Origin of the sequence: Leptolyngbya sp. Cla-17 (genome assembly GCF_016807185.1) — a bacterium.
Taxonomy (GTDB): domain Bacteria; phylum Cyanobacteriota; class Cyanobacteriia; order Leptolyngbyales; family Leptolyngbyaceae; genus ULC077BIN1.
Genome location: NZ_JAEVYN010000003.1, coordinates 1 through 51,114, shown reverse-complemented (window position 1 = coordinate 51,114; position 51,114 = coordinate 1). Strand labels below are relative to the sequence as shown.

At 48.5% G+C, this 51,114-nt stretch carries 70 protein-coding genes, 33 tRNA genes and 3 pseudogenes; 40 read left to right on the top strand and 66 right to left on the bottom strand.

Annotated elements, in window-relative coordinates; translation table 11 throughout:
• The first annotated feature begins 131 nt into the window (after positions 1 to 131).
• From JOY44_RS32525 to JOY44_RS24980, 7 genes are all read left to right on the top strand, one after another.
• On the top strand, positions 132 to 260 hold the full coding sequence (locus JOY44_RS32525; protein WP_281063341.1) for a hypothetical protein: 129 nt from the start codon (positions 132 to 134) through the stop codon (positions 258 to 260).
• 166 nt (positions 261 to 426) lie between these two features.
• A complete protein-coding gene (locus JOY44_RS25005) occupies positions 427 to 4,080 on the top strand; it encodes a PAS domain S-box protein (RefSeq protein WP_171576286.1) in 3,654 nt (1,217 codons plus the stop codon).
• 83 nt (positions 4,081 to 4,163) lie between these two features.
• Positions 4,164 to 5,498 (top strand): sensor histidine kinase, encoded by a 1,335-nt coding sequence (locus JOY44_RS25000; protein ID WP_171576587.1) that lies wholly within the window; start codon positions 4,164 to 4,166, stop codon positions 5,496 to 5,498.
• A 512-nt stretch (positions 5,499 to 6,010) separates the two neighbouring features.
• Positions 6,011 to 6,496: a hypothetical protein gene (locus JOY44_RS24995; protein WP_171576285.1), complete on the top strand. Its 486-nt coding sequence runs from the start codon at positions 6,011 to 6,013 to the stop codon at positions 6,494 to 6,496.
• A gap of 76 nt (positions 6,497 to 6,572) precedes the next feature.
• A complete protein-coding gene (locus JOY44_RS24990) occupies positions 6,573 to 7,115 on the top strand; it encodes a GNAT family N-acetyltransferase (protein ID WP_242541864.1) in 543 nt (180 codons plus the stop codon).
• 29 nt (positions 7,116 to 7,144) lie between these two features.
• Positions 7,145 to 7,678: a hypothetical protein gene (locus JOY44_RS24985; RefSeq protein ID WP_171576284.1), complete on the top strand. Its 534-nt coding sequence runs from the start codon at positions 7,145 to 7,147 to the stop codon at positions 7,676 to 7,678.
• A gap of 48 nt (positions 7,679 to 7,726) precedes the next feature.
• Complete coding sequence (locus JOY44_RS24980) at positions 7,727 to 8,572, top strand: DUF3883 domain-containing protein (RefSeq protein ID WP_171576283.1); 846 nt, start codon at positions 7,727 to 7,729, stop codon at positions 8,570 to 8,572.
• A gap of 46 nt (positions 8,573 to 8,618) precedes the next feature.
• On the opposite strand, the gene JOY44_RS24975 is transcribed toward JOY44_RS24980, so the two are convergent.
• From JOY44_RS24975 to JOY44_RS24800, 36 genes are all read right to left on the bottom strand, one after another.
• Positions 8,619 to 8,695, bottom strand: a tRNA-His gene (locus JOY44_RS24975).
• Between the two features lie 2 nt (positions 8,696 to 8,697).
• Positions 8,698 to 8,774: transfer RNA gene (locus JOY44_RS24970), tRNA-Ala, on the bottom strand.
• A 5-nt stretch (positions 8,775 to 8,779) separates the two neighbouring features.
• A tRNA-Arg gene (locus JOY44_RS24965) sits at positions 8,780 to 8,856 on the bottom strand.
• A 5-nt stretch (positions 8,857 to 8,861) separates the two neighbouring features.
• Positions 8,862 to 8,936 (bottom strand) — tRNA-Val (locus JOY44_RS24960).
• Between the two features lie 5 nt (positions 8,937 to 8,941).
• Positions 8,942 to 9,013: transfer RNA gene (locus JOY44_RS24955), tRNA-Gly, on the bottom strand.
• A 23-nt stretch (positions 9,014 to 9,036) separates the two neighbouring features.
• Positions 9,037 to 9,108, bottom strand: a tRNA-Gly gene (locus tag JOY44_RS24950).
• A gap of 4 nt (positions 9,109 to 9,112) precedes the next feature.
• Positions 9,113 to 9,188, bottom strand: a tRNA-Thr gene (locus JOY44_RS24945).
• A gap of 5 nt (positions 9,189 to 9,193) precedes the next feature.
• Positions 9,194 to 9,268 (bottom strand) — tRNA-Thr (locus JOY44_RS24940).
• A gap of 3 nt (positions 9,269 to 9,271) precedes the next feature.
• Positions 9,272 to 9,346: transfer RNA gene (locus JOY44_RS24935), tRNA-Thr, on the bottom strand.
• Positions 9,347 to 9,356: 10 nt separating this feature from the next.
• Positions 9,357 to 9,427: transfer RNA gene (locus tag JOY44_RS24930), tRNA-Met, on the bottom strand.
• A gap of 2 nt (positions 9,428 to 9,429) precedes the next feature.
• Positions 9,430 to 9,503 (bottom strand) — tRNA-Leu (locus tag JOY44_RS24925).
• A 3-nt stretch (positions 9,504 to 9,506) separates the two neighbouring features.
• Positions 9,507 to 9,582, bottom strand: a tRNA-Lys gene (locus JOY44_RS24920).
• 7 nt (positions 9,583 to 9,589) lie between these two features.
• A tRNA-Lys gene (locus JOY44_RS24915) sits at positions 9,590 to 9,665 on the bottom strand.
• Positions 9,666 to 9,668: 3 nt separating this feature from the next.
• Positions 9,669 to 9,743 (bottom strand) — tRNA-Pro (locus JOY44_RS24910).
• Positions 9,744 to 9,748: 5 nt separating this feature from the next.
• Positions 9,749 to 9,826: transfer RNA gene (locus JOY44_RS24905), tRNA-Ile, on the bottom strand.
• 1 nt (position 9,827) lies between these two features.
• A tRNA-Leu gene (locus tag JOY44_RS24900) sits at positions 9,828 to 9,903 on the bottom strand.
• A gap of 5 nt (positions 9,904 to 9,908) precedes the next feature.
• A tRNA-Leu gene (locus tag JOY44_RS24895) sits at positions 9,909 to 9,982 on the bottom strand.
• Positions 9,983 to 9,985: 3 nt separating this feature from the next.
• Positions 9,986 to 10,061: transfer RNA gene (locus JOY44_RS24890), tRNA-Pro, on the bottom strand.
• Between the two features lie 5 nt (positions 10,062 to 10,066).
• Positions 10,067 to 10,143: transfer RNA gene (locus JOY44_RS24885), tRNA-Leu, on the bottom strand.
• A 52-nt stretch (positions 10,144 to 10,195) separates the two neighbouring features.
• Positions 10,196 to 10,268, bottom strand: a tRNA-Gln gene (locus tag JOY44_RS24880).
• 6 nt (positions 10,269 to 10,274) lie between these two features.
• Positions 10,275 to 10,350, bottom strand: a tRNA-Gln gene (locus JOY44_RS24875).
• 5 nt (positions 10,351 to 10,355) lie between these two features.
• Positions 10,356 to 10,430 (bottom strand) — tRNA-Asn (locus JOY44_RS24870).
• Positions 10,431 to 10,435: 5 nt separating this feature from the next.
• Positions 10,436 to 10,508: transfer RNA gene (locus JOY44_RS24865), tRNA-Phe, on the bottom strand.
• Between the two features lie 5 nt (positions 10,509 to 10,513).
• Positions 10,514 to 10,596, bottom strand: a tRNA-OTHER gene (locus JOY44_RS24860).
• Between the two features lie 5 nt (positions 10,597 to 10,601).
• Positions 10,602 to 10,679, bottom strand: a tRNA-Arg gene (locus tag JOY44_RS24855).
• Positions 10,680 to 10,772: 93 nt separating this feature from the next.
• A tRNA-Tyr gene (locus JOY44_RS24850) sits at positions 10,773 to 10,857 on the bottom strand.
• 10 nt (positions 10,858 to 10,867) lie between these two features.
• Positions 10,868 to 10,942 (bottom strand) — tRNA-Glu (locus JOY44_RS24845).
• Between the two features lie 164 nt (positions 10,943 to 11,106).
• Positions 11,107 to 11,177: transfer RNA gene (locus tag JOY44_RS24840), tRNA-Trp, on the bottom strand.
• A gap of 2 nt (positions 11,178 to 11,179) precedes the next feature.
• Positions 11,180 to 11,275, bottom strand: a tRNA-Ile gene (locus JOY44_RS24835).
• Positions 11,276 to 11,281: 6 nt separating this feature from the next.
• Positions 11,282 to 11,356, bottom strand: a tRNA-Cys gene (locus JOY44_RS24830).
• Positions 11,357 to 11,446: 90 nt separating this feature from the next.
• Positions 11,447 to 11,540, bottom strand: a tRNA-Arg gene (locus tag JOY44_RS24825).
• Between the two features lie 2 nt (positions 11,541 to 11,542).
• Positions 11,543 to 11,619: transfer RNA gene (locus tag JOY44_RS24820), tRNA-Glu, on the bottom strand.
• Between the two features lie 6 nt (positions 11,620 to 11,625).
• Positions 11,626 to 11,701 (bottom strand) — tRNA-Asp (locus JOY44_RS24815).
• Positions 11,702 to 11,893: 192 nt separating this feature from the next.
• The gene (locus JOY44_RS24810; protein WP_171576282.1) at positions 11,894 to 12,280 is read right to left on the bottom strand and encodes an alr0857 family protein; all 387 of its coding nucleotides are present in this window, start codon (positions 12,278 to 12,280) and stop codon (positions 11,894 to 11,896) included.
• 28 nt (positions 12,281 to 12,308) lie between these two features.
• Positions 12,309 to 12,839, bottom strand: coding sequence for an HNH endonuclease (locus JOY44_RS24805; RefSeq protein WP_171576281.1), 531 nt, complete (start codon positions 12,837 to 12,839; stop codon positions 12,309 to 12,311).
• Between the two features lie 75 nt (positions 12,840 to 12,914).
• Positions 12,915 to 13,133, bottom strand: coding sequence for a hypothetical protein (locus JOY44_RS24800; RefSeq protein WP_171576280.1), 219 nt, complete (start codon positions 13,131 to 13,133; stop codon positions 12,915 to 12,917).
• 98 nt (positions 13,134 to 13,231) lie between these two features.
• Between JOY44_RS24800 and JOY44_RS24795 the strand changes: the two genes are divergently transcribed.
• Both JOY44_RS24795 and JOY44_RS24790 read left to right on the top strand, forming a co-directional pair.
• On the top strand, positions 13,232 to 13,630 hold the full coding sequence (locus tag JOY44_RS24795) for a hypothetical protein (RefSeq protein ID WP_171576279.1): 399 nt from the start codon (positions 13,232 to 13,234) through the stop codon (positions 13,628 to 13,630).
• A gap of 324 nt (positions 13,631 to 13,954) precedes the next feature.
• The gene (locus JOY44_RS24790) at positions 13,955 to 15,658 is read left to right on the top strand and encodes a protein adenylyltransferase SelO (RefSeq protein ID WP_171576585.1); all 1,704 of its coding nucleotides are present in this window, start codon (positions 13,955 to 13,957) and stop codon (positions 15,656 to 15,658) included.
• A gap of 170 nt (positions 15,659 to 15,828) precedes the next feature.
• Here the strand turns inward: JOY44_RS24790 and JOY44_RS24785 are convergent, their stop codons facing one another.
• On the bottom strand, positions 15,829 to 16,062 hold the full coding sequence (locus tag JOY44_RS24785; RefSeq protein ID WP_171576278.1) for a tautomerase family protein: 234 nt from the start codon (positions 16,060 to 16,062) through the stop codon (positions 15,829 to 15,831).
• Positions 16,063 to 16,210: 148 nt separating this feature from the next.
• A complete protein-coding gene (locus JOY44_RS24780) occupies positions 16,211 to 17,134 on the bottom strand; it encodes an alpha/beta fold hydrolase (RefSeq protein ID WP_171576277.1) in 924 nt (307 codons plus the stop codon).
• Between the two features lie 130 nt (positions 17,135 to 17,264).
• Here JOY44_RS24780 and JOY44_RS24775 point away from each other — a divergent pair, with 130 nt between their 5' ends.
• On the top strand, positions 17,265 to 18,476 hold the full coding sequence (locus JOY44_RS24775; protein ID WP_415881137.1) for an IS256 family transposase: 1,212 nt from the start codon (positions 17,265 to 17,267) through the stop codon (positions 18,474 to 18,476).
• Positions 18,477 to 18,535: 59 nt separating this feature from the next.
• Here JOY44_RS24775 and JOY44_RS24770 read toward each other — a convergent pair whose 3' ends face one another.
• Positions 18,536 to 19,030, bottom strand: a complete 495-nt coding sequence (locus JOY44_RS24770) for a tyrosine-type recombinase/integrase (protein WP_242541857.1) — start codon at positions 19,028 to 19,030, stop codon at positions 18,536 to 18,538.
• On the opposite strand from JOY44_RS24770, the gene JOY44_RS24765 reads away from it, so the two are divergent.
• From JOY44_RS24765 to JOY44_RS32515, 6 genes are all read left to right on the top strand, one after another.
• A complete protein-coding gene (locus JOY44_RS24765) occupies positions 19,019 to 19,420 on the top strand; it encodes a CAP domain-containing protein (protein ID WP_171576275.1) in 402 nt (133 codons plus the stop codon). The two genes, JOY44_RS24770 and JOY44_RS24765, sit on opposite strands and share 12 nt — an antisense overlap.
• Before the next feature lie 9 nt (positions 19,421 to 19,429).
• Positions 19,430 to 19,756 carry a hypothetical protein gene (locus JOY44_RS24760; RefSeq protein ID WP_171576274.1) on the top strand — a complete coding sequence of 109 codons (327 nt, stop codon included), beginning with the start codon at positions 19,430 to 19,432 and terminating at the stop codon, positions 19,754 to 19,756.
• 31 nt (positions 19,757 to 19,787) lie between these two features.
• Positions 19,788 to 20,018, top strand: a complete 231-nt coding sequence (locus JOY44_RS24755) for a helix-turn-helix transcriptional regulator (protein ID WP_171576273.1) — start codon at positions 19,788 to 19,790, stop codon at positions 20,016 to 20,018.
• Positions 19,973 to 20,290, top strand: a complete 318-nt coding sequence (locus tag JOY44_RS24750; protein WP_203032172.1) for a hypothetical protein — start codon at positions 19,973 to 19,975, stop codon at positions 20,288 to 20,290. Before JOY44_RS24755 ends, JOY44_RS24750 begins: the two co-directional genes overlap by 46 nt.
• A 140-nt stretch (positions 20,291 to 20,430) precedes the next feature.
• A complete protein-coding gene (locus JOY44_RS32520) occupies positions 20,431 to 20,823 on the top strand; it encodes a CAP domain-containing protein (RefSeq protein WP_281063340.1) in 393 nt (130 codons plus the stop codon).
• A 35-nt stretch (positions 20,824 to 20,858) separates the two neighbouring features.
• The gene (locus JOY44_RS32515; RefSeq protein ID WP_281063339.1) at positions 20,859 to 20,987 is read left to right on the top strand and encodes a CAP domain-containing protein; all 129 of its coding nucleotides are present in this window, start codon (positions 20,859 to 20,861) and stop codon (positions 20,985 to 20,987) included.
• Between the two features lie 18 nt (positions 20,988 to 21,005).
• On the opposite strand, the gene JOY44_RS24740 is transcribed toward JOY44_RS32515, so the two are convergent.
• From JOY44_RS24740 to JOY44_RS24725, 4 genes are all read right to left on the bottom strand, one after another.
• Positions 21,006 to 21,236 (bottom strand): hypothetical protein, encoded by a 231-nt coding sequence (locus JOY44_RS24740; protein ID WP_171576271.1) that lies wholly within the window; start codon positions 21,234 to 21,236, stop codon positions 21,006 to 21,008.
• A complete protein-coding gene (locus tag JOY44_RS24735; RefSeq protein ID WP_171576270.1) occupies positions 21,224 to 21,379 on the bottom strand; it encodes a hypothetical protein in 156 nt (51 codons plus the stop codon). Before JOY44_RS24735 ends, JOY44_RS24740 begins: the two co-directional genes overlap by 13 nt.
• 290 nt (positions 21,380 to 21,669) lie before the next feature.
• Positions 21,670 to 22,203: a hypothetical protein gene (locus JOY44_RS24730; protein ID WP_171576269.1), complete on the bottom strand. Its 534-nt coding sequence runs from the start codon at positions 22,201 to 22,203 to the stop codon at positions 21,670 to 21,672.
• Complete coding sequence (locus tag JOY44_RS24725; RefSeq protein WP_171576268.1) at positions 22,166 to 22,372, bottom strand: hypothetical protein; 207 nt, start codon at positions 22,370 to 22,372, stop codon at positions 22,166 to 22,168. The genes JOY44_RS24730 and JOY44_RS24725 overlap by 38 nt, the downstream gene beginning before the upstream one ends.
• Positions 22,373 to 22,546: 174 nt before the next feature.
• Between JOY44_RS24725 and JOY44_RS24720 the strand changes: the two genes are divergently transcribed.
• The gene (locus JOY44_RS24720; RefSeq protein WP_171576267.1) at positions 22,547 to 22,939 is read left to right on the top strand and encodes an exonuclease domain-containing protein; all 393 of its coding nucleotides are present in this window, start codon (positions 22,547 to 22,549) and stop codon (positions 22,937 to 22,939) included.
• Between the two features lie 149 nt (positions 22,940 to 23,088).
• A complete protein-coding gene (locus JOY44_RS24715; protein WP_171576266.1) occupies positions 23,089 to 23,262 on the top strand; it encodes a hypothetical protein in 174 nt (57 codons plus the stop codon).
• Here the strand turns inward: JOY44_RS24715 and JOY44_RS24710 are convergent.
• Complete coding sequence (locus JOY44_RS24710; protein WP_171576265.1) at positions 23,254 to 25,224, bottom strand: protelomerase family protein; 1,971 nt, start codon at positions 25,222 to 25,224, stop codon at positions 23,254 to 23,256. The two genes, JOY44_RS24715 and JOY44_RS24710, sit on opposite strands and share 9 nt — an antisense overlap.
• 181 nt (positions 25,225 to 25,405) lie before the next feature.
• Here JOY44_RS24710 and JOY44_RS24705 point away from each other — a divergent pair, with 181 nt between their 5' ends.
• Positions 25,406 to 25,774 (top strand): hypothetical protein, encoded by a 369-nt coding sequence (locus JOY44_RS24705; protein ID WP_242541862.1) that lies wholly within the window; start codon positions 25,406 to 25,408, stop codon positions 25,772 to 25,774.
• Between the two features lie 168 nt (positions 25,775 to 25,942).
• Positions 25,943 to 26,314, top strand: coding sequence for a hypothetical protein (locus JOY44_RS24700; protein WP_171576253.1), 372 nt, complete (start codon positions 25,943 to 25,945; stop codon positions 26,312 to 26,314).
• Positions 26,315 to 26,448: 134 nt separating this feature from the next.
• Here the strand turns inward: JOY44_RS24700 and JOY44_RS24695 are convergent, their stop codons facing one another.
• Entirely contained in the window at positions 26,449 to 27,039 is a 591-nt protein-coding gene (locus JOY44_RS24695; RefSeq protein WP_171576583.1) for an alpha-ketoglutarate-dependent dioxygenase AlkB family protein, read from the bottom strand.
• Positions 27,040 to 27,308: 269 nt separating this feature from the next.
• Here JOY44_RS24695 and JOY44_RS24690 point away from each other — a divergent pair, with 269 nt between their 5' ends.
• Positions 27,309 to 28,097: an Rpn family recombination-promoting nuclease/putative transposase gene (locus JOY44_RS24690; RefSeq protein WP_171576254.1), complete on the top strand. Its 789-nt coding sequence runs from the start codon at positions 27,309 to 27,311 to the stop codon at positions 28,095 to 28,097.
• A gap of 102 nt (positions 28,098 to 28,199) precedes the next feature.
• Here JOY44_RS24690 and JOY44_RS24685 read toward each other — a convergent pair whose 3' ends face one another.
• The 4 genes from JOY44_RS24685 to JOY44_RS24670 form a co-directional block, all read right to left on the bottom strand.
• A complete protein-coding gene (locus JOY44_RS24685) occupies positions 28,200 to 29,114 on the bottom strand; it encodes a Fic family protein (RefSeq protein ID WP_242541863.1) in 915 nt (304 codons plus the stop codon).
• Between the two features lie 97 nt (positions 29,115 to 29,211).
• Positions 29,212 to 29,427 carry a hypothetical protein gene (locus JOY44_RS24680; protein WP_171576256.1) on the bottom strand — a complete coding sequence of 72 codons (216 nt, stop codon included), beginning with the start codon at positions 29,425 to 29,427 and terminating at the stop codon, positions 29,212 to 29,214.
• A gap of 11 nt (positions 29,428 to 29,438) precedes the next feature.
• A complete protein-coding gene (locus JOY44_RS24675; protein ID WP_171576264.1) occupies positions 29,439 to 29,792 on the bottom strand; it encodes a GIY-YIG nuclease family protein in 354 nt (117 codons plus the stop codon).
• Positions 29,793 to 29,967: 175 nt separating this feature from the next.
• Positions 29,968 to 30,807: a hypothetical protein gene (locus JOY44_RS24670; RefSeq protein ID WP_171576258.1), complete on the bottom strand. Its 840-nt coding sequence runs from the start codon at positions 30,805 to 30,807 to the stop codon at positions 29,968 to 29,970.
• Positions 30,808 to 30,861: 54 nt separating this feature from the next.
• Here JOY44_RS24670 and JOY44_RS24665 point away from each other — a divergent pair, with 54 nt between their 5' ends.
• Entirely contained in the window at positions 30,862 to 31,107 is a 246-nt protein-coding gene (locus JOY44_RS24665; protein WP_171576263.1) for a hypothetical protein, read from the top strand.
• Positions 31,108 to 31,189: 82 nt separating this feature from the next.
• Here JOY44_RS24665 and JOY44_RS24660 read toward each other — a convergent pair whose 3' ends face one another.
• From JOY44_RS24660 to JOY44_RS24650, 3 genes are all read right to left on the bottom strand, one after another.
• Positions 31,190 to 31,612: a hypothetical protein gene (locus JOY44_RS24660; protein WP_203032171.1), complete on the bottom strand. Its 423-nt coding sequence runs from the start codon at positions 31,610 to 31,612 to the stop codon at positions 31,190 to 31,192.
• A gap of 256 nt (positions 31,613 to 31,868) precedes the next feature.
• Positions 31,869 to 32,147: a hypothetical protein gene (locus tag JOY44_RS24655; RefSeq protein WP_171576261.1), complete on the bottom strand. Its 279-nt coding sequence runs from the start codon at positions 32,145 to 32,147 to the stop codon at positions 31,869 to 31,871.
• Between the two features lie 10 nt (positions 32,148 to 32,157).
• Positions 32,158 to 32,343: a hypothetical protein gene (locus JOY44_RS24650; RefSeq protein WP_171576262.1), complete on the bottom strand. Its 186-nt coding sequence runs from the start codon at positions 32,341 to 32,343 to the stop codon at positions 32,158 to 32,160.
• A 930-nt stretch (positions 32,344 to 33,273) separates the two neighbouring features.
• Here JOY44_RS24650 and JOY44_RS24645 point away from each other — a divergent pair.
• From JOY44_RS24645 to JOY44_RS24635, 3 genes are all read left to right on the top strand, one after another.
• Complete coding sequence (locus JOY44_RS24645) at positions 33,274 to 33,459, top strand: hypothetical protein (RefSeq protein ID WP_171576262.1); 186 nt, start codon at positions 33,274 to 33,276, stop codon at positions 33,457 to 33,459.
• Positions 33,460 to 33,469: 10 nt separating this feature from the next.
• On the top strand, positions 33,470 to 33,748 hold the full coding sequence (locus JOY44_RS24640; protein ID WP_171576261.1) for a hypothetical protein: 279 nt from the start codon (positions 33,470 to 33,472) through the stop codon (positions 33,746 to 33,748).
• A 256-nt stretch (positions 33,749 to 34,004) separates the two neighbouring features.
• On the top strand, positions 34,005 to 34,427 hold the full coding sequence (locus tag JOY44_RS24635; protein WP_203032171.1) for a hypothetical protein: 423 nt from the start codon (positions 34,005 to 34,007) through the stop codon (positions 34,425 to 34,427).
• 48 nt (positions 34,428 to 34,475) lie between these two features.
• Here JOY44_RS24635 and JOY44_RS24630 read toward each other — a convergent pair whose 3' ends face one another.
• The gene (locus tag JOY44_RS24630) at positions 34,476 to 34,622 is read right to left on the bottom strand and encodes a hypothetical protein (protein WP_171576259.1); all 147 of its coding nucleotides are present in this window, start codon (positions 34,620 to 34,622) and stop codon (positions 34,476 to 34,478) included.
• Between the two features lie 185 nt (positions 34,623 to 34,807).
• On the opposite strand from JOY44_RS24630, the gene JOY44_RS24625 reads away from it, so the two are divergent.
• The 4 genes and pseudogenes from JOY44_RS24625 (at position 34,808) to JOY44_RS24610 (ending at position 37,414) form a co-directional block, all read left to right on the top strand.
• Positions 34,808 to 35,647: a hypothetical protein gene (locus JOY44_RS24625; protein ID WP_171576258.1), complete on the top strand. Its 840-nt coding sequence runs from the start codon at positions 34,808 to 34,810 to the stop codon at positions 35,645 to 35,647.
• Positions 35,648 to 35,944: 297 nt separating this feature from the next.
• Positions 35,945 to 36,175, top strand: a pseudogene (locus JOY44_RS24620) (GIY-YIG nuclease family protein); the annotation flags it as partial.
• A gap of 11 nt (positions 36,176 to 36,186) precedes the next feature.
• Positions 36,187 to 36,402 carry a hypothetical protein gene (locus JOY44_RS24615; protein WP_171576256.1) on the top strand — a complete coding sequence of 72 codons (216 nt, stop codon included), beginning with the start codon at positions 36,187 to 36,189 and terminating at the stop codon, positions 36,400 to 36,402.
• Between the two features lie 97 nt (positions 36,403 to 36,499).
• Complete coding sequence (locus tag JOY44_RS24610; RefSeq protein ID WP_242541863.1) at positions 36,500 to 37,414, top strand: Fic family protein; 915 nt, start codon at positions 36,500 to 36,502, stop codon at positions 37,412 to 37,414.
• 102 nt (positions 37,415 to 37,516) lie between these two features.
• Here JOY44_RS24610 and JOY44_RS24605 read toward each other — a convergent pair whose 3' ends face one another.
• A complete protein-coding gene (locus JOY44_RS24605; RefSeq protein ID WP_171576254.1) occupies positions 37,517 to 38,305 on the bottom strand; it encodes an Rpn family recombination-promoting nuclease/putative transposase in 789 nt (262 codons plus the stop codon).
• Between the two features lie 269 nt (positions 38,306 to 38,574).
• Between JOY44_RS24605 and JOY44_RS24600 the strand changes: the two genes are divergently transcribed.
• Positions 38,575 to 39,165 (top strand): alpha-ketoglutarate-dependent dioxygenase AlkB family protein, encoded by a 591-nt coding sequence (locus tag JOY44_RS24600; protein ID WP_171576583.1) that lies wholly within the window; start codon positions 38,575 to 38,577, stop codon positions 39,163 to 39,165.
• Between the two features lie 135 nt (positions 39,166 to 39,300).
• Here the strand turns inward: JOY44_RS24600 and JOY44_RS24595 are convergent, their stop codons facing one another.
• Together JOY44_RS24595 and JOY44_RS24590 are read right to left on the bottom strand one after the other, a co-directional pair.
• Positions 39,301 to 39,672 (bottom strand): hypothetical protein, encoded by a 372-nt coding sequence (locus JOY44_RS24595; RefSeq protein WP_171576253.1) that lies wholly within the window; start codon positions 39,670 to 39,672, stop codon positions 39,301 to 39,303.
• Positions 39,673 to 39,840: 168 nt separating this feature from the next.
• Positions 39,841 to 40,209, bottom strand: a complete 369-nt coding sequence (locus JOY44_RS24590) for a hypothetical protein (RefSeq protein ID WP_242541862.1) — start codon at positions 40,207 to 40,209, stop codon at positions 39,841 to 39,843.
• Positions 40,210 to 40,391: 182 nt separating this feature from the next.
• On the opposite strand from JOY44_RS24590, the gene JOY44_RS24585 reads away from it, so the two are divergent.
• The 5 genes from JOY44_RS24585 to JOY44_RS24565 all read left to right on the top strand — a co-directional run bounded on the left by JOY44_RS24585 (position 40,392) and on the right by JOY44_RS24565 (position 42,646).
• The gene (locus JOY44_RS24585; protein ID WP_171576251.1) at positions 40,392 to 40,814 is read left to right on the top strand and encodes a hypothetical protein; all 423 of its coding nucleotides are present in this window, start codon (positions 40,392 to 40,394) and stop codon (positions 40,812 to 40,814) included.
• Entirely contained in the window at positions 40,781 to 41,419 is a 639-nt protein-coding gene (locus JOY44_RS24580; protein ID WP_171576581.1) for a protelomerase family protein, read from the top strand. The genes JOY44_RS24585 and JOY44_RS24580 overlap by 34 nt, the downstream gene beginning before the upstream one ends.
• Entirely contained in the window at positions 41,416 to 41,628 is a 213-nt protein-coding gene (locus JOY44_RS24575) for a hypothetical protein (protein WP_171576250.1), read from the top strand. The genes JOY44_RS24580 and JOY44_RS24575 overlap by 4 nt, the downstream gene beginning before the upstream one ends.
• 196 nt (positions 41,629 to 41,824) lie before the next feature.
• The gene (locus JOY44_RS24570; RefSeq protein WP_171576249.1) at positions 41,825 to 42,361 is read left to right on the top strand and encodes a hypothetical protein; all 537 of its coding nucleotides are present in this window, start codon (positions 41,825 to 41,827) and stop codon (positions 42,359 to 42,361) included.
• Positions 42,362 to 42,382: 21 nt separating this feature from the next.
• A complete protein-coding gene (locus JOY44_RS24565) occupies positions 42,383 to 42,646 on the top strand; it encodes a hypothetical protein (protein ID WP_171576248.1) in 264 nt (87 codons plus the stop codon).
• 121 nt (positions 42,647 to 42,767) lie between these two features.
• Here the strand turns inward: JOY44_RS24565 and JOY44_RS24560 are convergent, their stop codons facing one another.
• Positions 42,768 to 43,067 carry an exonuclease domain-containing protein gene (locus tag JOY44_RS24560; RefSeq protein ID WP_242541860.1) on the bottom strand — a complete coding sequence of 100 codons (300 nt, stop codon included), beginning with the start codon at positions 43,065 to 43,067 and terminating at the stop codon, positions 42,768 to 42,770.
• 174 nt (positions 43,068 to 43,241) lie between these two features.
• Here JOY44_RS24560 and JOY44_RS24555 point away from each other — a divergent pair, with 174 nt between their 5' ends.
• A complete protein-coding gene (locus JOY44_RS24555; protein WP_171576247.1) occupies positions 43,242 to 43,943 on the top strand; it encodes a hypothetical protein in 702 nt (233 codons plus the stop codon).
• A gap of 432 nt (positions 43,944 to 44,375) precedes the next feature.
• Positions 44,376 to 44,606, top strand: coding sequence for a hypothetical protein (locus JOY44_RS24550; protein WP_171576271.1), 231 nt, complete (start codon positions 44,376 to 44,378; stop codon positions 44,604 to 44,606).
• 73 nt (positions 44,607 to 44,679) lie between these two features.
• Here the strand turns inward: JOY44_RS24550 and JOY44_RS24545 are convergent, their stop codons facing one another.
• The 7 genes from JOY44_RS24545 to JOY44_RS31720 all read right to left on the bottom strand — a co-directional run bounded on the left by JOY44_RS24545 (position 44,680) and on the right by JOY44_RS31720 (position 46,596).
• Positions 44,680 to 45,027 (bottom strand): CAP domain-containing protein, encoded by a 348-nt coding sequence (locus JOY44_RS24545; RefSeq protein ID WP_171576244.1) that lies wholly within the window; start codon positions 45,025 to 45,027, stop codon positions 44,680 to 44,682.
• Complete coding sequence (locus JOY44_RS24540) at positions 45,009 to 45,173, bottom strand: hypothetical protein (protein ID WP_203032170.1); 165 nt, start codon at positions 45,171 to 45,173, stop codon at positions 45,009 to 45,011. The genes JOY44_RS24545 and JOY44_RS24540 overlap by 19 nt, the downstream gene beginning before the upstream one ends.
• 245 nt (positions 45,174 to 45,418) lie before the next feature.
• The gene (locus JOY44_RS24535; protein WP_203032169.1) at positions 45,419 to 45,562 is read right to left on the bottom strand and encodes a hypothetical protein; all 144 of its coding nucleotides are present in this window, start codon (positions 45,560 to 45,562) and stop codon (positions 45,419 to 45,421) included.
• A gap of 87 nt (positions 45,563 to 45,649) precedes the next feature.
• Entirely contained in the window at positions 45,650 to 45,826 is a 177-nt protein-coding gene (locus JOY44_RS24530) for a hypothetical protein (protein ID WP_171576242.1), read from the bottom strand.
• 114 nt (positions 45,827 to 45,940) lie between these two features.
• Positions 45,941 to 46,186 (bottom strand): hypothetical protein, encoded by a 246-nt coding sequence (locus JOY44_RS24525; RefSeq protein WP_171576241.1) that lies wholly within the window; start codon positions 46,184 to 46,186, stop codon positions 45,941 to 45,943.
• Positions 46,187 to 46,219: 33 nt separating this feature from the next.
• Positions 46,220 to 46,414 carry a CAP domain-containing protein gene (locus JOY44_RS31725; protein ID WP_242541859.1) on the bottom strand — a complete coding sequence of 65 codons (195 nt, stop codon included), beginning with the start codon at positions 46,412 to 46,414 and terminating at the stop codon, positions 46,220 to 46,222.
• Complete coding sequence (locus JOY44_RS31720) at positions 46,408 to 46,596, bottom strand: hypothetical protein (protein ID WP_242541858.1); 189 nt, start codon at positions 46,594 to 46,596, stop codon at positions 46,408 to 46,410. The genes JOY44_RS31725 and JOY44_RS31720 overlap by 7 nt, the downstream gene beginning before the upstream one ends.
• On the opposite strand from JOY44_RS31720, the gene JOY44_RS24515 reads away from it, so the two are divergent.
• Positions 46,585 to 47,079, top strand: a complete 495-nt coding sequence (locus JOY44_RS24515; RefSeq protein WP_242541857.1) for a tyrosine-type recombinase/integrase — start codon at positions 46,585 to 46,587, stop codon at positions 47,077 to 47,079. The genes JOY44_RS31720 and JOY44_RS24515 overlap by 12 nt on opposite strands.
• Before the next feature lie 59 nt (positions 47,080 to 47,138).
• On the opposite strand, the pseudogene JOY44_RS24510 reads toward JOY44_RS24515, so the two are convergent.
• Positions 47,139 to 48,347 (bottom strand): annotated as a pseudogene (locus tag JOY44_RS24510) (IS256 family transposase).
• Positions 48,348 to 49,091: 744 nt separating this feature from the next.
• On the opposite strand from JOY44_RS24510, the gene JOY44_RS31715 reads away from it, so the two are divergent.
• The gene (locus tag JOY44_RS31715; protein WP_242541856.1) at positions 49,092 to 49,418 is read left to right on the top strand and encodes an alpha/beta fold hydrolase; all 327 of its coding nucleotides are present in this window, start codon (positions 49,092 to 49,094) and stop codon (positions 49,416 to 49,418) included.
• Between the two features lie 121 nt (positions 49,419 to 49,539).
• A complete protein-coding gene (locus tag JOY44_RS24500) occupies positions 49,540 to 49,692 on the top strand; it encodes a hypothetical protein (RefSeq protein ID WP_171576240.1) in 153 nt (50 codons plus the stop codon).
• A gap of 210 nt (positions 49,693 to 49,902) precedes the next feature.
• On the opposite strand, the pseudogene JOY44_RS33070 reads toward JOY44_RS24500, so the two are convergent.
• A pseudogene (locus tag JOY44_RS33070) lies at positions 49,903 to 51,114 on the bottom strand (protein adenylyltransferase SelO family protein); the annotation flags it as partial.

The following is a 51,114-nucleotide window of genomic DNA, read 5'->3' as shown; positions in this document are numbered from 1 at the left end:
AATTTTAAGATATGTTTCCTTCGCGTTTTTTTGGGAACCCTTTCTACAGCAAGTGCCGGCAGCAAGAATACTCATCCCAGCCTTCGCTTAAGTAGACGCTTCCATTCTTAAGCTGATGTGCAGGAGCAACCATGAGTAAGCGATTACAACCGAACGAGATCGAGCATCTGCTTGATCGCCTTTACCAGGTGAAGCGTTTGAAAAAGTCGTATGTGCGCCATGATACGAGCCAACTAAGACTGGAGAAGCCAAGTGGATAGTCCTTTTGTCGGTAGTAGGGTAGTCGGGGATAACAATTTGCCCATAGTTCTCAAATCGTTAACGAAGGGAGCAAGTGTCCTCGTTACGTTGATTGGTTGTGTTGTGATCCTTGGTTGGCTCTTCAATATCCCAGGATTGAAGAGCATTCTGCCCATATGGGTGACGATGAAAGCTAACACTGCGATCGGCTTCATCCTCAGTGGTTGTGCCCTGCGGCAACTTTCTCAACCCACCCGACGTTCCACTCGTTATGCCAAAAGCTTAGCTGCGATTGTTGTCGGTCTTGGCTTACTGACTCTCATTCAATATGGCTTTGGGGTAAACCTGGGCATTGACCAGCTTTTGTTTAGGGAGTTAGCGACTGCTGTAGCGACCTCTACTCCTGGGCGGATGTCCGTTAACACAGCCCTGAACTTTTTGTTGTTGGGGTCTGCTTTGCTCTTATTAAGCAAACCTCGATCGTTTCAACCAGGCATTCAAGCATTCACAGTTGTTGCCTTTTTTATTGCCCTGCTGGGCTTGCTTGGCTACATCTACAACATTCAAGAGTTTTATGGTTTTGGTTCGTATACCAAAATGGCAGTCCACACTGCGATCGCGTTCATCATTCTCAGCACGGGCATCCTCTGTCTGCATCCAGACCAAGGAATCATGGGCATCATTACCAGTCAGAACGCGGGTGGTGTGATGGCAAGGCGACTGCTCCTGCCTGTGCTTGTCATCCCACCCATTTTGAGTGGGATGATTCTCGCTGGATATAGAACCAAACTCTATGGTGGTGAAGTTGGTTTAGCGCTCTCTGCCATCTTCAGCATCTTCGTGTTTGCTGTCGTCATTTGGCTCAATGCGAGAATCTTAGGCAAAATAGACATTCGCCGACAACGGGCGGAAGAACAGCGTCAGAGTGAAGCGCGCTTTCGCTCTTTGACCATTGCAACCTCTCAGATTGTTTGGACAACCAGTGCCGATGGACAGGTTTTAGAAGATTCTCCCAGTTGGAGAGCCTTTACGGGACAAACTTCTGAAGCGTACAAAGAATTTGGTTGGTTAGATGCGGTCCATCCGGATGACCGAGATCAGTCTGCTCAGAGATGGACACAAGCTGTTGCAACAAAAAGCCTGTACGAAACTGAATACCGCCTTCGATCAGCGGCAGGGGACTACCGCTACTTCTGGGTACGCGGAGTTCCCGTTCTAGCAAACGATGGCAGTATCCATGAATGGATCGGCACCTGCACCGATATTACGAATCGCAAAGATGCCGAACTCGCGCTACGTCAAAGTGAAGAGCGTCTACAAGCCATTCTCGATAATTCGCCTGCGGTCATCTATATGAAAGATACTGAGGGACGATTCTTGACCGTCAACCGACAATTTGAATCCCTGTTTCGCCTAAGTAAAACTGAGATTGTGGGTAAGCGGAATTGCGACTTGTTTGATCAAGAGCTAGCGGAAGCCTTTGATGCAAACGACCAGAAGGTGTTGGCAGCCGGAACGGCGATGCAATGGGAAGAACTAGCACCTCATGATGATGGGCTACATACCTATCTATCGCTGAAATTTCCCCTCTTGGATCTAGAGGGGATTCCCTATGCGACGTGTGGATTTTCCACTGATATTACCGATCGCAAACGCGCCGAAGTAGCTTTACAAGACCAAACTAACCTGCTGCAACTCATCCTTCATTCAATGAGCGACGGTATTGTGGTTGCCAATGAGCAAGGACAGTTTCTGATCTTCAACCCAGCCGCCGAGCAAATGTTTGGTGGCGGTGTAACAGACACTGAGGCGAATGAATGGTCGCAGCACTATGGCTTATTCCTGCCCGATCAAGTCACCCCCTTCCCAACGGATGAACTGCCTCTAGTACGGGCAATTCAAGGTGAGAGTACCAAAGATGGCGAACTCTTTGTTCGTCATGCTCAATCACCCGATGGGCGCTGGATACTAGCCGATGCTAAACCCTTAAGAGATGAATCCGGTCAATTAAAAGGAGCTGTTGTGGTTTGCCGCGATGTTACTGATCGCAGACAGGCAGAGAATGCTCTTAAGCAAAGTGAAGAACGATACCGTTCTCTAATCACCGCAACGTCCCAGATTGTCTGGAAGGCGAATCTAGAAGGAAGTATTGCATCTAATCCCGCTTGGAGAGCTTTTACTGGACAGACTGAAGCTGAGTTTGCTGATTTCGGCTGGTTAGATGCCCTTCATCCAGATGACCGTGAACAAACGATTCAGGTTTGGGCACAGGCTGTGCAGACGAAAAGTTTGTATGAAACCGAATATCGAATCCGGGCATCGAATGGAAACTACCGTTATTTTGTTGTTCGGGGCGTTCCAGTGCTTAATGAAGATGGCAGCATCCGAGAATGGGTGGGTACTTGCACCGATATTCACGATCGCAAACAAGCGGAGATGGCGCTTACTCAAGCTAAAGAAGCGGCAGAAGCGGCGAATCGAGCCAAGAGTGAATTTCTTGCCAACATGAGCCACGAGTTGCGAACTCCGCTCAACGGGGTGATTGGATATGCCCAAATTCTTCAGCGTGCCAACACCCTGAATGAAGAAGATCGATCGCGGATTGAAGTGATTCACCAGTGCGGATCGCATTTGCTGACCTTAATTAATGACATTCTGGATCTGTCAAAAATCGAAGCGCAGAAAGTGGCATTGATGCCCACTGATTTTCATCTGCCAGCCTTTCTGCAAGGCGTGGCTGAAATGTGCCGTATTCGCGCCGAACTCAAAGGGATTCAATTCCAATATCAGTCGGCTGCTGAACTGCCGATCGGCATTCGGGCGGATGAAAAACGCCTGCGACAAGTCTTGATTAACCTATTAAGCAACGCTATTAAGTTCACCGATGCAGGCAGTGTCACCTTCACCATCAGCTTTGCAGGTGAGGGAAAAATTCGCTTTGAAGTGCGCGATACGGGCATTGGCATTCGGCAAGACAAGCTCCAGGCGATCTTTCAGCCGTTTGAGCAGGTGAGTGATGCTCAACGTCAATCGGAGGGAACCGGTTTGGGACTAGCAATCAGCCAGGAGCTTGTGGAACTGATGGGCAGCACGATTCAGGTTCAAAGCGAGGTCGGGACTGGCAGTATTTTCTGGTTTGATGTCAACTTAATTGAGGCGGCAGAGTGGGTAAAAACTGCTCAAACCAGTGTGCATGGACAAATTATCGGCATTAAGGGCTGCCGACCTAAGATTTTAGTGGTCGATGACCGATGGGAAAATCGCTCTGTGGTCTCTAAGTTGCTCAGCCCGATCGGCTTTGATATTGTTGAAGCGGTCAGCGGGCAGGAGGGCTGGCACAAAGCGTTAGAGGTTCAGCCAGACCTGATGATTACAGACTTGGTAATGCCCGATGTGGATGGCTTTGAGCTGATCAGGCGTATGCGAGAGTCAGAAACTTTCAAAGACCTGATCATCGTTGTTTCGTCTGCCAGCGTGTTTGAGGCGGATCAGTACCGCAGCATTGAAGCAGGCGGCAATGATTTTCTGCCCAAACCTGTACTGGCAGGGGAGTTACTCCAGAAATTGCAAAAGCATCTGCACCTGGAATGGATCTACGAAGAGCAGCAGCTTGCGATCAATTCAGATGTAAACGATACGGAACTAATTGCCCCACCCCCAGCAGCATTAGAAATGCTGTATAAATTAGCGATGAAAGGCAACTTCAAGGGAATTATGAAACAGATCGCACTGCTTGAGCAGACAGATCAAAAATATAGTCCCTTTGCCAAAAAGCTGCATCAACTGGCAAAAGGATTTCAAGACGAAGAGATTCTCGCTTTCATTCGTTCCTATCAGTAAGTCCCGTTCACTAGACCTGCAAGTATAAAACTATGAATTTAACTATTAATCAAACTGCCGCTGCTTCTATTCAAGTAAAAACTATGAATCTAGCTAGTGATCACAATGCAATCGTTCTCATCGTTGATGATAACCCAGCAAACTTAGGTGTTCTGTCAGACACACTTGACCAAGTAGGATTAGAAGTCTGGGTGGCAAAATCAGGAAGAATTGCTCTGGAACGGGTCAAATATGCCCGACCCAATTTGATCCTGCTGGATGTGATGATGCCAGAAATTGATGGATTTGAAACCTGCCGCCAACTCAAGGCAAATCCAGAAACCAAAGATATTCCAGTTATCTTCATGACTGCGCTTTCAGACACCGCGAACAAAGTCAAAGGATTTCAACTTGGAGCCGTAGACTACATCACAAAACCATTTCAACAAGAGGAAGTATTAGCTCGCATCAAGCTGCATTTAAAAATTTCTGATCTAACTGAGAGCCTAGAACAGAAAAATGCTCTGCTAGAGCGGAAAGTTGCGGAAGTGGGTCAAGCCTACGCTGAATTGCAACAAATGCAAATTCAACTGATTCAGTGTGAAAAAATGTCTGGTCTAGGACAAATGGCGGCTGGGATTGCTCATGAAATCAACAACCCGGTGAATTTCATTTATGGCAACCTGACCCATGCCAAAGACTATATTGAGGACATTATGGGTCTTCTCAATTGCTATGAAGCTGAGTATCCCAATCCTACCCCTCGGATTCAAGCAGAACAGGACGCGATCGAGCTAGATTTCATCCGAGATGACCTACTAAAGCTTTTTAGTTCGATCACCCTTGGTGCCCAACGCATTCATGAAATTGTCAAGTCGATGCGCATCTTCTCTCGTGTGGATGAAAATGGTGCCAAAGCTGTGGATATCCACGAGGGCATTGATAGTACGCTGACGATTTTGCAGCATCGATTGAAGGCTAGACCGGAACACGCTGCGATCGAAATTATTAAAGAATACGGCCAACTTCCACCCATTGAATGTTACGCAGGACAACTCAATCAGGTGTTCATGAATATTCTGTCTAATGCCATTGATGCTTTGGAGGAATACAATCAGCAGCGATCGTTTGAAGATAGCGTCAAACAACCCAGCAGAATTCAAATAAGCACTGAGGTTGTCGGCGATCAATGGATTACTGTCCGCATTGCTGACAATGGACTGGGAATCAGTGAAAATGTGAAAAATAGGCTGTTTGATCCTTTTTTTACCACTAAACCTGTGGGTCAAGGAACTGGCTTGGGACTGTCGATTAGCTACGAGATTGTAGTAGAAAAGCATGGTGGAAAACTCCACTGCCACTCAGCACCGACACAGGGTACAGAATTTGTTATTGAAATTCCAATTCAACAACCGATGGATCTTGATCTTGCGGCTTAATTTATCTCAATTCCAATTACTCTAGGTTACTAAAAGTTAAGGACGTAGGTCTAATCAATAGACCTATTTTGAACATTGAGAATTGCGACATTTATAGGCGAATAGCAACGATTCGTGTAAGGAAGGGCCATACGCGCTGGAGAAGTATTAATACTTACCAAAATTGCTAATCGGTCAGGCAACTCATTAATTTTATAATAGGCTTGTAGAGCTTGAATAGTTGCGAAACGAGCAATGAGTCATCCACAGAATCAACATCGTAGGCGGGTCAACAGGTCAGGATTACGCTTGTAGCATGGGATTTTCTGTACTACTTGAGGCCAGTTGTAGTCCAATCAGGCTGTAGTGCACTGCTGAAGCCAATGAGTAGAACTTATAAAAACCGCCTGTTGCTCTATATCCCAATTGATCTGCTAGAAATTTGTGCAAATCTAAGCAAAGAAAGATCAATTTGCGCGTCTATTATTGCGATGTGGTGGGATTAACCTGCGATTGAATCGGGAAATAAATCGATGGGGTATTTGATTCACTATTCATTTCACAATGTTCGTATTCCTGCATCTCAAGTTACGGCAGCTCTAGCAGCAATTCATCATCTGTATCAACTTGAAATAGTTGAACGAATGGGTACAGCAATGAGCTACGACCACACAACTAAGACGATGAGAAAATGCTATCGAGGTGGTCATCTCCCGTCTACTGGGAGTTTTGCGACCCTAATGGATGCGTTGCAGGCGTGGTCTTTAGGGAGTGTACAGCAAGCAGACGGTAGTATTGAGATTGTGGAGTATCGGTGCGATAAAGCGGGAGATGAGAGCGTGTTATTTGATGCGATCGCCCCTTTTCTTGACTACAGTTGCAATCCCCGGATAGATGCCTTTCAGGATAACAATGAGCATTGGCGGCATGTCTTCATAGACGGACAACATCGGCAGGTGCTTGGCAAAGTCATTTTTGCTGACCAACATCCAGAGTTATTTGATTCCTTGGAGAACTGATACAGCAGCAGCATGAGATACTCTCTGGAGATACCATTACTCGCAACGTTCTGAACCATCACTTTAATTTCTGGGAATGCAACGATCGATTCAACTGCTAAGTGGAACAGGAGACATCGTAGCTGGACTACTCTGTAGCATGAGCGATCGCCACTTAGAGGATTTTGAGACAATTTGGAAAGGTGTTTTGAGGGCAACCGAGCAACCTGATAGCTATTGGAGTTGGGACTACAAGCTACGGCAAGGCAATCAGGAGTCCCGGTATGAAGCTTACGCAATTGAAGTGGACAGTCTGACTCAGGGACTGATGTTTCTTGAGACTCAGTGGCACCGATCTCAACTTCCCCAGCGTTACCCATTGGTTTATGTTGAAGCATTGGCTGTGGCTCCCTGGAACCGTCGGCGCTTGGAAGACCCACCATACTTACGGGGGGTAGGACGAACCCTATTGCTGTTTGCGCGGCAGCGCAGCCTGGAATTAGGATATAGCGGTCGAGTCGGGCTTCACGCTTTACCCGAGTCAGAAGAATTTTATCGTCGCAACCAAATGCCGGAGTATGACCCAGATCCAGACAAGGAGGGCTTGGTATACTTTGAATACGGTGTGCTCCGGCGCTAAGTTTGCCATAATTTCTAGGAAAGTTTTCGATGGATGATCCCACCCTCGCTGCCCAATATGCCCAAAGTGGAGACTTAATGGATTTGTGCAACAACGAGGCGTGGTTGCGCGAGTCTACTCAAGTTGAAGACGGGGTGCAGGTAGAAGCAGGACTGCCGATGAAAGGGTTTAGCCAAACTATCGCTGCACTCACGAGCGAACAAGACCAGCAGTTGCGGCAGCAGATGAAAGTCCAGGCAATTCTCTTTACAGCCTTACGACAGTGGATGGAATCCTGGGATTTGGGTGCGGGGTTTGACGACACCTATGCGATCGCTCGGCGGTTGATTCGTCATCATTTAACCAATCCAACTGAAACTCAACTGGCAAGGATTAATAGGATCCTGGCAGAAAGTGTTGATCCGGGAAATATGAACCCAGCGACCGGGAAGCAAGCAGTGTCACTTTTGACGGAAATTTTCACCCAGGAAGACTGGCAGGCAATGGCAGAAGCCGCATCGCACTCCATCTCATCACGGGTGTTGAGCGCAGGAAAAACGCAGCCTGTAACAACGGCGGTATGAGCTTTGAGGCATTGAAGATTCAATTTCTCAGTTCCAAGGGAAGATGACGTGCCGAGTGAGTGGTCACAAGCGGAAGTCGAGGCTGTTGTTTCAGATTACTTCGCCATGCTCTCCCTGGAATTACGACGGGAGCCTTACAACAAAGCGGCACATCGACGGAACCTTATCCAGCTTCTCAACGGGAGATCGGAAGGAGCCATTGAGCGAAAGCACCAAAATATCAGTGCCATCCTAATGGAGTTTGGCTATCCCTACATCTTTGGCTACAAGCCGTTGGGTAATTATCAATCCCTACTTTATGAGGTTGTCGCTGATCGCATCAGTTCTGATTCAAGCTTTAGCGCAATTGTGCAGCAGGCAGTGGAGGAACCTGCCAACATCCCGACCGTAGAGGATTTGCTATCTCGGCTTGATTCTCCTCCTGAACCATACACCCCTGCGCCAACCGCAGAGCGATCGGAACCGTTGCGTCGTGTCCGTCCTGCCATTAATTATCTGGAACGAGAAGCTCGTAATGCCTCCCTTGGCAGGGCTGGTGAAGAATTTGTGCTTAATTTTGAGCGAGCACGGCTCATCCGATTGGGGCAAGAAAGCCTTGCATACCGAGTAGAACACATTGCTGTGACTGAGGGAGATGGGGCTGGTTTTGATGTTCGATCGTTTGAAGCGGATGGGCGCGATCGCTTCATCGAAGTCAAGACAACTGCCTATGGTAAGCAAGTCCCCTTCTTCGTTTCTCAGAATGAGGTAATGGTTTCCCAGAATTACAGCGATCATTACCATCTATACCGTGTGTTTCGATTCCGGGATGATCCACGGCTGTTTACACTCACAGGCGCATTGGATCACATTTGCAACCTGAGTCCAGTACAGTTTATTGCTCGGATTGCGTAGGCGATCGTATTCCTGATTCCATCTGTTCAGTTGTTCATCATCTTAAGGGTGCTTAACGGGACTCGAACCCGCTAATAGCCAGCTTCACAGGCTGGTGTCTCGACCGCTTCGACTTTAAGCACCATTGGTGGATTCTGGTCGGAGTTGAACCGACATCTTTCTGCTTGCAAGGCAGACGCTTTCCCAGTTAAGCTACAGACCCATGTTTGGCAGGCGTGATAGGAGTCGAACCTATACGAGTCGGTTTAGAAGACCGATGCCCTTATCCCTTAGGCGACACGCCCATAATTGGTAGTCCTGGCAGGATTTGAACCCGCAACCCTGTTCTTGTAAGGAACCCGCTCCACCATTGAGCTACAGGACTATGAGAGCGATCGATGGGACTCGAACCCATACGCTGAGACTGGCAGACTCAGATGCTAGCCGTTACATCACGATCGCAGGCAGAACCATTATTGGTTCAGAGCGATCGACGAGACTCGAACTCGTGTCTTCTGGGTGGAAGCCAGAGGTGCTTGCCGCTGCACCACGATCGCATTCTGGGGCTGGTGACAGGAGTTGAACCTGCAACCCATCGCTTACAAGGCGATTGCTCTGCCAACTGAGCTACACCAGCACATTTGGAGCAGACGATGGGGGTTGAACCCATATCGGGAGCGTACCAAGCCCCTGTGTTGCCCGTTACACCACGTCTGCATTTGGAGCAGGTGACAGGAGTTGAACCTGCATGAAGGCTGTACGAGAGCCTCATGTTGCCCGTTACATCACACCTGCGTTTGTTAGACGCGGGGGTGAGAGTTGCACTCACCGATCGCAGCTTATGAGACTGCCGAGCCGCTCTTGCTCTATCCCCGCTATACCCCCGGCGAGAGTCGAACTCGCAACAATCCGGGTTTAAGCCGGACACGTCTGCCAATTGCGTCACAGGGGTATTTGGTGGGTTGTATAGGGTTTGAACCTATGCACTTCCGCTTAAGAGGCGGCTGCTCTACCAACTGAGCTAACAACCCGAAGCATTGGTGGGTCGCCAGAGATTTGAACTCTGATCTGTCTGCTTAAAAGGCAGCCACTCTAACCGTTGAGCTAACGACCCGAATGGTCTCAGTGGTAGGGATTGAACCTACGACCTCCGGTTCCCCGAACCGACGTGCTCCCACTGCACCACACTCAGATATTTGGTACACCGAGCAGGAGTCGAACCTGCTAATAACACGCTTATCGGGCGTGCGCGTCCACCACTTCCGCCTTCGGTGCTTGGTACTCCCGGTGGGAATCGAACCCACAAAACCTAGATCCTCGGTCTAGAGCGTCTTCCCTTCCGCCACAGGAGCATCAGTACCCTTGGTGGGAGTCGAACCCACAAAATCTGGTCTCTGAAGCCAGCACGTCTGGCAGTTCCGTCACAAGGGCAAATGGTCGGGATGGTAGGATTTGAACCCACGACTCCTTGGTCCCAAACCAAGGCTTCTGACCACTGAATTACATCCCGATGTTTGGTACTCCTGACAGGATTTGAACCTGCAACGCATCGCTTCTAAGGCGATAGCCTCTTCCAGTTGGGCTACAGGAGTGAGAGATGGGAGGAATACAGGGGAATGGCCCAGGCGACTGTTTACCTCCTAACTGCCCCGCCAGGGTTTGAACCTGGAATCTTCGCTTTCAAAGAGCGGGATGTTGCCAGTTACACCACAGGGCATTGAAATGGATGCAGGAGTTGGGGTTGAACCAACCTCTCTCTGATTCAGAGTCAGAGCGACTTGCCAATCGTCCATCCTGCAATAAATGGCTGCCCTAGCAGGACTTGAACCTGCAACCTCACGGTTAACAGCCGCTCGCTCTGCCATTGAGCTATAGGGCAACGAGTGGGAAGTGACGGGATTGAACCGCCTTCTCGCCGTCTTCAGCGGCACGTGAGCACCAGCTTCACCAACTTCCCACAAGCGGAGAGCAGAGGAATCGAACCCCTAGCCCAAGGACTACCCTGGTTTTCAAGACCAGTTGCCGACCATTCAGCGGTGCCCTCCATGATTGGCGAGAACGGAAGGAGTTGAACCTTCACTCTTCGGTTTCGTAGACCGATGTGTTTATCCAGTTACACCACGTTCTCAGAGCCGGAGAGCAGTGGAGTCGAACCACAATTGTTCATCCATCTGTTTAGCAAACAGCGCCGATCGCCTGATCGATTTACTCTCCATAGATTTGGTAGGTCGGGCAGGAGTCGCACCTGCAACGCAAGAAGCGGCTGTTTTACAGACAGTTGCCCACGCTGATAGGCGAGCCGACCCATGTTGAATTTGGCAGTGCCGACGAGTTGAACCCGCAAGCATCGACTTGAAAGATCGACGGCTTTACCAATTTGCCTACGGCACCAAACTTTGAGATTTCTACAACGTGCAAGTTTGAGAAGCTGTTTTTTCAGCCTCCAAGTTGGCGGAGGCTGTAGGAGTCGTAGCTTGCTTCCCGCAGGGTACCTACTTCGCTGTTTAGGCGAGTGACCAGTATGTAGGCTTCTCGGATGAGGGCACGCCGTAGAACGCACAGACGAGGATTTGAACCTCGAACAACGGTTTTGGAGACCGCGATGTTGCCGTTACACCATCTGTGCATTGGTTGCAGCGGCGGGAGTTGTAGCTTGCTTCCGCGAAGCGGTACCCGCGATGACCAAGTTATGAGCTTGGGGCTTTGCCATTAAGCTACGCTGCAATAATTTGGACTCCAGGGAGAGAATCGAACTCTCGCTAGTTGGTTTTGCAGACCAACGCCTTCCCACTTGGCGACCTGGAGATTTGGTGGAAACGTGGGGAATTGAACCCCAATCCTGCAACCGTCCGTTTGTTGATTTCGGAGCAAGTGATGCCAATCCGTTCCCACGAGCGAGGATGACAGGGTCGTAGCTTGCTTCCGCGAAGCGGTACCTGTGACCACTTGTCTCGGAAACAAGCACTCTGTCCATCTGAGCTACATCCTCATTGGGAGCATCGACGGGGGTTGCACCCGCTTCTCCATGCTTGAGAGGCACGGCGACTTCTCTATTCGTCCACGATGCTACAAGGCGGGGATGGCGGGATTTGAACCCGCGATCTTTCGCTCGACAGGCGACTGCTTTGAGCCAGACTAAGCTACACCCCCAAAGGTGGCGATTCAGTTGTCTAGGTTCAGAAGGGTGACTACAAAGCCTTTGTGAGAGGTTGTAGTGTTGATACTACAGTTATACTACAAACGCGCTGCAAGTTGTCAAGGGTGTACTACAACTTTTTTTCTAGGCAAGAGGGCGATCGGGAAAGAAATAGTCGTATCGCCCTTTCCTACTGGGTTTCCCCACTACGCTAGGGAGGAAATGCGGGCTTCACTCATCCGCCACAGTTTGTAAGTCAGGAATTCAGCGCGATCGCTCATTACCGCCAGGAACATTCCTTCGTGAGCGTCTTTGTCCTCGGCAATCCAGCTTCCGCTGATTCCAACTTCGACAAACTCCTCATCTACAGCAATGAGGGTGACTACTGAGCCATATTCCCGCTGTAGCGCCATCTCTAGCCCTTCCAGTTCGGGAATATCAACAGGCAGCAGAAAGGAGGCGCGACCGGATTCGATATGGAGCGATCGCCCTAACCGCATTGCCAGGAGGACTCGCTGGGCAATCAACAGTTCGGGGTTGGTCATGGTCCGCTCCATGTACAGCCCAACGTCGGTGTAATTCAGCTTCAACATTGGTCGTGCCTCCTTTCTAGGCTTGAGATCAGGGGTCAACAGGTTGCTGTTCTTTCCAGAACTGCTCGGCGAAGGCGATCGCAGGATGCATCGGTGCTTTGGGTTTGGTTTGGAGTACCATCCCGGTTTCATGCAGAAGGCGATCGCCTTTGCATGAATTGCACTTCTCGCAGGCGGTTACCACGTTGTCCCAGGTATGGGGGCCCCCTTTTGAGCGGGGAATAACGTGATCCAGCGTCAAATGCTTAGTGCTGCCACAGTACTGACAGGTGTGGTTGTCGCGGCGGAAGACTTCCCGACGATTCACAGGAGGTACTTTCCAATGCCGCTCTGGATTGCCACTGGTCAACCGGATGTGGTCTGGGATTTGTAGTACGACACTGGGAGAGCGTACTTCCCATTGCTGGGTGCTGCTGAACTCCAGGGTCTCTGCCTGTCCGGTAACCAGTAGAACGATCGCCCGTTTAATGTTGATCTGTGCCAGGGGCAGGTAGTTCTTAGAAAACACTACGACCTGGTTCTGAAGTATTGGAATTTTTTGTCGCTGCTCAGTCTGCATGAGTTTTCTCCTCAAAAAATAAACCCCGCCTCTGATGACCAGGAGCGGGGGTTGGGGAAGTGGATATGGCTTTCCCTATGTCGGTGTCAGGATTGCCCTGCACCTCCCGCTGCTAGTGAGTTGATCCGGATTGAGTCGTCCGGCGATTTTGATATCAATGCCTTCGCTGACGGATTTACCGCCGCTAAACCAATACGTCCCCTCAAACGCAAACAGCACCGCTGCTCTGCCTAGACCGTGTTGAGGTCGGCAGAGCATGGCGCTGGCTAAGGTGGCGTGAAGGATGCGTATCATGGAAGGCTGTAATATTTGTATGACAATTCTGGATGTCTACATACTACACTTGTAGTATCGGATTGTCCACCCTTGATTGAAATTTAGGATGTTCGGTTATGGATACACGCAAGCGGGGCAGCACTTCGGAAATGCAGGTCACGAGTATTCGATTGGAACCCGAACTGAAGGAGCGATTGCGGGAGATTTCTGGAGAACAGGGCTATCAAACCCTGATTCGGGAAGTCCTTTGGCAGTTTGTGGATCAGCAGATGGTGTCGGATGAGGTGCGTTGGCGTAGCCTCTCCAAAGGAGAATCGTACTCGGTTGAAGATAGGCGATCGCCCTTTCATCCCCCACTGTTATCCATGTCGGATATTCGGGCGACGTTTAGGGCAGTCTCTCAACAAGAAGAGCAATGTGCCATTACAGGGCAGCATATTCAACCACAGCAAGAGATGCTGTTAGGGTTAACAACAAACGGGGAGATTATTGCTCTCAGTATGGCGATCGCTTAATAGTGCTTCCAGTAATAGGCATCGATCCGACGATACGTGTAAAAATTTATCATATAGGCATCAAAGCTTTGCTGGATAGGGTTTGCGGCGACCGAAATGAAAGCATTGACTGTTTGCTGGGCAGGCAGCTATTCGGTTATTTGTAGCGCTGAAGCTCAGATGAGCAGATTCCTCCGGTGGTACCCAAGGAATTCAAGGTGGTCTGCTTCAATCACCCCCACTAATAAGTCGGTTAGTCTGGAAAGCTTCACATTTAATATGCTAGCCTCTGCAAAGTCCTCAATTAAACATGAATCCTTCCCAACAATATCGGCGCTAGCAACAATGCCATATCCATCTAAACCCTCTGCTGAGCCTTGTGTAACAACCTTCGATGAGTTTGTACAATTGGCAGATTATTCTCTGATGGATACCTTAAATGCCGATCCTGATGCCACGGTCGATGGTGATGATCACCGGGCCCGCCAGGTTTTTTCTGGTCATTTCGTACCTGTGTCACCCACGCCGCTTGCAGACCCAGAATATGTAGCTCATAGCCGCACTTTTTTTAAGGAACTTGGGTTGAGCGATGGGCTGGCGCTTAATGAAAAATTTCGCCGTGTATTTTCTGGTGATCTCTCTGCTGCCCATGAGCCGATGCGTCAGGTGGGCTGGGCGACGGGTTATGCCCTGTCGATTTATGGCACCGAATATACCCAACAATGTCCATTTGGTACGGGTAATGGTTATGGCGATGGTCGGGCGATATCTGTATTTGAAGGAATCATCAATGGACAGCGCTGGGAAATGCAATTGAAAGGGGGTGGCCCAACGCCTTATTGCCGGGGTGCCGACGGGCGCGCTGTCCTCCGGTCAAGTGTGCGTGAGTTTCTAGCGCAAGACTATATGCAGGCGTTAGGTGTGCCAACATCGCGCTCTTTGACACTGTATGTTTCTAAATCTGAGACCGTTACCCGGCCTTGGTATTCTCAAGACTCCTACTCTATTGACCCTGATGTTTTGGTGGACAATCCTGTGGCCATTTCAACTCGCGTTGCACCCTCCTTTTTGCGCGTTGGTCAGCTAGAGTTATTTGCCCGCCGCACTCGCAGCAATGCTCATCCAAAAGCATTAGAAGAGTTGAGCATGATAGTGTCGCACTTAATTGAGCGAGAGTACAAAAGCGACATTAATCAAAGCCTTGGTTTTGCCGGTCAATTAGTTGAATTGGCTAAGCTATTTCGCCAGCGTCTCACTTCACTGGTGGCTAATTGGCTACGTGTTGGTTATTGCCAGGGTAATTTTAACAGTGACAACTGCGCTGCTGGAGGCTTTACCCTAGACTATGGACCCTTTGGATTTTGTGAAAAATTTGACCCTTGGTTTCAACCTTGGACTGGTGGCGGCGAGCACTTTTCATTCTTCAATCAGCCCATTGCAGCAGAAGCAAATTATTACATGTTTTGGAAAGCAGTGAGACTGCTACTTACAGAAGATGCTGAAGCGTTAGAACAGTTCGACCAAGTAGGCCGCGGCTTTTCAGAAGCCATGCAAAAACAAATCCAAAAAATGTGGGCGGACAAACTTGGCTTGACTGAATATCACCCAAAGCTATTTGAAAAATTAATGCAGTTAATGACTGACTCAGAGGTAGATTACACCATTTTCTTCCGCGAGTTATCCCATATACCAGATGATATCTCAGCATTGAAAAAAAGCTTCTACGTTAAAACTTCACCACAACTCGATGAACAATGGCAATCTTGGCTAAAAAGCTGGCGCGACCTCGTCATTAACGACGGCAATTTGGCTGAGATATCAACAAAGATGAAACAGACGAACCCAAAATACACATGGCGAGAGTGGTTGATTGCCCCTGCCTACCAACAAGCCATGCAGGGTGACTATACTTTAGTTAAAGAGTTGCAAGAAGTCCTTAGCTATCCATATGATGAGCAATCACAAGACGTAGAAGATAAATACTATCGTCTAAGACCTAAGGCGTTTTTTAACACGGGTGGCGTGTCGCACTATAGCTGTTCATCTTGAATAGCTGCGTGACAAGCAACTATTCAAGATGAACAGCTTTGTTCTTGAGCAACTGCTGAAAGCCAGGTTTGCAATGAGTTTGAGTCCGATATGATAAAAAATTTCACGTATCGCGGCTCAACCCCTAATAGCAATGCATAATTTGAATTAGAAGTCGAAGCCGTCTATTGCTATTCCACTGGGTTATAGCCTGGCTTTTTGTAGAGCTTCTCTGGGTTGTTCAAGATTTCTGGTTTATAGACTGTCTCTACCCAATCCTCTGGGTTGATTTCTTCGATCGCGACCGAAATCGAGTCTTCGCTGCTTTCGAGAATTGACATAGCATCTTTCACAATTTGCTCGACAAACCGAACCTTCTGCTGTTCCGACCTGCCGGGATAAAGCTTGATGCTGATATGAGGCATTGTTTTTCTCCTTCAGTGCTTTGCTGAACAAAGTTTAAAGCCATTGGGCGCGGAGGTCATTCTCATGACCAGGGACGAGCCGACAATTACTGGGTAAGAATTCGATCCACTGCCTGGATTTAGTTAACGTTTATTGGTAGGTATCGTTTCAGCGATTAATATGTTGCATGAAGGATAGCAGGTGATTTGCAACGACTTGGGGTTGATCGAAGTGGGGCACATGTCCCGCTGCCTCAATCCAAATGAGTTGACTGCCTGAGATCGCTCGCTGCCACCGAGTCGCATCAGCGGTTCCTAACACATCATCCGCTTTGCCCCACAGAATCAGCGTGGGATGGGTGACTTGAGCAATTCGATCGCTTAAATCCGAATACCCGCCACTTCTGGTAAAAGAGGCGATCGCCTCCTTCCACCCAGGCATCTCCTGATGGAGGAATGAGCAACGCAAAGCATCAATCAGCATCGGATTGACCATCGGTAAAACTGAAGCCGCCGCCAGGGCAGCCCGCTTACGGAAATAGAGCCAGTCCGCACCCAGGTCAATGAGTCCCTGTGGCAGAAATTGTCCGATTGGAAAGCTGCCAGAAAAGCCAACGCTATCAATCAAAGCAAGGGATCGCACCCAGTTAGGATGGTGCAAAGCGAAATCGATCGCCACTGCCCCTCCTAAAGAAGCACCCACAAGAATAATCGGTTCACCAATCCAAGTTTCTACAATGCTCAGAAGATGTTGCCGGATTGACCCTGGATTAACTGAGATCGAGGTAGGGTGCTCGGTGAACCCTGACCCGAAGAGGTCGATCGCCCACACGTCTCCGCTCCCTGCCAACAACGGGAGCAACCGCCGAAATTCTAACAGGGAACTGTCGAACCCATGCAACAGCAGAATTGGAGGAGTATCCGGGAAACAAGAAGATGACTGGGGAGCGAAATGAACATAAGCCGTCGAGAGCGCCGTTAGCCCCTGCTGAAATGGCACCTCGACGATACGACGCTGAATGGTTTGCAGAAGGGTAATCGCCCCTGTATCTTGAATCTCGGCAACAGAGGATGGCAGAAAATGGGCAAACATTAGTCTCAACTAGATTGAGTAAGTTGGTATGCCAAGTTCCAATTTGGAACCGGACGGGATTGTAAATTAGATTGTGTCAAAGGTCAGAAGTTGAGATCTAATGAACTACTGAACTTGAGACAAAATCATGATGACCTTTCAACCCGAACTACTTGACCAACTGCTTCAAGGCTATGAAAAACCAGAAGATTTACTGGGGGATGGTGGCATCCTCAAACAATTGACTCAAGCCTTAGTGGAACGCTGCCTGGAGGCAGAAATGCAAACCCACATCGAAGCACATCGGACTCAGCCTGAAGCTTTAAAGCCAAACAATCGTCGCAATGGGCATAGCAAGAAGACGATTAAAGGTGAGTTTGGCGAAGCCGAGATTGCGATTCCACGTGACCGAGCAGGGGAGTTCGAACCCATCATCGTCCAGAAAAGGCAGACTCGCTTTGACGGGTTTGATGACAAGATTCTGTCGCTGTATGCGCGGGGGATGAGTACTCGTGACATTACAGCTCAACTGCAAGACCTGTATGGGGTAGAAGTATCGGCTGGTTTGATTTCCAACGTGACTGAAGCCGTGGAAGAGGAGCGCAAAGTCTGGCAGAATCGTGGGCTGGAGCGGGTTTACCCAATTGTCTACTTTGATGCCATTGTGGTCAAAGTCAGGCAGGATGGACGGGTGATCAACAAAGCGGTTCATTTAGCTCTGGCAGTGAATCTGTCAGGCACAAAGGAACTGCTGGGCATGTGGATGACCCAAAACGAGTCATCTAAGTTCTGGCTCCAGGTGCTGACGGAATTACAGAATCGAGGACTCAAGGATATTTTCGTTGCTTGCTGTGATGGACTCACTGGCTTTCCAGATGCCATTGAAGCGGTATTTCCCAGAACAACGGTGCAGTTGTGCATCGTCCATATGGTGCGTAATTCCTTGAGCTATGTGTCCTACAAAGACCGTAAAGCTGTAGCAGCCGATTTGCGTCTGGTTTATACGGCCAGCACCGAAGCTTTGGCGGAGCAATACTTGGTGGAGTTGGCTGAGCAATGGGACAAGCAGTATCCCACTATCAGTAAGTCCTGGATGAACCACTGGCAAAGGATTACTCCCTTCTTTGCCTTCCCGAATGAAATTCGGAAAGCCATCTACACGACCAATGCCATTGAGTCGGTCAATATGACCCTGCGAAAGGTGTTGAAGAATCACAGAGCGTTTCCGACCGATGAGTCTGCACTTAAAGTGGTTTACTTAGCAATTCAGAACATCTCCAAAAAATGGACGATGCCGATTAAAGATTGGAAGCCTGCCTTAAATCGGTTTGCCATCGCCTACGACGATCGCTTTCCACTGTGACCTTCTATCCTTGACACAATCTATTTGACATACCCAACCGGACTGCTATCTTATGCAATCTACAAGTTTTCATCCTCCCCGATTGCCTTCAAGTACGCCTCGGCTGCTGCTTGCTTGAAGACACCCTTGGTGTACCGCTGAAACACTCGATCTCTCTTGATCCCCATCAATTCCTTACCAAACAAGGGATCAACGCCTCGTCGGATCACTTCCGTTCCAAAGGTATGCCGGAACCGATGCGGGTTGAGATCTTCCACTCCAGCGATCGCCCCCAATTTCTTCACCATCCGGTGCAACCCTTTGTACCCTAACCTCTGTCCTGCACTCTTTGGGTCCTGCGCCAAAAACATCGGACTCTCTGGCAACGGTTCAAACATTCCACCCTGCTGCCGCCGCCACTCCAGGTAAGTCTCCAGATGAGATCGTGCCTCTCGACTCAGCGGCACCTCCGACACATTCTGCCCCTTCGAGCGATGCACCTTCAAAATCTTGCCGTTCCAATGCTCCACATTCAGAGCAGACGCTTCCGAAGCCCGCAGCCCATGACTGATCACTGCGGTTATCGGAAAGATGTGGGTGTATCTCTCTTAACCTGGTCTGAGGCTCTGGCTCGTGATGCTCAAACCTGGACAAACCATCTGGCAGCAATGGGTGGCAACACACTAATGCATGATGAAGGCGAGAATCTCTGGCTGGGCACCGCTGGAGCTTTCAGCAGCAATGACATGGTGAACTCTTGGGGAGCGGAGAAAAAGCAGTTTCGTCAGGGTATTTTTCCGAACGTCAGCAAAACTGGCGATTGGAATGATGTTGGACACTACACTCAGATGATTTGGGGTGCGACGACTCAAGTCGGTTGTGCTAAAACCACCACAGGCGGCAATGACATTTTGGTTTGCCGCTACAGTCCTCCCGGTAATTTTGAGGGACAGCCTGTTTTTTAAAACTGCCACATGGCTCATCTGCCCCTTGATTTAGACTGCAACGTGCCGCAATGGCAATGTTCCGCACCGCTGGACGCAGACATTGCGGCTCACATTCGCCGCGCCATGATGTTGCAGGGCTTCAAATGGGATACGCAAGTGGGCGATGTCAACACCCTGGCTCCTTTTGCCCTGATCTTGCCAGCTCAGACTTGGCGACAACTTGCTCAATTGGCGGAGTGTCTGACCCAGGAAACACTTCAGGCGGAGGCTGAACTGCAAGAGCGTCCTGATCTGTGGCAAGAATTGGGACTGCCGCGATCACTCCGACAAGCCATGTCCCAACACACACCCTGAACACCTGCCGCTGACCGAAATCAATTTGGCTATGCCAAGTGTCCACGTAACGGGGTTTTTCGTTCCACTGCATCTCAGACCCCACCGACAAACTGAAGCCGGAAAAAGCTGGCACACGTTGGAGGTGTCTCAATCGACGGTGCAGCAGTGGGAGAATGGCAAAAATGTCTCCAGTTTGGAGAATCTGGAGAAGATTGCTCGAATTAGGGGATGGTGGTGGAGGATTTTGTTGCTTACCTGTATGGGTGCACAGGTGGGTTGACGAGTAAGGACATTCTTGATCGGGTAGAAGTAATGCCATCGCGGGATTTTGCCCAGATGTTGCGAGTGATGGCGGATCGGATGGCTACGGCAAAGGATGCGCCGCCGATAGTGGAGCGTAAGGGGAAGGCTTCGACTAACGCTCAGCCCAAGGGGAAGGGCGAGGGGGAAGGCTTAGCTCAAGGTGATCGGGTGCCGCTGGAGTTGCTGGAGCAAGTTGAAATGGATGAGGTAACGGAGGGTACGGATGAAGAGATGAAGGGTGAAGTCTGAAGAATGAGGCTGAAGGAAACTGGAGCTTGCAGGGTTGAGATAGGGAACTCTTAACTCAATCAATAGGTTCAAGTATGAGATACCAATCCAGGCAAAGAAGGTCTTCGACATCGTTTGCAGTCAGAGCAAAACAAGTTCTCTTGCCTGGATTGTTGATTGCTGGAGTTAGCCTGCTTTCTGCGAAAGATGCTTTTTACTTTGATAACGGGTCGGGTGGGGCGGGTTGGAAGATTGGTAAACCAAAAGTATCGCTGCTCAACGCTCACGGCGGTCGATCGCTCCCAGAAGTTCGGCAGTTGGCGTTGGCGCTGGTGAACCGAGATCGTCAACTCAATGGCTTGTTGCCGCTAGTGGAAGATCCGCTGCTCTCTCAATCGTCTCAGCAGCACAGCCAAGATATGATGAGCCGCAATTATTACGCTCATGTCACTCCAGAGGGGAGAACCCCAACGGATCGCTTCACCCAAGTAGGCGGACGCGGTGGGGTGGGAGAAAACATCATGCAGCAGACAGGCGGAACAGGAATTAGCTGAGCTATGGGCTGATTGAAGCATTTCAGAAAAGCTGGATGTATAGCACAGGACATCGCCAAAACTTGTTAAAGCCGGACTACAAACGTTTTGGTTATGGGATTGTGGTTGACCCGATGAGGGGACGAGCTTATGCGGTGCAAAACTTTGCTGGAGCAGAACAGTAATAACACTTGCGTCAGGGACTAGCGATTCTCGGTGTCGATCCACCAGCGTTGAAGTTTAGGCTTTTGACCGGGTTGATTATTGACGGTGACAACTGCTAGCTTTTGCCCGTTGGCGTTGGTGAAGCTGAAGCGACAAAAGCCCATACCTGTACCAGAGCAGGTTTCGACTTCGTTGTAGCCAAGTTTGTCGATGAGGTAGTTCATTGCGCCGAAGCGATCTCGATTGGGGGAATGTACTACACTTGCCATCCGCTGTTGAGCAAGGTCTTTCGTGCCTGAGCGTAGGGCATACCTTGTTTAAGGGTTTTGGGGAGGGTCTGAGCTATGGCGATCGTGGGCACAAGGAGTGTTGCGATCGTGGTTGCAGTGATTGTGGCAAGCAGTTTGTTCATAAGCACAACTTTATTTCTCCATGCAGTTCGCTAGATTTTTAGATTTACTGGATTTGTACGGAGCCAAATTAGATGACATCAAGACAAATTCGTGTCGCTGCAAACTCCCGCTATTGTAGGTTTGCAGATGATCGGTTGCTGAACAATCAATCATCTGGTCATCAGGCTTACCAAGTTGGCTCCAGACGGAAGGTTCATCAGGTCTAGCTTTACTGCTTCAACGACACTAATGCGTCTCTACGACAAATTAAAAAGTCACTGTACACCTTAAAAGCATGGCAGCGAAGCGATTAGAACGAGTTCGTTGGCTGCACAAAGCGAGCGTTAGCGCGAACCAAGCAGTTATCGGCGGTGCGCAGCCAGGGAGCACCGTTAGAGGTGGTCATGGCCAGCCCGGAGCGATCACGAAATGCAGTGATCGGATCGCCCGCGTTGTAGGTGCGGCGAATGGACCCATTGGGTGTGGCGCGACAGTTGAGAAAGCCATCAGCCGACACGACTCTCCACCCGCGCCAAGTGCTAGATTGAGTGCCACCATTCCACTGATCGACGCTTACAGGTGTAAAGTCTCCACGCCCATCGGGACGGGGCAAGGCAGCCACTAAATTGAGCGTGACAGTCTGACCGATGACAGGACAAGCCTTGCCGCCTGTAACGTTCCAAGTGACTGAGAATCTTTGCCCAGGGCGATTGTCAGTCATGTCGATCGTGCCTGTACAAACCTGTTCAGCTCCGGGACCCGTACGAGAATCTCGAAACGTGCCTCGATAGCGTGAGACACCACTCTCAGGCACCGGAACACCAGACCACATTCGCTGAGCCAATCCAATCTTTGCCTTGAATGCGGCTCACGTATTCCACGCTCGGTTTCGAGCGACTTGAATCAAGCACGAAGCGAGTTTGTCCAGTTGTCGTAGTGTAAACAGCAGCTGAGGCGGCAGCCGGAAAGGCAAATGATAGTGCGCTGAGCGCCAGAAGATAACGGTATTGCATGGTTCAGTCCTGTAGCTTTGTCTTTTCAAAGTTCATTACTTCTAGAAAGACTACGCTTGTGTTGCGTGTTGCTACGGAAACAGTCGATAACTTTCTTCGCTGCTCGACCGAAGGGGGCACCTCAGAATTCGGAAAAATTTGTCCACTTAGGCGTTTCTGTAGCTTTGAGACCCAGTGTTACCGCGTGCGACCTTCCGGTTTACGCACATCCACGGCATTCGGTGGCAGGATGTTGCAGATCAACCCGCCTTCGGTGACCTGTGGATTTTTATCCAGCCCTTCATGCAGGATGCTGCTTTTCTAGCCGCCCATAACGCCTCTTTTGACCGGGGCGTGCTCTATGCGTGCTGTGACCTTTACGGCATTGCTCGACCGCCACAGCCTTTTTTGTGTACGGTGCAACTGGCTTGCAAAACCTGGAATTTACGTCCGACCAAACTGCCCAATGTTTGTGAATACCTGGGCATCGAGCTAGAGCACCATCAAGCGTTGTCTGATGCAGAAGCCTGTGCTCGCGTTGCTCTGGCAGCTCACCAGTCCCAAGCAGCTTGCCAGAATCGGTGTTGAACCAATCAAACGTCAGCGCCTACATGGGCTTAGAGATCGCCCCCCTGATGCCAGTGGAACCTGACCCTTGTCACCGTAACAGGGATTGCTTGCCTGATCTCAAGACCAGCCCGTAGGGTGAGAATAGTCCTGTTTGCCTGCCATTCATAATGCCCATTGAGGTCACCCTGGAGCGACGGCAACTGCAATTGACCTGTATCGAGGGGGCACTGGCGAAAGGTGCCACCAGCCGACACGCTTTACGCCGACAGTTTGAAAGCGCGATCGCTGCATTGCCTTTAATTGCAATCAAGCCCCCCCCCTCTCCCTCATCCTCACATTGAGATAATTTGATTAATTGGATTGTTGTGCCTGACGTTGTGACGTTGCCCCAGCCCATGCCTTTGATGATGGCTTTCAATTTCTGGTCTACGGTTGGCTAGAGCTTGTTGTACGCGACCTTGAGAAGCGGAATAGTCATTGCCTCTAAGGAGGGCCAAAAGCGCTGGAACCCCAATAAACCACTTGTCGTTAAACGCTCTAACTGGATCATCATTCCAGGCAATAATCAGAGAAATCGCCTCATCAATCTTTTCCAAAGCCGACGCCTGATCGCGAATTCTTCTTTGCGGCGTATGACCTGCAATAGTTGGTTGAACTCGTGATGGCACTGGCACCACAGGTGTAGGTATCGGAGTAACCGGAGCCGAACCCGTAAACAGTTGTTTTAACTGCTGAAACTGAATCAACTCCGCCTGCAGCCGTTCATTTTCAGTTTTCAACGCCTCCAACTCTTCCAACTCCTCCAACGGTCGAATCGCCACCGATGCCATACTTTGAAGTTGCCCCTGGGCCTGGTCAAGTTTTGCCAAGAGCGCCTGATTTTCAGCCCTCAACCGTTCTACTTCAGCTGTAAACCATTGAAAGGTGCTGCCAAAGGATTCAACCGAAGTTGCTATCGTCGGAGTCGAATCGTCTCGCAGAAACCTAACAACCGCCTCCATTACATCCGCATTAGAGCCTTGAGCATTGAGTTTAATTGCCGCTAATTCTTTGAGTTGATGCATTAAATCAGTAGGCACACTCGCGCGAGGTTTACGGGGATGGATTTCAGCATCCGGAAGAGCGATCGCCATTGTTTCATTCTCCATTACTTCAACTGGCTCAATATCTGCCAGTTCAACGGGTTCAAGCTCCAATTCGACCGTAGTCGGTAACGCTCCAACGCGTTCTAATAGAATCCCCTTTTCACCGAGTGGCTGCTGCTGGGCCCCGATCAAGAAATAATGAAAGTAGTGTTCCGTAGCCCCCGCATTCTTCCTTTTTGCTAATTCAGACTCACCAATCACATGCCCTAGATGCTGTTGCAGGAACCGGTGAGTGCCTTGATTAGGAGGACAGAAGAAATGCGTGGCAATTTCAGCATACGCCCCCCTAAGATTGTGAGCCGTCACCGCCTTTTCGCCAGGTAGCACCGGCAGTACCTCTGAGTCCTCGAAGCTGCTCTTGATATAATGCCTGACACTGGTATTGAGCCTGGAGTTAATGTCATCAGGAGACAACTCCGCCAACTCCTGAATTCTAGGATGGGCTCTAAACTTATAGATCGCCTTTAGAACCTTATCTGCATCAATCAAAGTAGCGATCAGGAAGGTTTGAGCCTTTTCAATGTCTTGAATTCCTTTTTTCAGTTGCCCACGAAACGAGATCGCGTAAGGATGATGGGTCGGTTTAAATTCGCCTTTAGCCACAATCTCACTGAATCGTCTCCCCGTCACCGCCAAAAGCCCTACTGCCCATTCATAGGGAGTTTCCCTTGTCAACAAATCCTTCGCCTTATTCAAGAACCTGTCTGCGCGAATCGGCTGTAAATCGTCCTGCTTTAGATTGTTCTTAATCGTCGTTTTTTGCTTAATTGCCTGCTGTACCTCATTTGGATAAGTCAGGTGATAAAGCCCCCAGTGAGGGTAAACCTTGCCATACAGACTAGGTGGCAACTCCAGCCTAGGCAATCGACCCTCATCTATAGCCCGAGCGATTGCCTTGCGATAGTCTGGTAAATATTGATTCGCGATCGAGGCAACCGGGTAGCCTTCTTCGAGGAGGGCAATTTCAGCGGCACAGAGAGCTTTCGCTGCGTTTTCAGTCTTACAGTTGCCCAACCTATCGATAAAGTGGAGGATCAATTCTCCACGTTCGTCTTTGGAGAGTTTAGTGCGATCGTTTGTAGCGATGCGATCGCGGAATCGAGCGATTAATTGTTCGCGGGTGGTGTCATGGGTATAGGCAGTAGGGATAAAACTCATCGTTTCACGTCCATGTTCATTAAATCCCTATCTATATCAGATATTCATACTATATCATTATCCTTATCGCTGTTGCAATCGGTGTGAGGAGGGGGAGCAAGAACTAGTTCTTGCAATAAATTTATGGAACGAATTGGGCATTTTAAGGGGGTAGTTTTTTGCATCTACTATGAAAGGCGTTTTGCATAGAATCCAAGCAAGGCTTGCTTCGCTGCTTTCCAAAAGCGAACTGAAGCAACCCACAATTAGCAGTTATGGGCAAGCTGAGAGTGGTGTTGCTTTAGACGATATTCAACCGGTAATGGAATGGTTATTCCTTAGCCTTCTCAATGCAGGCTATCAAGGGCAATCTCACTTGTTCTGGTTGTCTCCTAGAGATGCTGTTGACTTGCATCAACATCTACGACAGTTACACCAGAAAGATGAGCCTATTTTTGGCTATCGCTGTGGAGATCGCGTTTCAACACCCCCGGAAGGCTTTTATTGGAGAATAATGGCAGAGCATCCCTCTTTGAAAATTTACCAGTTAGAAGTACAGCAAAATGGCTAAAAATGATTTTGTATCTACAATCGGGGTTGACTATACTACCCTTCTTGACCTGCTTCAAGCAGAAAACATGGATGAAGTTACAAAGAGGCAGGAAATAAAGAGCAACACTGGAACCTTTATTCCTAGTCAATTCAAGAGGTGAAACGGAGCTTTTACAGGTATTAAGCGATGAGTAAGCAAAGCCCATTTCACAAGTTACCCGAATGCGATCGCTGTTTTCACAATACCCATAACCCTCATCTTTTCTGTGCCGTTCATCCCTATGGAGTGCAAGAAAGTAGTGAACAGTGTGTAGATTTTGAACTAGATCCGAACTTATTAAATGGGGAATGGTGGGAGCCAGAAGAAGCCAGTTTTTATGGGAATGAGCTTGTCATTTCACCGGCGCAACGATGGAACCGAGCGCAAAAGCTAGAACTGTTGCTGTGGCATCCGCTTTTTACAGGTCTGTGCCCTGAGTGTCGCTATCCATTTCCTCCCGATTCAGCGCGTGTTCATTGGGATTGCCCTTCGTGTGAATGGAAAGACGACAGTGTGTAGATTGCACTTCAGACAATTTTGTTTGGGTCTAACTTTCTGGTTTTAGCCTAAACCTCACCGGGTTGCAGTGGCTTTCCTTGCCAGGATTTCTTGCCTATATAGAAGTCTTTTAATCAGCAGAGTGATTGCTCAACTTAATCGTCTAACCGCCGTGTTTGATTAAGATGAGGTCTGAATGTCCAGTTAATGCGTTCTGCTACTGATTGCTTAGTCTTGGGCAATTGATGAATGTGAGTGGATTGGCAACCGGGAAGCATGAGCAGTAGCGAACCATGTTCGAGAAAGAAATGCTGTAATTCCCCCTCATGCCCCTTACGGGGTTTAAGGCTAAACTTGCGGATAGCGCCCAATGAAATCGAAGCGATCGCGGGACTGGTGCCCAGGCTCTTTTCGTTATCCGAGTGCCAACCGATTGAGTGTTCACCGACGCGATAGCGATTGCCAGTGGTGATCGCAAAGTTGAAGCCAGATTCAGTTTCTATACGGTCTCGTAACTTGGCTAATGGGTCCGTCCAGGGCAGCGGTTCTAGAAGTACCGACGACGAATAGAAATAGCTGCATCCCTCATCGCCATAGATAGCTTCCAAACGAGGGACAGGGATAAACTTGCCAAACATCCGAATATCATTTTGCTGCCAACTCAGAGCTTGGCTGTGTTCGTAGAGAGCATCGGCTTCAGCTTGAGAGAGGAATTGAGGCAGGTAGTAGTAGGGTTCTTGGGTCATAGCACCATCAGGGGGGTAGTGAATAGGCAAGGAATTGAAATAATTCGCGATCGCAGCAAGAGAAAACGTGTGACGTAGATTATTTCGATATAAGGTGCCCAAAGTCCAAGGAGATCATTCCTATTTCAAGTTATTTGCTACAGCGAAAGGATTGTAGCCAGAGAAGCTAACCGAGTCCTCATCGAAGAACCCCGCGATTGCCTTTCTGATTCCCTCTTTTTCCAAGCTTTAATAGTACAATTGCTTCAACGGCTCGGAACAATTTACCCATGCGACGGGATTCAATTTTCTATGCCTTATTTCAGCAATCTCCGACGCTTCTATTTGAGTTACTCGAAGAGCCACCCCTTAACGCTGAGGCCTATCGATTTGATTCCGTAGCCGTCAAAGAACCCCGGTTTGAAATCGATGGAGTGTTCTTACCCCCTGACACTGAAGTGCCTGGAATTGTGTACTTTTGTGAGGTTCAATTCCAACGGGATGAGCGGCTGTATGAACGCCTTTTTGGTGAGTCGTTTTTATATTTCTATCGCAACCGAGATCGCTTCAGTGATTGGCAAGCTGTAGTAATTTATCCCGCTCGTTCAATGGAGCAGAGCAATACGCTTCCCTATCAAGATTTACTGGCGGGAGATCGGGTTCATTGCGTGTTTTTAGATGAGTTGGGAGACATTGGACAATTGCCGTTAGGAGTCGCCCTCATGGTATTGACAACCCTTGAAGAAGCTCAAGCACCCGCAGAAGCAAGAGCGTTACTCGCGCGATCGCGGCAGGAAATAGACGAGCCAGCAGCTAGTCGCGCCATAATGGAGATGCTGACCACCATTATGGTTTACAAGTTTACAAATCTGAGTCGGCAGGAGATTGAAACGATGTTGGGAATCAGTTTGCAGCAGACACGGGTATATCAAGAAGCTAAGGAAGAAGCGCTTCAGCAGGTAGTGATAAACCTTCTGAAAGAAGGAATGACGGTAGAGGCGATCGCTCGTGTTACTGGACTATCGGTCGAACAAATCGAGCAGTTGCAGAAGAGCGTTCCTCACAATCCACTAGGATAGTTAACGCGATTGCACGTCTTCACCGCTCCATCCATACTCTTCATTAAATCGCACTGGTTCTGTAGTGTTATTTTTCATCGTTCCATCACGACCTTCCCTAATTCAGGAAAGGAACTGACTTAGATGTTCAAAAAAGCCTTCCCCCTTGCCGTTGCTAGAAGCTGCCGTCGATACCACACTTAACGTTTCAATGAGAGAGTCTTGGCTAGCATTCGCGACTAAATGCGTCAGAGCTTCTCCCCCTTCCCCTGTCTGAGCCGCCACAATAGCATTGATGTAATCTATCCGTTGCTCATTGGCAATTACCCCAATCAGGAAGCCTGCTCGAATCAGTAATAGATTCATCAAGAGGCGTGCTGTGCGTCCATTACCATCTTGAAACGGGTGAACCGTCACTAGCCTGAGATGAGCTTCAGCCGCATAGACGATTGGATGTAGTGCTTTGGCATTTTGAGAATTAAGCCATTCCACAAAGTCTGCCATCAACTTGTCTACCTGATAGTGGGGAAGATAGACAGACTCAGTCCCTGCCGCCCGGACATCCAGTAACCGAAATCGTCCTGCCGTTTCCGGGTCAATCGTTCGCAGAATGAGGCTGTGGACTTGCCTCAACTCCCACTCAGTAATGACAGCATCAGCAACAGAAAACGATTCAATGTAATTGATTGCCTGCCCATGTCCAATCACTTCTAAATGCTCTTTTAAGGACTTGCCCCCAATTGTGATGCCTTGCTCCAGCACTAGAGCAGTCTCTCTAAGCGAGAGCGTGTTGCCCTCGATCGCGTTGGAGTTGTAAGTAAACCGGACATCATAGCGTTGCTTAAGTTCAGCCACGATGCTGCGGTCAAGGGGACGAAACAAGTCAAGCCATGCTTTAAGACGATCTAGATGTGCCAACTTCTCAGAAAGAGAGACGTGGGATGCAAAAGTCAAATGCTCTCTTAAGACCTCTTCTGCGATGAGAACTTGGGATTGTAGGGCAGCAATCCAGCGAGCGTAGGCTATGGATGTATTCATAGGCATTCTGCAAGAAGTCCTCCACTTCAGTTTGACAGAGGAATTGAGGCAGGTCGTAGGGGTTTGAGTTATAGCACTCTGAGGAGTCAATGAACAATTATTTCAAGTTCTTTACTACGGCGAGAGGATTGCAACCGGAGAAGCTGATTGAGTCTTCGTCAAGGAAACCCGCGATCGCCATTTCAACAATTGACTCAATCGGTTGTTCAATCTGAGCGGCATAGGTCAACAGTCCCAACCGAATTTTATCTGGAAGCATCTGAATAAAAGCTTGGGCTGCTTCAGGAGAGAGATGTTCGGTCGTAATCTGCATTTTGCTGTCTCCTAGTTCATGCGAGTGTTGTAACGGGGTCGAGCCATTTGAATCATCAATGTTTCAATGTACTCAACTTGCTGAGGGGAACGCCGACCCATTGCAAAAGTCGAAATTCTAACATCATCTGGATTGAGCCTGTCAACAAATGCCCAACTCAGAGCCTTATGTCCATTACGGAACCGTCGTCTAAGATTGTTACCAATTCCAATATACAAAATCTCATCACGATAACGAAACGCATAGAAGCCTGGATTAGAGGGAACGGGTTCAAAATCGCGGCTAAGCGGATAGCATTCCTCAAACAGGATAGAAGAAAGCGCTTTAAGAACCATCTGGGCATCTGATTTAAGTGTTTCGCTCATTGTTCAGTAAAGTGCAGGATCAACTTTGAGCGCTCGTTTTTAACCAGTTTAGTCCGTAGGGAGCGATCGCGAATTATTGGCTATTCCGTGTCCAAAGCTCAATGACATCGAGCCAGTTCATTGCGATCGCCGTCGCCTCGCGATTAAATATTGAATCTAAACTTTACCCTTGTTTTTATAGCCCTGCCTCCATGAGCGCCTGAAACAAATCAGCCTCAATCCCCAACTGGCGCGACCATTCGCCCAAATAATCAAAATCTAGAGTGTCGCCCTGCACCTTTAGTACTCCCAACACATCGCGCCATTGCTTATCCGATTGTGACTGTTGCCGCCAGCGTAATTTATTCAGCACCACATCTTCGGGCGATGCAAAGTAGAACGCTCCAGCCCCAATGACTTCGACTAGCTTGCGGCGCTTAAACTTCACTAAATCAAACTCTTCACTCCCCGCCATCATCAGATCGGCGCGTGAAATCGTAGGCTGATGCGTCACCCCCAAGGTTTTCATCCGACCCGATCTTACATCTTCCACTCCCGGAACATAAAACTGATGAACTTCCAACGCAATCACCAGTTGCTCTAGCTGCAATGGCGCAATTGCTAACACCACATCCAAATCACGGGTTGCTCTCGGATCGCCAAAAGTGGATGAGGCAACCCCGCCCGTAATGTAATAGTCGATTTGTACCTGCTCAAATACCTCATGCAAAATTGCCGCCAGCGCAATCGAATCTTGAATCCAGGTCATTTCATGGGTTGCTGTAAAAAAATTAGGCGGACAATGATCACCCAAAAAAGACTGGGCAACCTTTTGGGCAAAGGCCTCCCCCACCATCTGCGGGAAGCGATGCTTTAGCCCACTTATAGAGAGCCTGCGGGTGCTGCGAGTGTGAGCCGCAGACATCAACGCGCGATCGCTGTTCGTCCGCTGCCGCAATAACGCAAACTCAAACACATCCGTCTCAATGCTAGTGTCTTCCGCTTGGGGGCAGTACCCTGGCTTTACGGTAACCATTTAGGCGAAATACAGTAAAATAAATAGGCTTACATTATACACAATCTAAACGTTGTGGCAGTCAAGAAATATTCACGGCAGCAGGTGATCAAACTGGCAAAAACTACATCTAGCCGACTGTCGTACATGGATCGAATGGGGTTTGTTGTACCAGAGAAGATTGGTGAAGCGGATACCAAAAAGCCTGTGGTGCTGTATACGAAACATCAGATTGAACTGGTCAAGCAAATTAACCAGGCTTCTCATTTCTTGAGTGCATCAGGGTTGAGGTTGGCAATCCAACGCGAATCGCCTGGCTGAAGTGGTGCGATCGTTGAGTGAATTACTAGATTAATTGAGCTACAAACGAGCTACGAACACAACCAATAAAATATCAAACAAGCTACTTATGCCATATAGCATTCAGAGGTTTTGAATATTGCCAGTCTTTTTCAGTTGATATCGTCTGTCTGGTAGCCGTAGAGTTGTTCTTCAAGGCGAATAATGCCTCTTTCGCCGTCCTGATAGAGAATTTCTGGTCCCAATCCAAAGCAGAATCAGGCAATGGTTCAAAGGCTTGTGGATGCGCGTAGAAAGCATCAAGCACTTTCAAGTCAGATGCCAAAGGCACATTTAAGCGATTGGGATTATTGGGAATGAGAGCGATCGCTTCTCGCAGTTTTTCAACGCCTAGTTGTTGCTGGAGTTGCCATAGAAACTGAACATAGGGCACTGTTGTAGGCATGTTTTCTTTGTGGTAGTGCAACCACAAAACTCGAATTTGGAGTGCAGTACAAGAGATAGAGGAGTTGAGCTTCGAGTTCATAGTGAGTGAAGATGATAATGAACAAAGTGATCGCTGAAGTTTTGTAGAGTGTTTAAGGAACCTTCAGGTTGAAATGAAGTGTTCATAGGAAAAATTTAGGCAAGAGGGTGGTGAAGCCACTGGAGCGATTGGAGCGATCGCAACACTCAGTTAATGAGACGCATCTTAGGAAAGCGGGTAGTCAAGCACTGGAGCGATCGAACATAGCTAGAAGGAGCGATCGCAACACGGCTAGAAGGAGCGATCACATTTCAACTCAAGTGTTGGAGCGACGAACTTTGTGGTCAATCGATAGAGATGTTTCTATGTTTTCTACTGCGTCAAGAGCAGCGTGGATGACCTGCGGTGGAACCAAGAGGTTGAAGCCGTGTTGCATTTTGACAAACGTTCTGCCAGGTTCCAGCCAACCATCACAGCCAACTCCATTGAAAGGCAAAGGAGCGATCGCATAGAGGATTGTAGTGTTTCTCAATGCCTGATTGATTACTGTGTAGCGGTGAACTTCAAACGAGCTAACGATTGCTGTGGTTTCCATTGCCTGATTCCTAGTAGAGTTCAGGGAACGCCAACTTGTTGATCCAGAGGGCGGCTCTTTGGCGCGTCCAGCGACGTTCTAAAGCAACAAGACCAATGGCGTGGTCAATAGCGTATTGCTCGTCAGCGGTCAGTGAGGACTGACGGAGAAAGTCGGTAACAGTTGCAATCTGAGTAGTAGCAGTACCAGTAATCATAGGGAGTGCCCACGAATCAATTCATATTCATATCCATATCGTTATTATAACTCTATCTTTATCAATATCGCAATACATTAACCATAGAAATACCTGGAACTCATCCTGGATAAGACTTGTAAAAAACAATAACTGTCAATGATAGGAATATCAAATGTATCGCAGCTATAAAAAAGATAAAGATAAGAAAGATTCATTAGATATTTGTATCATTTCAGCGTCTCCTTGATAAGGATAGGGCGATGCAATGATGAGAACTGTGCAGAGTCGACAAGTTGAATCGCTGAAACTCATACACAGTGGGCATTGTAGTGATCGTAGTTTATGAGGCTTGTCAGCGATCCCCATCCTGCCGCTATCCTTATCACAAAATGGAGGGTTTGCGATAGGGTGAACGATAAGGATTGCTAATGATAGGGTAGTGATAAGGTATCCTTATAGGTGGACAGGGATAGCTTTTTGGTTAACCAAAAAGCTATCCCTGTCCACCTATAAGGATACCTTATCACTACCCTATCATTAGCAATCCTTATCGTTCACCCTATCGCAAACCCTCCATTTTGTGATAAGGATAGCGGCAGGATGGGGATCGCTGACAAGCCTCATAAACTACGATCACTACAATGCCCACTGTGTATGAGTTTCAGCGATTCAACTTGTCGACTCTGCACAGTTCTCATCATTGCATCGCCCTATCCTTATCAAGGAGACGCTGAAATGATACAAATATCTAATGAATCTTTCTTATCTTTATCTTTTTTATAGCTGCGATACATTTGATATTCCTATCATTGACAGTTATTGTTTTTTACAAGTCTTATCCAGGATGAGTTCCAGGTATTTCTATGGTTAATGTATTGCGATATTGATAAAGATAGAGTTATAATAACGATATGGATATGAATATGAATTGATTCGTGGGCACTCCCTATGATTACTGGTACTGCTACTACTCAGATTGCAACTGTTACCGACTTTCTCCGTCAGTCCTCACTGACCGCTGACGAGCAATACGCTATTGACCACGCCATTGGTCTTGTTGCTTTAGAACGTCGCTGGACGCGCCAAAGAGCCGCCCTCTGGATCAACAAGTTGGCGTTCCCTGAACTCTACTAGGAATCAGGCAATGGAAACCACAGCAATCGTTAGCTCGTTTGAAGTTCACCGCTACACAGTAATCAATCAGGCATTGAGAAACACTACAATCCTCTATGCGATCGCTCCTTTGCCTTTCAATGGAGTTGGCTGTGATGGTTGGCTGGAACCTGGCAGAACGTTTGTCAAAATGCAACACGGCTTCAACCTCTTGGTTCCACCGCAGGTCATCCACGCTGCTCTTGACGCAGTAGAAAACATAGAAACATCTCTATCGATTGACCACAAAGTTCGTCGCTCCAACACTTGAGTTGAAATGTGATCGCTCCTTCTAGCCGTGTTGCGATCGCTCCTTCTAGCTATGTTCGATCGCTCCAGTGCTTGACTACCCGCTTTCCTAAGATGCGTCTCATTAACTGAGTGTTGCGATCGCTCCAATCGCTCCAGTGGCTTCACCACCCTCTTGCCTAAATTTTTCCTATGAACACTTCATTTCAACCTGAAGGTTCCTTAAACACTCTACAAAACTTCAGCGATCACTTTGTTCATTATCATCTTCACTCACTATGAACTCGAAGCTCAACTCCTCTATCTCTTGTACTGCACTCCAAATTCGAGTTTTGTGGTTGCACTACCACAAAGAAAACATGCCTACAACAGTGCCCTATGTTCAGTTTCTATGGCAACTCCAGCAACAACTAGGCGTTGAAAAACTGCGAGAAGCGATCGCTCTCATTCCCAATAATCCCAATCGCTTAAATGTGCCTTTGGCATCTGACTTGAAAGTGCTTGATGCTTTCTACGCGCATCCACAAGCCTTTGAACCATTGCCTGATTCTGCTTTGGATTGGGACCAGAAATTCTCTATCAGGACGGCGAAAGAGGCATTATTCGCCTTGAAGAACAACTCTACGGCTACCAGACAGACGATATCAACTGAAAAAGACTGGCAATATTCAAAACCTCTGAATGCTATATGGCATAAGTAGCTTGTTTGATATTTTATTGGTTGTGTTCGTAGCTCGTTTGTAGCTCAATTAATCTAGTAATTCACTCAACGATCGCACCACTTCAGCCAGGCGATCGCGTTGGATTGCCAACCTCAACCCTGATGCACTCAAGAAATGAGAAGCCTGGTTAATTTGCTTGACCAGTTCAATCTGATGTTTCGTATACAGCACCACAGGCTTTTGGTATCCGCTTCACCAATCTTCTCTGGTACAACAAACCCCATTCGATCCATGTACGACAGTCGGCTAGATGTAGTTTTTGCCAGTTTGATCACCTGCTGCCGTGAATATTTCTTGACTGCCACAACGTTTAGATTGTGTATAATGTAAGCCTATTTATTTTACTGTATTTCGCCTAAATGGTTACCGTAAAGCCAGGGTACTGCCCCCAAGCGGAAGACACTAGCATTGAGACGGATGTGTTTGAGTTTGCGTTATTGCGGCAGCGGACGAACAGCGATCGCGCGTTGATGTCTGCGGCTCACACTCGCAGCACCCGCAGGCTCTCTATAAGTGGGCTAAAGCATCGCTTCCCGCAGATGGTGGGGGAGGCCTTTGCCCAAAAGGTTGCCCAGTCTTTTTTGGGTGATCATTGTCCGCCTAATTTTTTTACAGCAACCCATGAAATGACCTGGATTCAAGATTCGATTGCGCTGGCGGCAATTTTGCATGAGGTATTTGAGCAGGTACAAATCGACTATTACATTACGGGCGGGGTTGCCTCATCCACTTTTGGCGATCCGAGAGCAACCCGTGATTTGGATGTGGTGTTAGCAATTGCGCCATTGCAGCTAGAGCAACTGGTGATTGCGTTGGAAGTTCATCAGTTTTATGTTCCGGGAGTGGAAGATGTAAGATCGGGTCGGATGAAAACCTTGGGGGTGACGCATCAGCCTACGATTTCACGCGCCGATCTGATGATGGCGGGGAGTGAAGAGTTTGATTTAGTGAAGTTTAAGCGCCGCAAGCTAGTCGAAGTCATTGGGGCTGGAGCGTTCTACTTTGCATCGCCCGAAGATGTGGTGCTGAATAAATTACGCTGGCGGCAACAGTCACAATCGGATAAGCAATGGCGCGATGTGTTGGGAGTACTAAAGGTGCAGGGCGACACTCTAGATTTTGATTATTTGGGCGAATGGTCGCGCCAGTTGGGGATTGAGGCTGATTTGTTTCAGGCGCTCATGGAGGCAGGGCTATAAAAACAAGGGTAAAGTTTAGATTCAATATTTAATCGCGAGGCGACGGCGATCGCAATGAACTGGCTCGATGTCATTGAGCTTTGGACACGGAATAGCCAATAATTCGCGATCGCTCCCTACGGACTAAACTGGTTAAAAACGAGCGCTCAAAGTTGATCCTGCACTTTACTGAACAATGAGCGAAACACTTAAATCAGATGCCCAGATGGTTCTTAAAGCGCTTTCTTCTATCCTGTTTGAGGAATGCTATCCGCTTAGCCGCGATTTTGAACCGTTCCCTCTAATCCAGGCTTCTATGCGTTTCGTTATCGTGATGAGATTTTGTATATTGGAATTGGTAACAATCTTAGACGACGGTTCCGTAATGGACATAAGGCTCTGAGTTGGGCATTTGTTGACAGGCTCAATCCAGATGATGTTAGAATTTCGACTTTTGCAATGGGTCGGCGTTCCCCTCAGCAAGTTGAGTACATTGAAACATTGATGATTCAAATGGCTCGACCCCGTTACAACACTCGCATGAACTAGGAGACAGCAAAATGCAGATTACGACCGAACATCTCTCTCCTGAAGCAGCCCAAGCTTTTATTCAGATGCTTCCAGATAAAATTCGGTTGGGACTGTTGACCTATGCCGCTCAGATTGAACAACCGATTGAGTCAATTGTTGAAATGGCGATCGCGGGTTTCCTTGACGAAGACTCAATCAGCTTCTCCGGTTGCAATCCTCTCGCCGTAGTAAAGAACTTGAAATAATTGTTCATTGACTCCTCAGAGTGCTATAACTCAAACCCCTACGACCTGCCTCAATTCCTCTGTCAAACTGAAGTGGAGGACTTCTTGCAGAATGCCTATGAATACATCCATAGCCTACGCTCGCTGGATTGCTGCCCTACAATCCCAAGTTCTCATCGCAGAAGAGGTCTTAAGAGAGCATTTGACTTTTGCATCCCACGTCTCTCTTTCTGAGAAGTTGGCACATCTAGATCGTCTTAAAGCATGGCTTGACTTGTTTCGTCCCCTTGACCGCAGCATCGTGGCTGAACTTAAGCAACGCTATGATGTCCGGTTTACTTACAACTCCAACGCGATCGAGGGCAACACGCTCTCGCTTAGAGAGACTGCTCTAGTGCTGGAGCAAGGCATCACAATTGGGGGCAAGTCCTTAAAAGAGCATTTAGAAGTGATTGGACATGGGCAGGCAATCAATTACATTGAATCGTTTTCTGTTGCTGATGCTGTCATTACTGAGTGGGAGTTGAGGCAAGTCCACAGCCTCATTCTGCGAACGATTGACCCGGAAACGGCAGGACGATTTCGGTTACTGGATGTCCGGGCGGCAGGGACTGAGTCTGTCTATCTTCCCCACTATCAGGTAGACAAGTTGATGGCAGACTTTGTGGAATGGCTTAATTCTCAAAATGCCAAAGCACTACATCCAATCGTCTATGCGGCTGAAGCTCATCTCAGGCTAGTGACGGTTCACCCGTTTCAAGATGGTAATGGACGCACAGCACGCCTCTTGATGAATCTATTACTGATTCGAGCAGGCTTCCTGATTGGGGTAATTGCCAATGAGCAACGGATAGATTACATCAATGCTATTGTGGCGGCTCAGACAGGGGAAGGGGGAGAAGCTCTGACGCATTTAGTCGCGAATGCTAGCCAAGACTCTCTCATTGAAACGTTAAGTGTGGTATCGACGGCAGCTTCTAGCAACGGCAAGGGGGAAGGCTTTTTTGAACATCTAAGTCAGTTCCTTTCCTGAATTAGGGAAGGTCGTGATGGAACGATGAAAAATAACACTACAGAACCAGTGCGATTTAATGAAGAGTATGGATGGAGCGGTGAAGACGTGCAATCGCGTTAACTATCCTAGTGGATTGTGAGGAACGCTCTTCTGCAACTGCTCGATTTGTTCGACCGATAGTCCAGTAACACGAGCGATCGCCTCTACCGTCATTCCTTCTTTCAGAAGGTTTATCACTACCTGCTGAAGCGCTTCTTCCTTAGCTTCTTGATATACCCGTGTCTGCTGCAAACTGATTCCCAACATCGTTTCAATCTCCTGCCGACTCAGATTTGTAAACTTGTAAACCATAATGGTGGTCAGCATCTCCATTATGGCGCGACTAGCTGCTGGCTCGTCTATTTCCTGCCGCGATCGCGCGAGTAACGCTCTTGCTTCTGCGGGTGCTTGAGCTTCTTCAAGGGTTGTCAATACCATGAGGGCGACTCCTAACGGCAATTGTCCAATGTCTCCCAACTCATCTAAAAACACGCAATGAACCCGATCTCCCGCCAGTAAATCTTGATAGGGAAGCGTATTGCTCTGCTCCATTGAACGAGCGGGATAAATTACTACAGCTTGCCAATCACTGAAGCGATCTCGGTTGCGATAGAAATATAAAAACGACTCACCAAAAAGGCGTTCATACAGCCGCTCATCCCGTTGGAATTGAACCTCACAAAAGTACACAATTCCAGGCACTTCAGTGTCAGGGGGTAAGAACACTCCATCGATTTCAAACCGGGGTTCTTTGACGGCTACGGAATCAAATCGATAGGCCTCAGCGTTAAGGGGTGGCTCTTCGAGTAACTCAAATAGAAGCGTCGGAGATTGCTGAAATAAGGCATAGAAAATTGAATCCCGTCGCATGGGTAAATTGTTCCGAGCCGTTGAAGCAATTGTACTATTAAAGCTTGGAAAAAGAGGGAATCAGAAAGGCAATCGCGGGGTTCTTCGATGAGGACTCGGTTAGCTTCTCTGGCTACAATCCTTTCGCTGTAGCAAATAACTTGAAATAGGAATGATCTCCTTGGACTTTGGGCACCTTATATCGAAATAATCTACGTCACACGTTTTCTCTTGCTGCGATCGCGAATTATTTCAATTCCTTGCCTATTCACTACCCCCCTGATGGTGCTATGACCCAAGAACCCTACTACTACCTGCCTCAATTCCTCTCTCAAGCTGAAGCCGATGCTCTCTACGAACACAGCCAAGCTCTGAGTTGGCAGCAAAATGATATTCGGATGTTTGGCAAGTTTATCCCTGTCCCTCGTTTGGAAGCTATCTATGGCGATGAGGGATGCAGCTATTTCTATTCGTCGTCGGTACTTCTAGAACCGCTGCCCTGGACGGACCCATTAGCCAAGTTACGAGACCGTATAGAAACTGAATCTGGCTTCAACTTTGCGATCACCACTGGCAATCGCTATCGCGTCGGTGAACACTCAATCGGTTGGCACTCGGATAACGAAAAGAGCCTGGGCACCAGTCCCGCGATCGCTTCGATTTCATTGGGCGCTATCCGCAAGTTTAGCCTTAAACCCCGTAAGGGGCATGAGGGGGAATTACAGCATTTCTTTCTCGAACATGGTTCGCTACTGCTCATGCTTCCCGGTTGCCAATCCACTCACATTCATCAATTGCCCAAGACTAAGCAATCAGTAGCAGAACGCATTAACTGGACATTCAGACCTCATCTTAATCAAACACGGCGGTTAGACGATTAAGTTGAGCAATCACTCTGCTGATTAAAAGACTTCTATATAGGCAAGAAATCCTGGCAAGGGAAAGCCACTGCAACCCGGTGAGGTTTAGGCTAAAACCAGAAAGTTAGACCCAAACAAAATTGTCTGAAGTGCAATCTACACACTGTCGTCTTTCCATTCACACGAAGGGCAATCCCAATGAACACGCGCTGAATCGGGAGGAAATGGATAGCGACACTCAGGGCACAGACCTGTAAAAAGCGGATGCCACAGCAACAGTTCTAGCTTTTGCGCTCGGTTCCATCGTTGCGCCGGTGAAATGACAAGCTCATTCCCATAAAAACTGGCTTCTTCTGGCTCCCACCATTCCCCATTTAATAAGTTCGGATCTAGTTCAAAATCTACACACTGTTCACTACTTTCTTGCACTCCATAGGGATGAACGGCACAGAAAAGATGAGGGTTATGGGTATTGTGAAAACAGCGATCGCATTCGGGTAACTTGTGAAATGGGCTTTGCTTACTCATCGCTTAATACCTGTAAAAGCTCCGTTTCACCTCTTGAATTGACTAGGAATAAAGGTTCCAGTGTTGCTCTTTATTTCCTGCCTCTTTGTAACTTCATCCATGTTTTCTGCTTGAAGCAGGTCAAGAAGGGTAGTATAGTCAACCCCGATTGTAGATACAAAATCATTTTTAGCCATTTTGCTGTACTTCTAACTGGTAAATTTTCAAAGAGGGATGCTCTGCCATTATTCTCCAATAAAAGCCTTCCGGGGGTGTTGAAACGCGATCTCCACAGCGATAGCCAAAAATAGGCTCATCTTTCTGGTGTAACTGTCGTAGATGTTGATGCAAGTCAACAGCATCTCTAGGAGACAACCAGAACAAGTGAGATTGCCCTTGATAGCCTGCATTGAGAAGGCTAAGGAATAACCATTCCATTACCGGTTGAATATCGTCTAAAGCAACACCACTCTCAGCTTGCCCATAACTGCTAATTGTGGGTTGCTTCAGTTCGCTTTTGGAAAGCAGCGAAGCAAGCCTTGCTTGGATTCTATGCAAAACGCCTTTCATAGTAGATGCAGAAAAACTACCCCCTTAAAATGCCCAATTCGTTCCATAAATTTATTGCAAGAACTAGTTCTTGCTCCCCCTCCTCACACCGATTGCAACAGCGATAAGGATAATGATATAGTATGAATATCTGATATAGATAGGGATTTAATGAACATGGACGTGAAACGATGAGTTTTATCCCTACTGCCTATACCCATGACACCACCCGCGAACAATTAATCGCTCGATTCCGCGATCGCATCGCTACAAACGATCGCACTAAACTCTCCAAAGACGAACGTGGAGAATTGATCCTCCACTTTATCGATAGGTTGGGCAACTGTAAGACTGAAAACGCAGCGAAAGCTCTCTGTGCCGCTGAAATTGCCCTCCTCGAAGAAGGCTACCCGGTTGCCTCGATCGCGAATCAATATTTACCAGACTATCGCAAGGCAATCGCTCGGGCTATAGATGAGGGTCGATTGCCTAGGCTGGAGTTGCCACCTAGTCTGTATGGCAAGGTTTACCCTCACTGGGGGCTTTATCACCTGACTTATCCAAATGAGGTACAGCAGCAATTAAGCAAAAAACGACGATTAAGAACAATCTAAAGCAGGACGATTTACAGCCGATTCGCGCAGACAGGTTCTTGAATAAGGCGAAGGATTTGTTGACAAGGGAAACTCCCTATGAATGGGCAGTAGGGCTTTTGGCGGTGACGGGGAGACGATTCAGTGAGATTGTGGCTAAAGGCGAATTTAAACCGACCCATCATCCTTACGCGATCTCGTTTCGTGGGCAACTGAAAAAAGGAATTCAAGACATTGAAAAGGCTCAAACCTTCCTGATCGCTACTTTGATTGATGCAGATAAGGTTCTAAAGGCGATCTATAAGTTTAGAGCCCATCCTAGAATTCAGGAGTTGGCGGAGTTGTCTCCTGATGACATTAACTCCAGGCTCAATACCAGTGTCAGGCATTATATCAAGAGCAGCTTCGAGGACTCAGAGGTACTGCCGGTGCTACCTGGCGAAAAGGCGGTGACGGCTCACAATCTTAGGGGGGCGTATGCTGAAATTGCCACGCATTTCTTCTGTCCTCCTAATCAAGGCACTCACCGGTTCCTGCAACAGCATCTAGGGCATGTGATTGGTGAGTCTGAATTAGCAAAAGGAAGAATGCGGGGGCTACGGAACACTACTTTCATTATTTCTTGATCGGGGCCCAGCAGCAGCCACTCGGTGAAAAGGGGATTCTATTAGAACGCGTTGGAGCGTTACCGACTACGGTCGAATTGGAGCTTGAACCCGTTGAACTGGCAGATATTGAGCCAGTTGAAGTAATGGAGAATGAAACAATGGCGATCGCTCTTCCGGATGCTGAAATCCATCCCGTAAACCTCGCGCGAGTGTGCCTACTGATTTAATGCATCAACTCAAAAGAATTAGCGGCAATTAAACTCAATGCTCAAGGCTCTAATGCGGATGTAATGGAGGCGGTTGTTAGGTTTCTGCGAGACGATTCGACTCCGACGATAGCAACTTCGGTTGAATCCTTTGGCAGCACCTTTCAATGGTTTACAGCTGAAGTAAGAACGGTTGAGGGCTGAAAATCAGGCGCTCTTGGCAAAACTTGACCAGGCCCAGGGGCAACTTCAAAGTATGGCATCGGTGGCGATTCGACCGTTGGAGGAGTTGGAAGAGTTGGAGGCGTTGAAAACTGAAAATGAACGGCTGCAGGCGGAGTTGATTCAGTTTCAGCAGTTAAAACAACTGTTTACGGGTTCGGCTCCGGTTACTCCGATACCTACACCTGTGGTGCCAGTGCCATCACGAGTTCAACCAACTATTGCAGGTCATACGCCGCAAAGAAGAATTCGCGATCAGGCGTCGGCTTTGGAAAAGATTGATGAGGCGATTTCTCTGATTATTGCCTGGAATGATGATCCAGTTAGAGCGTTTAACGACAAGTGGTTTATTGGGGTTCCAGCGCTTTTGGCCCTCCTTAGAGGCAATGACTATTCCGCTTCTCAAGGTCGCGTACAACAAGCTCTAGCCACCGTAGACCAGAAAATTGAAAGCCATCATCAAAGGCATGGGCTGGGGCAACGTCACAACGTCAGGCACAACAATCCAATTAATCAAATTATCTCAATGTGAGGATGAGGGAGAGGGGGGGGCTTGATTGCAATTAAAGGCAATGCAGCGATCGCGCTTTCAAACTGTCGGCGTAAAGCGTGTTCGGCTGGTGGCACCTTTCGCCAGTGCCCCCTCGATACAGGTCAATTGCAGTTGCCGTCGCTCCAGGGTGACCTCAATGGGCATTATGAATGGCAGGCAAACAGGACTATTCTCACCCTACGGGCTGGTCTTGAGATCAGGCAAGCAATCCCTGTTACGGTGACAAGGGTCAGGTTCCACTGGCATCAGGGGGGCGATCTCTAAGCCCATGTAGGCGCTGACGTTTGATTGGTTCAACACCGATTCTGGCAAGCTGCTTGGGACTGGTGAGCTGCCAGAGCAACGCGAGCACAGGCTTCTGCATCAGACAACGCTTGATGGTGCTCTAGCTCGATGCCCAGGTATTCACAAACATTGGCAGTTTGGTCGGACGTAAATTCCAGGTTTTGCAAGCCAGTTGCACCGTACACAAAAAAGGCTGTGGCGGTCGAGCAATGCCGTAAAGGTCACAGCACGCATAGAGCACGCCCCGGTCAAAAGAGGCGTTATGGGCGGCTAGAAAAGCAGCATCCTGCATGAAGGGCTGGATAAAAATCCACAGGTCACCGAAGGCGGGTTGATCTGCAACATCCTGCCACCGAATGCCGTGGATGTGCGTAAACCGGAAGGTCGCACGCGGTAACACTGGGTCTCAAAGCTACAGAAACGCCTAAGTGGACAAATTTTTCCGAATTCTGAGGTGCCCCCTTCGGTCGAGCAGCGAAGAAAGTTATCGACTGTTTCCGTAGCAACACGCAACACAAGCGTAGTCTTTCTAGAAGTAATGAACTTTGAAAAGACAAAGCTACAGGACTGAACCATGCAATACCGTTATCTTCTGGCGCTCAGCGCACTATCATTTGCCTTTCCGGCTGCCGCCTCAGCTGCTGTTTACACTACGACAACTGGACAAACTCGCTTCGTGCTTGATTCAAGTCGCTCGAAACCGAGCGTGGAATACGTGAGCCGCATTCAAGGCAAAGATTGGATTGGCTCAGCGAATGTGTCTGGTGTTCCGGTGCCTGAGAGTGGTGTCTCACGCTATCGAGGCACGTTTCGAGATTCTCGTACGGGTCCCGGAGCTGAACAGGTTTGTACAGGCACGATCGACATGACTGACAATCGCCCTGGGCAAAGATTCTCAGTCACTTGGAACGTTACAGGCGGCAAGGCTTGTCCTGTCATCGGTCAGACTGTCACGCTCAATTTAGTGGCTGCCTTGCCCCGTCCCGATGGGCGTGGAGACTTTACACCTGTAAGCGTCGATCAGTGGAATGGTGGCACTCAATCTAGCACTTGGCGCGGGTGGAGAGTCGTGTCGGCTGATGGCTTTCTCAACTGTCGCGCCACACCCAATGGGTCCATTCGCCGCACCTACAACGCGGGCGATCCGATCACTGCATTTCGTGATCGCTCCGGGCTGGCCATGACCACCTCTAACGGTGCTCCCTGGCTGCGCACCGCCGATAACTGCTTGGTTCGCGCTAACGCTCGCTTTGTGCAGCCAACGAACTCGTTCTAATCGCTTCGCTGCCATGCTTTTAAGGTGTACAGTGACTTTTTAATTTGTCGTAGAGACGCATTAGTGTCGTTGAAGCAGTAAAGCTAGACCTGATGAACCTTCCGTCTGGAGCCAACTTGGTAAGCCTGATGACCAGATGATTGATTGTTCAGCAACCGATCATCTGCAAACCTACAATAGCGGGAGTTTGCAGCGACACGAATTTGTCTTGATGTCATCTAATTTGGCTCCGTACAAATCCAGTAAATCTAAAAATCTAGCGAACTGCATGGAGAAATAAAGTTGTGCTTATGAACAAACTGCTTGCCACAATCACTGCAACCACGATCGCAACACTCCTTGTGCCACGATCGCCATAGCTCAGACCCTCCCCAAAACCCTTAAACAAGGTATGCCCTACGCTCAGGCACGAAAGACCTTGCTCAACAGCGGATGGCAAGTGTAGTACATTCCCCCAATCGAGATCGCTTCGGCGCAATGAACTACCTCATCGACAAACTTGGCTACAACGAAGTCGAAACCTGCTCTGGTACAGGTATGGGCTTTTGTCGCTTCAGCTTCACCAACGCCAACGGGCAAAAGCTAGCAGTTGTCACCGTCAATAATCAACCCGGTCAAAAGCCTAAACTTCAACGCTGGTGGATCGACACCGAGAATCGCTAGTCCCTGACGCAAGTGTTATTACTGTTCTGCTCCAGCAAAGTTTTGCACCGCATAAGCTCGTCCCCTCATCGGGTCAACCACAATCCCATAACCAAAAACGTTTGTAGTCCGGCTTTAACAAGTTTTGGCGATGTCCTGTGCTATACATCCAGCTTTTCTGAAATGCTTCAATCAGCCCATAGCTCAAGCTAATTCCTGTTCCGCTGTCTGCTGCATGATGTTTTCTCCCACCCCACCGCGTCCGCCTACTTGGGTGAAGCGATTCCGTTGGGGTTCTCCCCTCTGGAGTGACATGAGCGTAATAATTGCGGCTCATCATATCTTGGCTGTGCTGCTGAGACGATTGAGAGAGCAGCGGATCTTCCACTAGCGGCAACAAGCCATTGAGTTGACGATCTCGGTTCACCAGCGCCAACGCCAACTGCCGAACTTCTGGAGCGATCGACCGCCGTGAGCGTTGAGCAGCGATACTTTTGGTTTACCAATCTTCCAACCCGCCCCACCCGACCCGTTATCAAAGTAAAAAGCATCTTTCGCAGAAAGCAGGCTAACTCCAGCAATCAACAATCCAGCAAGAGAACTTGTTTTGCTCTGACTGCAAACCGATGTCGAAGACCTTCTTTGCCTGGATTGGTATCTCATACTTGAACCTATTGATTGAGTTAAGAGTTCCCTATCTCAACCCTGCAAGCTCCAGTTTTCCTTCAGCCTCATTCTTCAGACTTCACCCTTCATCTCTTCATCCGTACCCTCCGTTACCTCATCCATTTCAACTTGCTCCAGCAACTCCAGCGGCACCCGATCACCTTGAGCTAAGCCTTCCCCCTCGCCCTTCCCTTGGGCTGAGCGTTAGTCCGAAGCCTTCCCTTACGCTCCACTATCGGCGGCGCATCCTTTGCCGTAGCCATCCGATCCGCCATCACTCGCAACATCTGGGCAAAATCCCGCGATGGCATTACTTCTACCCGATCAAGAATGTCCTTACCTCGTCAACCCACCTGTGCACCCATACAGGTAAGCAACAAAATCCTCCACCACCATCCCTAATTCGAGCAATCTTCTCCAGATTCTCCAAACTGGAGACATTTTTGCCATTCTCCCACTGCTGCACCGTCGATTTGAGACACCTCCAACGTGTGCCAGCTTTTTCCGGCTTCAGTTTGTCGGTGGGGTCTGAGATGCAGTGGGAACGAAAAACCCGTTACGTGGACACTTGGCATAGCCAAAATTGATTTCGGTCAGCGGCAGGTGTTCAGGGTGTGTGTTGGGACATGGCTTGTCGGAGTGATCGCGGCAGTCCCAATTCTTGCCACAGATCAGGACGCTCTTGCAGTTCAGCCTCCGCCTGAAGTGTTTCCTGGGTCAGACACTCCGCCAATTGAGCAAGTTGTCGCCAAGTCTGAGCTGGGCAAGATCAGGGCAAAAGGAGCCAGGGTGTTGACATCGCCCACTTGCGTATCCCATTTGAAGCCCTGCAACATCATGGCGCGGCGAATGTGAGCCGCAATGTCTGCGTCCAGCGGTGCGGAACATTGCCATTGCGGCACGTTGCAGTCTAAATCAAGGGGCAGATGAGCCATGTGGCAGTTTTAAAAAACAGGCTGTCCCTCAAATTACCGGGAGGGACTGTAGCGGCAAACCAAAATGTCATTGCCGCCTGTGGTGGTTTTAGCACAACCGACTTGAGTCGTCGCACCCCAAATCATCTGAGTGTAGTGTCCAACATCATTCCAATCGCCAGTTTTGCTGACGTTCGGAAAAATACCCTGACGAAACTGCTTTTTCTCCGCTCCCCAAGAGTTCACCATGTCATTGCTGCTGAAAGCTCCAGCGGTGCCAGCCAGAGATTCTCGCCTTCATCATGCATTAGTGTGTTGCCACCCATTGCTGCCAGATGGTTTGTCCAGGTTTGAGCATCACGAGCCAGAGCCTCAGACCAGGTTAAAGAGAGATACACCCACATCTTTCGATAACCGCAGTGATCAGTCATGGGCTGCGGGCTTCGGAAGCGTCTGCTCTGAATGTGGAGCATTGGAACGGCAAGATTTTGAAGGTGCATCGCTCGAAGGGGCAGAATGTGTCGGAGGTGCCGCTGAGTCGAGAGGCACGATCTCATCTGGAGACTTACCTGGAGTGGCGGCGGCAGCAGGGTGGAATGTTTGAACCGTTGCCAGAGAGTCCGATGTTTTTGGCGCAGGACCCAAAGAGTGCAGGACAGAGGTTAGGGTACAAAGGGTTGCACCGGATGGTGAAGAAATTGGGGGCGATCGCTGGAGTGGAAGATCTCAACCCGCATCGGTTCCGGCATACCTTTGGAACGGAAGTGATCCGACGAGGCGTTGATCCCTTGTTTGGTAAGGAATTGATGGGGATCAAGAGAGATCGAGTGTTTCAGCGGTACACCAAGGGTGTCTTCAAGCAAGCAGCAGCCGAGGCGTACTTGAAGGCAATCGGGGAGGATGAAAACTTGTAGATTGCATAAGATAGCAGTCCGGTTGGGTATGTCAAATAGATTGTGTCAAGGATAGAAGGTCACAGTGGAAAGCGATCGTCGTAGGCGATGGCAAACCGATTTAAGGCAGGCTTCCAATCTTTAATCGGCATCGTCCATTTTTTGGAGATGTTCTGAATTGCTAAGTAAACCACTTTAAGTGCAGACTCATCGGTCGGAAACGCTCTGTGATTCTTCAACACCTTTCGCAGGGTCATATTGACCGACTCAATGGCATTGGTCGTGTAGATGGCTTTCCGAATTTCATTCGGGAAGGCAAAGAAGGGAGTAATCCTTTGCCAGTGGTTCATCCAGGACTTACTGATAGTGGGATACTGCTTGTCCCATTGCTCAGCCAACTCCACCAAGTATTGCTCCGCCAAAGCTTCGGTGCTGGCCGTATAAACCAGACGCAAATCGGCTGCTACAGCTTTACGGTCTTTGTAGGACACATAGCTCAAGGAATTACGCACCATATGGACGATGCACAACTGCACCGTTGTTCTGGGAAATACCGCTTCAATGGCATCTGGAAAGCCAGTGAGTCCATCACAGCAAGCAACGAAAATATCCTTGAGTCCTCGATTCTGTAATTCCGTCAGCACCTGGAGCCAGAACTTAGATGACTCGTTTTGGGTCATCCACATGCCCAGCAGTTCCTTTGTGCCTGACAGATTCACTGCCAGAGCTAAATGAACCGCTTTGTTGATCACCCGTCCATCCTGCCTGACTTTGACCACAATGGCATCAAAGTAGACAATTGGGTAAACCCGCTCCAGCCCACGATTCTGCCAGACTTTGCGCTCCTCTTCCACGGCTTCAGTCACGTTGGAAATCAAACCAGCCGATACTTCTACCCCATACAGGTCTTGCAGTTGAGCTGTAATGTCACGAGTACTCATCCCCCGCGCATACAGCGACAGAATCTTGTCATCAACCCGTCAAAGCGAGTCTGCCTTTTCTGGACGATGATGGGTTCGAACTCCCCTGCTCGGTCACGTGGAATCGCAATCTCGGCTTCGCCAAACTCACCTTTAATCGTCTTCTGCTATGCCCATTGCGACGATTGTTTGGCTTTAAAGCTTCAGGCTGAGTCCGATGTGCTTCGATGTGGGTTTGCATTTCTGCCTCCAGCAGCGTTCCACTAAGGCTTGAGTCAATTGTTTGAGGATGCCACCATCCCCCAGTAAATCTTCTGGTTTTTCATAGCCTTGAAGCAGTTGGTCAAGTAGTTCGGGTTGAAAGGTCATCATGATTTTGTCTCAAGTTCAGTAGTTCATTAGATCTCAACTTCTGACCTTTGACACAATCTAATTTACAATCCCGTCCGGTTCCAAATTGGAACTTGGCATACCAACTTACTCAATCTAGTTGAGACTAATGTTTGCCCATTTTCTGCCATCCTCTGTTGCCGAGATTCAAGATACAGGGGCGATTACCCTTCTGCAAACCATTCAGCGTCGTATCGTCGAGGTGCCATTTCAGCAGGGCTAACGGCGCTCTCGACGGCTTATGTTCATTTCGCTCCCCAGTCATCTTCTTGTTTCCCGGATACTCCTCCAATTCTGCTGTTGCATGGTTCGACAGTTCCCTGTTAGAATTTCGGCGGTTGCTCCCGTTGTTGGCAGGGAGCGGAGACGTGTGGGCGATCGACCTCTCGGGTCAGGGTTCACCGAGCACCCTACCTCGATCTCAGTTAATCCAGGTCAATCCGGCAACATCTTCTGAGCATTGTAGAAACTTGGATTGGTGAACCGATTATTCTTGTGGGTGCTTCTTTAGGAGGGGCAGTGGCGATCGATTTCGCTTTGCACCATCCTAACTGGGTGCGATCCCTTGCTTTGATTGATAGCGTTGGCTTTCTGGCAGCTTTCCAATCGGACAATTTCTGCCACAGGGACTCATTGACCTGGGTGCGGACTGGCTCTATTTCCGTAAGCGGGCTGCCCTGGCGGCGGCTTCAGTTTTACCGATGGTCAATCCGATGCTGATTGATGCTTTGCGTTGCTCATTCCTCCATCAGAGATGCCTGGTGGAAGGAGGCGATCGCCTCTTTTACCAGAAGTGGCGGGTATTCGGATTTAAGCGATCGAATTGCTCAAGTCACCCATCCCACGCTGATTCTGTGGGGCAAAGCGGATGATGTGTTAGGAACCGCTGATGCGACTCGGTGCAGCGAGCGATCTCAGGCAGTCAACTCATTTGGATTGAGGCAGCGGGACATGTGCCCCACTTCGATCAACCCCAAGTCGTTGCAAATCACCTGCTATCCTTCATGCAACATATTAATCGCTGAAACGATACCTACCAATAAACGTTAACTAAATCCAGGCAGTGGATCGAATTCTTACCAGTAATTGTCGGCTCGTCCCTGGTCATGAGAATGACCTCCGCGCCAATGGCTTTAAACTTTGTTCAGCAAAGCACTGAAGGAGAAAAACAATGCCTCATATCAGCATCAAGCTTTATCCCGAGGTCGGAACAGCAAAGGTTCGGTTTGTCGAGCAAATTGTGAAAGATGCTATGTCAATTCTCGAAAGCAGCGAAGACTCGATTTCGGTCGCGATCGAAGAAATCACCCAGAGGATTGGGTAGAGACAGTCTATAAACCAGAAATCTTGAACAACCAGAGAAGCTCTACAAAAAGCCAGGCTATACCAGGGAATGAGCAATAGACGCTTCGACTTCTAATTCAAATTATGCATTGCTATTAGGGTTGAGCCGCGATACGTGAAATTTTTTATCATATCGGACTCAAACTCATTGCAAACCTGGCTTTCAGCAGTTTGCTCAGAACAAAGCTGTTCATCTTGAATAGTTGCTTGTCACGCAGCTATTCAAGATGAAAGCTATAGTGCGACACCCACCCGTGTTAAAAAACGCCTTAGGTCTTAGACGATAGTATTTATCTTCTACGTCTTGTGATTGCTCATCATATGGATAGCTAAGCTTCTTGCAACTCTTTAACTAAAGTATAGTCACCCTGCATGGCTTGTTGTAGGCAGGGGCAATCAACCACTCTCGCCATGTGTATTTTGGGTTCGTCTGTTTCATCTTTGTTGATATCTCAGCCAAATTGCCGTCGTTAATGACGAGGTCGCGCCAGCTTTTTAGCCAAGATTGCCATTGTTCATCGAGTTTGTGGTGAAGTTTTAACGTAGAAGCTTTTTTTTCAATGCTGAGATATCATCTGGTATATGGGATAACTCGCGGAAGAAAATGGTGTATCTACCTCTGAGTCAGTCATTAACTGCATTAAATTTTTCAAATAGCTTTGGGTGATATTCAGTCAAGCCAAGTTTGTCCGCCCACATTTTTTGGATTTGTTTTTGCATGGCTTCTGAAAAGCCGCGGCCTACTTGGTCGAACTGTTCTAACGCTTCAGCATCTTCTGTAAGTAGCAGTCTCACTGCTTTCCAAAACATGTAATAATTTGCTTCTGCTGCAATGGGCTGATTGAAGAATGAAAAGTGCTCGCCGCCACCAGTCCAAGGTTGAAACCAAGGGTCAAATTTTCACAAAATCCAAAGGGTCCATAGTCTAGGTAAAGCCTCCAGCAGCGCAGTTGTCACTGTTAAAATTACCCTGGCAATAACCAACACGTAGCCAATTAGCCACCAGTGAAGTGAGACGCTGGCGAAATAGCTAGCCAATTCAACTAATTGACCGGCAAAACCAGGCTTTGATTAATGTCGCTTTTGTACTCTCGCTCAATTAAGTGCGACACTATCATGCTCAACTCTTCTAATGCTTTTGGATGAGCATTGCTGCGAGTGCGGCGGCAATAACTCTAGCTGACCAACGCGCAAAAAGGAGGGTGCAACGCGATTGAAATGGCCACAGGATTGTCCACCAAAACATCAGGGTCAATAGAGTAGGGTCTTGAGAATACCAGGCCGGTAACGGTCCTCAGATTTAGAAACATACAGTGTCAAAGAGCGCGATGTTGGCACACCTAACGCCTGCATATAGTCTTGCGCTAGAACTCACGCACACTTGACCGAGGACAGCGCGCCC

Coding starts and splice junctions, on each gene's coding strand:
- JOY44_RS32525 (WP_281063341.1), top strand. CDS start 132: ATGAGTAAGCGATTACAACCGAACGAGATCGAGCATCTGCTTGATCGC.
- JOY44_RS25005 (WP_171576286.1), top strand. CDS start 427: ATGAAAGCTAACACTGCGATCGGCTTCATCCTCAGTGGTTGTGCCCTG.
- JOY44_RS25000 (WP_171576587.1), top strand. CDS start 4,164: ATGAATCTAGCTAGTGATCACAATGCAATCGTTCTCATCGTTGATGAT.
- JOY44_RS24995 (WP_171576285.1), top strand. CDS start 6,011: ATGGGGTATTTGATTCACTATTCATTTCACAATGTTCGTATTCCTGCA.
- JOY44_RS24990 (WP_242541864.1), top strand. CDS start 6,573: ATGCAACGATCGATTCAACTGCTAAGTGGAACAGGAGACATCGTAGCT.
- JOY44_RS24985 (WP_171576284.1), top strand. CDS start 7,145: ATGGATGATCCCACCCTCGCTGCCCAATATGCCCAAAGTGGAGACTTA.
- JOY44_RS24810 (WP_171576282.1), bottom strand. CDS start 12,280: ATGTTGAAGCTGAATTACACCGACGTTGGGCTGTACATGGAGCGGACC.
- JOY44_RS24805 (WP_171576281.1), bottom strand. CDS start 12,839: ATGCAGACTGAGCAGCGACAAAAAATTCCAATACTTCAGAACCAGGTC.
- JOY44_RS24800 (WP_171576280.1), bottom strand. CDS start 13,133: ATGATACGCATCCTTCACGCCACCTTAGCCAGCGCCATGCTCTGCCGA.
- JOY44_RS24795 (WP_171576279.1), top strand. CDS start 13,232: ATGGATACACGCAAGCGGGGCAGCACTTCGGAAATGCAGGTCACGAGT.
- JOY44_RS24790 (WP_171576585.1), top strand. CDS start 13,955: ATGCCATATCCATCTAAACCCTCTGCTGAGCCTTGTGTAACAACCTTC.
- JOY44_RS24785 (WP_171576278.1), bottom strand. CDS start 16,062: ATGCCTCATATCAGCATCAAGCTTTATCCCGGCAGGTCGGAACAGCAG.
- JOY44_RS24780 (WP_171576277.1), bottom strand. CDS start 17,134: ATGTTTGCCCATTTTCTGCCATCCTCTGTTGCCGAGATTCAAGATACA.
- JOY44_RS24775 (WP_415881137.1), top strand. CDS start 17,265: ATGACCTTTCAACCCGAACTACTTGACCAACTGCTTCAAGGCTATGAA.
- JOY44_RS24765 (WP_171576275.1), top strand. CDS start 19,019: ATGACTGATCACTGCGGTTATCGGAAAGATGTGGGTGTATCTCTCTTA.
- JOY44_RS24760 (WP_171576274.1), top strand. CDS start 19,430: ATGGCTCATCTGCCCCTTGATTTAGACTGCAACGTGCCGCAATGGCAA.
- JOY44_RS24755 (WP_171576273.1), top strand. CDS start 19,788: ATGCCAAGTGTCCACGTAACGGGGTTTTTCGTTCCACTGCATCTCAGA.
- JOY44_RS32515 (WP_281063339.1), top strand. CDS start 20,859: ATGTATAGCACAGGACATCGCCAAAACTTGTTAAAGCCGGACTACAAA.
- JOY44_RS24740 (WP_171576271.1), bottom strand. CDS start 21,236: ATGGCAAGTGTAGTACATTCCCCCAATCGAGATCGCTTCGGCGCAATG.
- JOY44_RS24735 (WP_171576270.1), bottom strand. CDS start 21,379: ATGAACAAACTGCTTGCCACAATCACTGCAACCACGATCGCAACACTC.
- JOY44_RS24725 (WP_171576268.1), bottom strand. CDS start 22,372: ATGCAATACCGTTATCTTCTGGCGCTCAGCGCACTATCATTTGCCTTT.
- JOY44_RS24715 (WP_171576266.1), top strand. CDS start 23,089: ATGCCCATTGAGGTCACCCTGGAGCGACGGCAACTGCAATTGACCTGT.
- JOY44_RS24710 (WP_171576265.1), bottom strand. CDS start 25,224: ATGAGTTTTATCCCTACTGCCTATACCCATGACACCACCCGCGAACAA.
- JOY44_RS24700 (WP_171576253.1), top strand. CDS start 25,943: ATGAGTAAGCAAAGCCCATTTCACAAGTTACCCGAATGCGATCGCTGT.
- JOY44_RS24695 (WP_171576583.1), bottom strand. CDS start 27,039: ATGACCCAAGAACCCTACTACTACCTGCCTCAATTCCTCTCTCAAGCT.
- JOY44_RS24690 (WP_171576254.1), top strand. CDS start 27,309: ATGCGACGGGATTCAATTTTCTATGCCTTATTTCAGCAATCTCCGACG.
- JOY44_RS24685 (WP_242541863.1), bottom strand. CDS start 29,114: ATGAATACATCCATAGCCTACGCTCGCTGGATTGCTGCCCTACAATCC.
- JOY44_RS24680 (WP_171576256.1), bottom strand. CDS start 29,427: ATGCAGATTACGACCGAACATCTCTCTCCTGAAGCAGCCCAAGCTTTT.
- JOY44_RS24675 (WP_171576264.1), bottom strand. CDS start 29,792: ATGAGCGAAACACTTAAATCAGATGCCCAGATGGTTCTTAAAGCGCTT.
- JOY44_RS24670 (WP_171576258.1), bottom strand. CDS start 30,807: ATGGTTACCGTAAAGCCAGGGTACTGCCCCCAAGCGGAAGACACTAGC.
- JOY44_RS24660 (WP_203032171.1), bottom strand. CDS start 31,612: ATGAACTCGAAGCTCAACTCCTCTATCTCTTGTACTGCACTCCAAATT.
- JOY44_RS24655 (WP_171576261.1), bottom strand. CDS start 32,147: ATGGAAACCACAGCAATCGTTAGCTCGTTTGAAGTTCACCGCTACACA.
- JOY44_RS24650 (WP_171576262.1), bottom strand. CDS start 32,343: ATGATTACTGGTACTGCTACTACTCAGATTGCAACTGTTACCGACTTT.
- JOY44_RS24645 (WP_171576262.1), top strand. CDS start 33,274: ATGATTACTGGTACTGCTACTACTCAGATTGCAACTGTTACCGACTTT.
- JOY44_RS24640 (WP_171576261.1), top strand. CDS start 33,470: ATGGAAACCACAGCAATCGTTAGCTCGTTTGAAGTTCACCGCTACACA.
- JOY44_RS24635 (WP_203032171.1), top strand. CDS start 34,005: ATGAACTCGAAGCTCAACTCCTCTATCTCTTGTACTGCACTCCAAATT.
- JOY44_RS24625 (WP_171576258.1), top strand. CDS start 34,808: ATGGTTACCGTAAAGCCAGGGTACTGCCCCCAAGCGGAAGACACTAGC.
- JOY44_RS24615 (WP_171576256.1), top strand. CDS start 36,187: ATGCAGATTACGACCGAACATCTCTCTCCTGAAGCAGCCCAAGCTTTT.
- JOY44_RS24610 (WP_242541863.1), top strand. CDS start 36,500: ATGAATACATCCATAGCCTACGCTCGCTGGATTGCTGCCCTACAATCC.
- JOY44_RS24605 (WP_171576254.1), bottom strand. CDS start 38,305: ATGCGACGGGATTCAATTTTCTATGCCTTATTTCAGCAATCTCCGACG.
- JOY44_RS24600 (WP_171576583.1), top strand. CDS start 38,575: ATGACCCAAGAACCCTACTACTACCTGCCTCAATTCCTCTCTCAAGCT.
- JOY44_RS24595 (WP_171576253.1), bottom strand. CDS start 39,672: ATGAGTAAGCAAAGCCCATTTCACAAGTTACCCGAATGCGATCGCTGT.
- JOY44_RS24585 (WP_171576251.1), top strand. CDS start 40,392: ATGAGTTTTATCCCTACTGCCTATACCCATGACACCACCCGCGAACAA.
- JOY44_RS24555 (WP_171576247.1), top strand. CDS start 43,242: ATGCAATACCGTTATCTTCTGGCGCTCAGCGCACTATCATTTGCCTTT.
- JOY44_RS24550 (WP_171576271.1), top strand. CDS start 44,376: ATGGCAAGTGTAGTACATTCCCCCAATCGAGATCGCTTCGGCGCAATG.
- JOY44_RS24535 (WP_203032169.1), bottom strand. CDS start 45,562: ATGCCATCGCGGGATTTTGCCCAGATGTTGCGAGTGATGGCGGATCGG.
- JOY44_RS24530 (WP_171576242.1), bottom strand. CDS start 45,826: ATGCCAAGTGTCCACGTAACGGGTTTTTCGTTCCCACTGCATCTCAGA.
- JOY44_RS24525 (WP_171576241.1), bottom strand. CDS start 46,186: ATGGCTCATCTGCCCCTTGATTTAGACTGCAACGTGCCGCAATGGCAA.
- JOY44_RS31725 (WP_242541859.1), bottom strand. CDS start 46,414: ATGGTGAACTCTTGGGGAGCGGAGAAAAAGCAGTTTCGTCAGGGTATT.
- JOY44_RS31720 (WP_242541858.1), bottom strand. CDS start 46,596: ATGACTGATCACTGCGGTTATCGAAAGATGTGGGTGTATCTCTCTTTA.
- JOY44_RS31715 (WP_242541856.1), top strand. CDS start 49,092: ATGCTTTGCGTTGCTCATTCCTCCATCAGAGATGCCTGGTGGAAGGAG.
- JOY44_RS24500 (WP_171576240.1), top strand. CDS start 49,540: ATGCCTCATATCAGCATCAAGCTTTATCCCGAGGTCGGAACAGCAAAG.